Below are 55,977 nucleotides of genomic sequence, written 5' to 3' on the forward strand. Positions count from 1 at the left end.
GTCGCCGCGGCGGGGGTGTTCGGTACGGGCTCCGGCTGGCCGGACTTCCTCGTGGCGCTGATCATGGCGGGCCTGGCACTGTCTGCCGGCTATTCGGTGGTGCGTCAGGCGCGGCGGGAGATACGCGCGCCGGGCTAGCGGTACCGCGGCCGACGGTCAACCAGCTATGGTCGCTACCAGCACGATGACCAGAACGGCCGCCAGCGCCAGTCCCGCAGCGGCCAGTTTGCCCACCGTCGCGGCGCTCAGCCCCAGCGCCTTGTTCTGCGTCCGATCGCCGAAACGACCTTCGATCCGGTGCAATCCTTCAACCGGCTGGAACAGGTTGTCCGGCTGCCCATTACTGACCGGCTCATCCGTCAACTGCCCGCTCCATGCCTGCTTGGCCATCATCCGATCGAGCAGGCCGGGCATGAACATATTGCCGATAATGGCCTGGAACGAGGCGCGCCCGAGCCATAGTTCCCGTGGCGCATCGGTCGCGGCGCGGACAATGGCGCGTGCGGCCACCGCGGGCGTATGGATCGGCGGGACGGGTTGTGGGCGGTACTGCATCTTGTTGCGTGACCAGTCGAACTGCGGCGTGTTGTGCGCGGGCAACTGGACCATGGTCAGCCGCACGCGGCTGTTGGCATGGATCAGTTCGCAGCGCAGCGAGTCGGTAAACCCCCTGATGGCGAACTTGGCCGCGCAATAGGCCGATTGCAGCGGAATGGCCCGATAGGCCAGTGCCGAACCCACCTGGACGATGGTGCCACGGTTGCGCGCCTGCATGTGACGCAGGGCCGCCAGCGTACCGTGAACGAAACCCAGGTAGGTCACCTCCGTCACGCGCTTGAATTCCGCCGCGCTGATCGTGTTCGCCGGGCCGAACACCGTGGCCATCGCCGCGTTCACCCAAATCTCGATGGGGCCCAGTTCCGCCTCGATCCGGTCCGCCGCCTCATCGATCGCCTGCGCGTCAGCGACATCCGCCGCGATCGCCAGAACGGTCGCGCCAAGGGCTTGCAATTCGCTGCGGGTGTCGGCCAGGCCTTGCTCGCCACGTGCGATCACGGCGACACGGTAGCCCGCCTGGGCGAAGGCATGCGCCGTTGCGCGTCCCACGCCTGCGGTCCCGCCGCAGATCACGACAGTCTGTTCGCGGTCGGTCATGTCGGACTCCTTGACTGGGTTGAGGCGTTGAGGCGATGACGGCTTCCAGCGCTGCGAGGCGAACGGCCAGCGCGCCGTGGCTGCCTGCAGCCCCCGTTGCTCGGTGCCGAAGACGGATCAGGCCGTACGTTCGCGCGTCCGCATCGCTTAAGAATTGACCGGATGGGGCTGAGTGAGTTGCACGGATGGGGCGCTCGTGGGCGGGTGCAGTCTGCGGCGCGCCCGGTTGCGCCTATTCGGGGCAATCCGGTTCGACGGTGAAGGTCTTGGACGAGTCCACCAGTCCGACGTTTTCCAGCGTGCGCCTGCCGACAAGTACCGGATAATTCATCTTGTCGCGATCGTTCAGCGAGAACTGTTCCTCATAGACCCGGTTGCCCAGGCAGACTTTCATCAGCACCACGGGGCGCTCCTCTGCGCCACCGGCGCCCCTGACCTTGATGTCCCGAACGACCTCTCGCTCCAGACGCTTTTCGATTTTTTCCTCGGTCTCGATGTCTTCCAGCTCGAGGGTGAAGCGCACCCAGTCATCGCCGTCCTTTTCGAAGCGGTCGATATTTTCGGCATGCATGGATGAGGTCAGCGCGCCGGTGTCGAGCTTGAACTTGACCGCGACCCGCTCCGGGAGAATCAGGCCTTGTTCGACCCAGCCGAGCACCTGGGGCGAATCGGCCAGGGCCACGGTCGCCGCGCCGGGTAGCAGCACTGCGGCCCCGATGATGTTGAGCAGGACGTTTTTTGTGGAGCGGAGCATGGGTCACCTCGAGTCGGATAGCGCCGGGCAACGATAGAGTCGCTTGGCCCGGGATCGGTTCAGCTCAACGCGGCCACCGCCGTGGCGGACGCTGACATCGCCTCGGTACAGTCACTTCATTGACTTGCTCAATCGTGGTCATTGAAAAAAACAATCGGACGGCTGGCGCGCCTTGCACTCAACCAATAGGGCCGCCGCGATGCAGTTCAGCAACCGAGTCGCGGCAGCCCGTTCAACTGATCGAAGGAGGCAGTCACTAGGGAAGTCCAAAATCGAGAGGTGAACCATGTTCGTCCACAATAAACGGCTTCAATACACCGTGCGTGTGGCCGGTCCGAATCCCGGACTGGCCAACCTGATGCTCGAGCAGTTCGGCGGCCCGCAAGGCGAGCTTGCCGCCGCCATGCGTTATTTCACCCAGGGCGTGTCCGAGGATGACCCAGGCCGCAAGGACATGCTGATGGACATCGCGACCGAAGAGCTCAGCCACCTCGAGGTGATTGGCTCCATCGTCGGCATGCTCAACAAGGGCGCCAAAGGGGACCTCGCGGAAGGCGTCGAGAAGGAAGCTGATCTGTATCGTTCGCTGACCGGCGGCGGTAATGATTCGCACATCACCTCGTTGCTGTACGGGGGTGGCCCGCCACTGACCAACTCCGGCGGTATTCCCTGGACGGCGGCCTACATCGACACCATCGGCGAGCCGACCGCGGACCTGCGTTCCAACATCGCTGCCGAGGCGCGGGCCAAGATCGTCTACGAACGCCTGATCAACCTGACGGACGACCCGGGGATCAAGGATGCGCTGAAGTTCCTCATGACCCGCGAGATCGCACACCAGAAATCGTTCGAGAAGGCATTGCACGCGATTCAACCCAACTTCCCTCAAGGCAAGCTGCCGGGTGAACCGCAATTTGCCAACGTCTACTACAACCTGTCGCAAGGTGAAGGCGATCTACGCGGCCCCTGGAATCAGGGACCGGAGTGGGAGTTCGTCGAAGCCCCGCAACCGGCGGTGGATGGGGGGGATGGCATGCCTTCGGTCGAGTTGAGCAAGGATCAGCAGAAGGTGGTGCAGCAGATGGCGGTACGGACCCAGTCCGATGTCTCCATCGATCCCATGACCGGCGCCGATCTCGGCTCCGGCGAAGCGGTGCGCAAAGGCAAGGGCTAAGGCGCGAGCGGAGCGCCAGCGCCTGACGGAGGGCGCTGGCGCCCTGTTTCTCGAAACTTGGACAATAAAAAAGCCGACTTGTGGCCGGTTTTCTTTTTGAATATGTTATTGATTTTAAAGTGATTTAATTTTGTGTGTCGTCCAGACCCACACTTTGACCCACACTGAGGCGGGTCGCTGCCCTGGGGTGATGATTTCAGATGTTCCTTGGGCTCATCATTTCATACTTCGCTACGACGGCCCTGATTGCTTCCTGGATCTCGCGCATTTGCTTCTCGGCAATCCTGTTAGCTTCGGACTCCTGCTCAGCCGAAAGCTCGGGGGCCTGCTCGTTGAGGTATACCTGCCAGCCAGCCAGTCGTCTCAGGCTGGCGTCCAGGTGCTTGGTAGTCACTTCGAGCCTGATCTTGTTCAGCTCCTGCGCAAGCTTGCTTGAGTTGCGGGTGATTGTTTTCTCCAGGGCCTCGCGTCGCTTTCCCTCTTTCTGCTCTTGGCTCGACTGCAGGGCGCCTGCGATCAGGCTTTCTATGATCGCTGTTTCGGTGGTGTCAGCTTTTTTTGCAAGGATTTTTAGCTTGTCCTTGGTGTTGAGAGGCAGGGTGAACGAGCACGTCTTTCGACCGCCTTCGGCTTGCCGATAGCGCCGCTGTCTGATGGCGTTTCTCAGTCGCTCAATGAGCTTCACGCCTGCGACATCTGACTCCAGGGTGCGGATCGAGTCACCAAAGGTGATGAAAACCATGGCGGGCGACGGGTCGGGCTTAGGCTCAAGTTCATCAGGCCATCGATTCAGCAGGTAGTTTGCGGCCCACACTGTCTCCTCACGATCGAGCTTCTTTAGCCAGCCCGGCTTATTCCCGGTCGTCTCCATCCAATTTTCTCCTGTTGCTGAGCGGTGCCGCTGCGCGGTGGATGCTCAGCTAATTGCATCTTGTTAACGGCAATGTTAACTGCCTCGTTAGAGGATGTTAATAGTGAACTGTTAATGGATGTGTTAAATGGATTGTTAACGTATTCGTTACATGAATTGTAGATACTGATTTTATAGGTATAAAATCACTTCAAATCTGTGTTTACCCGGGCCTATTTGCGCATGATAGCTCTGTCGTCACTAATAGATGTCAATGCTGAATCAAGATTTTTTCTTCAGGCTTTGATGCTCAGAAAGCCTGACTGGCTGGGTGCGCCTTATGAGATCAAGTCGGTAGCGAAGGAGCTCTGCTTGACGGAGAGGTTCGCTAGAGATGCGTCGAGGGAGCTGATCAGGGCTGGGCTTCTGATAGAAAATAAGCAGCACGGTGGTCTTGGGCGCCCAGGTGTCGGTTACGTAGCCTCGGAGTACGTGCGCCGAGTGCTTTGCGAAGTGGACAGGGATCTTGCCCACCACGAGCTCATCGTTCGCCTTTTTCTTGAGCCGAATATCTATGCGACTGGGCTGGGGGCTACGTCGACATCGATAGCTCAGAAGGAAAAATCATCCCGTCCAGCTATCCGCAAAGATGGTCGGCCTGCTGCCCCGGGGGCTAAGGGACGGCTGGGCGCTGCAACCCGAATTTTATTGGCGGCTCTTATCAGTGAGGCCGATCAGTGCGGTGTGGTGGCGGAGCTTAGCGGGCGTAAGCTGAGAGAAATGACGGGGCTCGACTCCTCGTCGATCAAGCACCAATTGATTCGTCTATTGAGCTTGGGCTTTCTTCGAAGCTATGTGCCGGGGGTGTCGAATGGGGTCTTGGTTGGCTCGAAGACTATGAGCATCTACTACCTGAACCTCGACCACCCCCAGCTTCCAGTGAGGCAGGGGAAGCAGGATCGGGGCTTGGTGGTGTATGCATTTAAAGGGCCGCAAAAGTACAGCCTGGTCGAAGCTGCGCTGCCTTCGACGGTGCAGTTAGCAGGGGTGGATAATCAGGTTAAAGAGATGCTTTATCACAGGCTGGCAAGTCATGCGTCACAGCTGCTGACGGCTCTCTGGTCTGATCCTAAGTGCGATATTGCCGATCTGAAGGCTGCAGGCTTCGAAAGCGTTGGCGGTAAGTCAGTCGAGCCACTGACGGTTAGCCCTAGATCGAGCGAGCCTGACCGATGGAGTGACTTTAAGGAAAGCTTGCATGCTGAGGCGTGTCGATGGGCCGAAAGCATCTACAAAGGGCTGCGCCGTATGAGCGTATGGCCAGAATACAGGCCACAGCTGGTGAGGCTCATACCTGCACCTGATGCAGGGGATAGCTGGAGCGTCGTGTCGCTGATTGTCTATCCAGCGCCCAAAGCCAGTAATACATGCCTTTGGGTATGGGACGTGCGCGGAGGGAGGTCTGACCCGTATGTGGGAGAGGAGGCGTTGGGTTTGGAGCTGCGCTATAGGCTGGCGCTCTTGACCAAGACCAAGGTGCCCTAGGCCAAGCTAGGGCAGGTGATTTTTTACTGCCCCTGCAGATCCTCTGAGCCACAGAGGAGCCTGCTCATGCGAATCATCCGTCTGAAAGAAGTCATCGACTCGACCGGCCTGTCTCGGTCGACCCTGTACAAGTACATCGGCGAAGGCACCTTCCCGAAGCCTGTATCGTTGGGCGACCGCTGCGTCGGCTGGGTCGATAGCGAGGTGCACGACTGGATCCTGGCCAAGATCGAGGAGCGCGATCTGGCTGAGGGAGCCTCCGCACGCCCCATCGGCCATCTGAGCATGGCCAGCTAGCGCCAGCAGCGCCATGATCGGCTTCGGCTGGTCATGGCGCTTATGCCGACTCGAACAGCTTTGGGCTCTCAGCTAACTCTCCCAAAGCTCAATGCGGCAAATCTCTCGACAGGCTCGGCAATGTTGCTCCCCATTGCCCGGCCTGGTCGGGACGGTCGGTTATGGGCAGGGCTGCATCTATTGATATAGCTATTAACTACCAACTCTTACTATCCATCACTACCCATCACCACTGACTACACCAGAGGGAAAGAAGACCAGTAAAAAGAAACAGACCACGTACCTGGTATGCACCAACAACCAACCAGGTACTCAGCCATGAACAACCGCAAGCACAACACCCACCTCTCACAGTCCGACATAGCCCTGCAGATCGAATCACTCGTCCAGGCTATCGAGCGCAGCGATACACCCGCATATCGGATCACGCACAAACGTTCAGGCTATGAGCAGGTCGAGCAGACCAGGCTCTCCCGATACTTCACCAACGTCCAGCAGATGTACAACCTGTTCGATGATCGTGTGCCATACGACTACAGCGAGCACCTGTTAGCGTTCCGGGAGGCCTGTGACGACATCGGCCTTCAGCGCTCACCCAATGGCCCTATTTGCATGAGTGAGACGGGTACCTACTGGCTAAGTCATCAGCAGAGCATGAACGTCCTGACCGAGCGGATCCGTGAGTTGACTCGTCAGCAACGTTATCGACGCAGGCCAGGGGATCGACGAGAGCTGGCCAAGCAGCAGGCGAGGGAAATGGAGGCGTACACGGATGCTGTGATGAGCCTGTACTCCCGCACAACGGTCATCAGACTGGATCTGTATTACCGACCTGAAGCTCAGGCCAGACTTCGAGTCGAGCGAGTCTTTGATCACCTGGATGATCTGATCTACGAGCACAGCCGTCACCTGACTTTCGAGCACCTGATCGGCTACACGTACTCAGTGGAGCAAGGGGATCGGAATGATGGTAGGGGATACCACATCCATGCAGCCTACTTCTTCAATGGCAACCAGGTGTGCCGGGATGTCTGGAAGGCGATTGAGATCAGCGAGCTGTGGGAGGCGGTCACTCGTGGTCAGGGCTATGCCCATAGCTGCAATCACGACAAGGATCAGTACGGCGACAAGCTAGGCATTGGCCAGATCCAGAGGGACGATCAGTCGAGACGGCCCCATACGCACTACGCCATGAAATACCTAGTCAAGGACGATCAGCACCTGCGCTTGAAGCCTGCAGGGGCGCGTTGCCTGCGTAAGGGGGCTCTGAGCCGTGCTCGTCGCGGATAAGTGAATGCGAAGGCTACTTGGCTTTTGCGACCATTAACTCAGACCAGCGAGTGGTATAGGCGGGGGAAAGCAACTCTCTGCGCATTGCCCACTCGACTGGCTTGGCTATGCGTCCTGGCTGCAGTGTGCCGCGTCCCCAGCGATTGTTGATCGCGTCCAGAGTGCTCATCAGTCGCTCGGTTTTCACGGGCTGTTCAGGGGCAAACAGATCCGGCGTGTATTCGTTCTTGCGGCACAGATCCAGGAGCAGCACTTGAGCCTTGGCGTAGCTGAAGCCTTCTCTGAAGACCTGCTGCAATCCAGCCTGAACAGCCTTGACGATCAGTCGGCTGTCGTCGGTCGGGTAGGGCAGCTGGCAGAGGACGCCATTGGCATATTTCGCTTCAGTTGGATTGAACATCCCGGTGCGCAGACTGACCCTCACCTGCCTGCAGAGCGACTCCTGCTTGCGGAGCTTTTCAGCAGCGCGCGTCGCATAGCTGGTGACGGCCTCTTGGATAGGCGCTAACTCTCGCAGGCGCTTACCGAATGATCTGCTTGAGCATATCTCCTGCTTGGGTTCGATCTCGTTCTCGATCTCCAGGCACGCCACACCGCGCAGTTCGCGCACAGTTTTCTCGACCACGACATTGAATCGCTTGCGCAGTGTCCATGCATCTTACCGATACTGGCCCGAAGTTATCCAACCGGTTAAGGTGTGGCATCGATCACATATACCTCGCAGGGAAGCGGCGAGCACGCCCTGCCCTGCAAGCTTTAGGGCGGCAAAGCTTTTGGCTGGCCACAGATAAATAAAAGGAAGACTTCATGTCGATCAACCAAACTCAGCTCTACGACACCCTTCAATCTCTTACCCAGCGTGAGGATGCCCAGGCCGAGTTCATTTATGGCTTCCTGGATGCCTATGGCTTTGCCAAGAGCACCATCACCCAGGTCAGGAACGGCGGTGCTCGCAACGTGGCTAAGGTCGCGGGTGATGTGGCGCTGAAAGGCCAGCTCTATTTCCGTGCGATTCCGGCGGGCGAAAATGTTCATGAGGCGGCGGAAAGCCTGAAGGACAGCGATGTCATCAAGGCCCAGAAGATCCGCTTCGTCATCGTTACCAACTTCAATGATCTGGTGGCCTATGACGTGAAGGCTGATGAGCGCATGGAAACGCCGTTCACCGACCTGCATCAGCAGTACACCTTCTTCCTGCCGCTGGCCGGCCTCGAGAAAAGCTATACCCATTCGGAAAGCGTGGCAGACGTAAAGGCTGCTGAGAAAATGGGGCGGCTGTTCGATCTGATTCGTGAGCGTAACCAAATCAGCACTGCTGAAGAGGTTCATGCGCTCAACGTGTTCCTGACCCGGCTACTGTTCTGTTTCTTTGCTGAAGATACGGGGATCTTCGCCAAGAACCAGTTCACAGATGCGATTAAGTCGACGACCCGCGAGGATGGCGAGGATCTGGCTGAGTTCTTGGGCAAGCTGTTTGCTGTGCTCAACGAGTCGGACAACAGCAGCCTGCGGCAGTCACTGCCGAAGCACCTGAGCGACTTCCCGTATGTGAACGGCGGCCTGTTCGAGAAGGAAACGCCGATCCCGGTGTTTGGGGCCAAGTCGCGCCGTCTGTTGCTGGAATGCAGCACCCTGGACTGGTCGCAGATCAACCCCGACATCTTCGGCTCGATGTTCCAGGCGGTGATCGATGAGGATCAGCGCGGCACGCTGGGGCAGCACTACACCTCCGTGAGCAACATCATGAAGGTCATCAAGCCGCTGTTCCTCGACAAGCTTTATGCCGAGTTGGAACGCTCCCGTGGCAGTGAGAAGAAGCTCCAGGCCCTGCTGGAGCGGGTGTCGTCCATCAAGGTATTCGACCCTGCCTGCGGCTCTGGCAACTTCTTGATCATCGCTTACAAGGAGCTGCGCCGCTTCGAGATGGAGGTGTTCCGTGCGCTGAACGCCGTCAGCAAGCAGAACGTCATCTTCATGACGGGTATCCAGCTGTCTCAGTTCTACGGCATCGAGATTGACGATTTCGCGCATGAGATTGCCCTGCTGTCTCTTTGGCTGGCCGAGCACCAGATGCACCAGGAGTTCCAGGTGGCGTTCGGGCATGCCGAGCCGATGCTGCCGCTGAAAGCGAGTGGGAATATCGTGCATGGAAATAGCTTGACCATGAGTTGGGAATCGATATGTCCGCGGTTTGGTGAAAATAAATCTCCGGCTGAGGTTTATATATGTGGAAATCCTCCATTTGTTGGTAAGAAGGACAGGACAAGCGCTCAGTCTGATGATCTTGAGAGAATTCTTGGTGGGGTTAAAGGCTTTAAGTGCCTTGATTATGTTTCGTGCTGGTTTTATAAGGCCGCTGAGTTTGTCTGCGGAACGATTTGTGAGTGCTCTTTTGTTGCAACAAACTCTATTGCTCAGGGTGAGCAGGTGGGGGTTTTGTGGCCATCGATAAAAGATATTGGGGTTTCTATATCTTTTGCGTACAGACCATTTGTTTGGAAGAATAGCGCAAAGTCAAACGCTGGCGTCCATGTCGTTGTAATTGGACTCTCTTCCTCAAGAAAAGAATTCAAGATATTTGATGAGTCTTCTGGTGAATTAATGGAGTCGAAGGCGAAAAACATAAATCCTTACCTCCTTGACTCTGATTGCGGACCTGTACTGTCTAGATCTGCTGCGCTGTGCGATGTCAGTATGATTATGGATGGTAATAACTATACAAAGAGCAGCGGACTTATAATGGATAGCTCTGAGAAGGATGAGCTTATTCGGCTGGAGCCAAAATCTGCCAAGTGGATTAGGAGGTTTGTTGGTGCTGATGAGTTTTTGAAATCGAAGGATCGATGGTGCCTTTGGCTGAGAGATGCGAGAATTGAAGAAATTCTTGATATGCCGCTAGTTAAAGATAGAGTTGATTCCGTAAGGCAAGAGCGACTCCTCAGCGATAAGAAAGAGACTCGCGAGAAAGCATCGTTGGTGCCACATCTTTTCCCTGAGATTAGGCAGCCTAGAGATGGGCAATACCTTATTGTTCCTAGGGTTACGTCTGAGCGAAGAGTTTATGCCCCTATTGGGTATATGGACGCATCGGTAATCACCAGCAATCAAGTTTTGATGATTCCGGAAGCTGGCCTCTTTGAGTTCGGAGTGCTTTCATCAGAGACTCATATGGATTGGCTGAGGGTGGTTGGTGGACGGCTTGAGAGCCGTTACCGTTACTCAGCCTCTCTGGTTTACAACACCTTTCCTTGGCCAGAAGTAACCGATGCCCAGCGCAGGGAGATCGAGTTACTTGCAGAAGATGTGCTGATGGCCCGCGAAAACTACCCCGATAAGTCACTTGCTAATCTGTATGACCCGGAATTAATGCCCGATGATCTTAAGGCTGCGCACAAGGCGCTCGATGCTGCCGTTGAGCATCTCTACCGTGCTCGGCCGTTCCGTGATGCTTTTGAGCGGCTAGAGCATCTGTTCGCACGCTATGAGAAGCTGATCGAGCAGGAGAATCAGCAGAAGGCTGCTGAGGCTGCTGCCAAGAAGCTTCGTAAACCGCGCGCAGCCAAGACGGTCACCGCTGAACAACTTTGAAAGGATGCACCCACGATGGTTGATTTGCTGAAGGTTGAGTACGCCCAGACGGGCAAGAGTGCGACGCTGAATGAGATGGGGATGCGCGAGATGCAGGCCAGGGCCTTCGCCTCCCGTAACAGTCAGTACCTGCTGCTCAAGGCACCACCGGCCAGCGGGAAATCGCGGGCCTTGATGTTCCTGGGCCTCGACAAGCTGATCAACCAAGGGCTTCGCAAGGTGATCGTAGCGGTGCCGGAGATGTCCATCGGCGCCTCATTCCGGGATACCGCGCTGACCAAGGATGGTTTCTTTGCTGACTGGTCAGTGTTGCCGCACAACAACCTGTGCGTGCCAGGCGGTGAGCCTGGCAAGGTGCAGGCATTCAAGCGATTCATGGATAACCCTGCTGAGCAAACGCTGGTGTGCACCCACGCGACTCTGCGCTTTGCCTTCGAGCAGCTTACCCCTGCCGACTTCAATGACACGCTGATCGCCATTGACGAGTTCCACCACGTTTCGGTCGACGGCGAAAACCGCCTCGGTGCGCTGCTGGATGCCGTGATGAAGGAGTCCAGTGCTCACATCGTAGCGATGACCGGCTCCTACTTCCGCGGTGACACAGTGCCGATTCTGTTGCCGGAGGACGAGGTAAAGTTCGATAAGGTGACCTACACCTACTACGAACAGCTGAATGGCTACCGCTACCTGAAGTCGCTAGGCCTTGGCTACCACTTCTACCAGGGGCGCTACATCGATGCTCTGAAGGATGTTCTGGATACCCGTAAAAAGACCATCATTCACATCCCGAACGTCAACAGTGGTGAGTCCACCAAGGACAAGCACGGGGAAGTTGACCACATCCTTGATGTGATGGGGGCCGTGCTCAAACAAGATCCAAACACCGGAATCATCACTGTTCGCCGCTCTGATGGCTCGCTCATGAGAGTGGCCAATCTGGTTGATGATGGCCCGATTCGTGCCTCGGTCGTGGAGTACCTGCGGGGCGTCACATCTGGCGATGATCTCGATGCTGTGATTGCGTTGGGCATGGCTAAGGAAGGCTTCGACTGGCCCTGGTGTGAGCATGTCCTGACCATCGGCTATAGGGCCTCGATGACCGAGGTGGTGCAAATCATCGGTCGTGCCACGCGTGATTCTCCGGGCAAAACCCACGCGCAGTTCACCAACCTGATCGCCCAGCCGGACGCCGAAGATGAAGACGTGAAAGTGTCGGTGAACAACATGCTCAAGGCGATCACCCTGTCCTTGCTGATGGAGCAGGTTCTGGCACCGACCGTGAACTTCAAGCCGCGCTCGCAGCTCAAGGATGGCGAAGTTGTTGAACCCGGCACGATCATCATCAACGACGTTACCGCCCCGGTGTCCGATAAGGTCATCAAGATTCTTAATGGGGACAGTGATGACATCGTCGCCGCTTTGCTTCAGAAGCCCAAGGTTGGCGAGTCACTGATTGGTGGTGTCGAGCCCGAGGTAATCAACGAGGTTGAGCTGCCGAAGATCATCGAAACGAAGTACCCCGACCTGACCCCGGATGAGATTGAGCAGGTCCGGGTTGGCGTGCTGACCAAGGCCATGATTGGTAGCTCAGGTGGACTGTTCGATGAAAAAGATCTGCCGCCTGGGGCGGTGATCATTGGGGAGGAGGATGCTTCTGGCAGCAATGCGGGTGGTGTAGGTATCCAGCTGGAAGACTCTGATGGGGGCGCAGGCCAGAAACTGCCTCTTCCGCCGCCCAAGTCCCCAGAAGGCAGCCGCCAATTTGTGAAAATGGGCGACAGGTTCATCAATATCGATAATGTCACCATCGACCTGATTGACCAGGTTAACCCGTTCCATGGAGCTTACGAGATCCTGTCTAAGTCCGTTACGCCGGCGATGCTGAAGACCATTCAGGATGTGGTAGCGGGCGCTCGAATCACCATGACTGACGAGGAGGCGGTGATTCTCTGGCCACGTATTGTGAAGTTCCGCCAGGAGAAAGGTCGGGAGCCTTCTTTGACCTCGAATGATCCTATTGAGGCGCGCTATGCCGAAGGGTTGGAGTATCTCAAGAGGCGTAAGCGCGAGAAGCTTCAGCAGCAGGCTCAGGAAGTGTGAGGGGCAATGGAATGAACCTGCATGGAAAGAAGCAGCGAGTGCATAGTTCTCTGGACGATGTTTTTGGCGCGTCGGACGAGTATGGCTTGCTCAACGTGAAGCCCCGAGCAGCCTCGCCTGGTAAGGGGGATTTGCTGGCGTCGCGCTTTGAGGAGATCAATCAGTTCATCGATCATCACGGGCGGCGGCCATTAGCGCATGGCGACCATCTATCCGAACGTCAAATGGCCAAGCGTCTGGCGGCGACGCTGGAGAGAACTGAGGATCATGAGGCGTTGATGCCCTTCGACCGGCACGGACTGCTGTCCGGTTTTTCCCTGACACAAGGTGTGCTCAAGGACGAGCCCCCGCCTCAGTCAGCGGTGGCTCCAGAGGATGTCATCTGCATCGATGACATCCTGGGAGGGGATGATTTAGGGCTACTGGAACTGGGTGACACCAGCATTCTGGATCTCAAGCATGTCCCGCTGACGAAAGAAGTCCCGGATGAGGTCGCCCAGCGCACACCTTGCGAGGACTTCTGGCGCTTCAAGTCGATCTTCAATGATTTGCATGCGGATCTCAAAAGTGGCAAAGCCGAGACAGTCCGTTTTGCAGAGAACTGGCAAGTCGCACCTGGTGAGGCGTTTATCCTAAACGGCGTCATGTGCTTCGTGGATGAGGTTGGTGAAGAGCATGGACGTGGCGAGCATACGGATGCCCGGCTACGGCTGATTTTCGAGAACGGTACCGAGTCGAACATGCTGCGCCGTTCGTTGGGTCGGGCACTTTACATGGACGAGACCGGTCGGCGCATCTTGCAGGATCGTGACGAGGCGTTGGCCCAGGCTTTTCAGGACATTCGAGTCACGCATCGCGACCGTCGTACGGGATGCATCTACATCGTCAAAACGCTAAGCCAGAATCCCGCGCTGAAGCAGTTCCCGTATCTCTACAAGATCGGCTACACCGAGCAGACTGTAGATGAGCGGATTCGCAATGCCGAGCGGGATATTGCATTTTTGGAGAGCCCGGTTCAGAAGGTCACGGACTTCGAGTGTTTCAATATGAACCCCCAGCGCTTCGAGGCTTTGGTGCATGCTTTCCTTGCGGCGCAGCGCTTGAATGTGGAACTGATCGGAAAGGATGGCAAACATTACCGCCCCCGCGAATGGTTCGCGGTGTCGCTCGAGGTTGCCCGAGAGGTTATCAACCGGATCATTGACGGCAGCATCACCCAGTACCGAATGGACAATACGACCGGGAAGATCGTAAAAAAACGCCTCCCATCAACCGACGCGAATGGGGAGCGGGCATGAAACACCAGAGGCGTAGTTGGTGTAAGGCTGCGGAAGCTGGTTTGCACAAAAAATAATTAGATGGCTAAGTTAGAGAGAGCGGCATCCAAGCTGCTCTCTCTGGCGCATCGAGTTATCAGTGAGATTTTTTATCTGCAGCTTGCTGTAGTCGGTTAAGGAGCCAGCAAGCCAGCACCATGGCGACCAGTAGCGGTGGGAAGCGCAGCATCAGGGCCACCAGAAGCAACACCGTCAGGCAACCGGCAAAGATGCCGGCAAACATGAACGCGGCTGCGAACGTGCGTAGCAGTAGCTTCATATCGCCTCCTTACAGGTAGCCCAGCTCTGCCAGTGACACGCAGCCTTCGTTCCCCACCACGATGTGATCGAGCGTGCGCACACCGACGAGATTCAGTGCGTCCCGCAGTTTCGTGGTGAGGTTGCGATCCGCCATGCTGGGCTCAGGGTCACCCGAAGGGTGGTTGTGCACCAGGATCAAGGCGGCGGCGTTGTGCTCCAGGGCGAGCTTCACGACCTCCCTGGGGTACACGCTGGCTCCATCGAGAGTCCCCCTGAACAGCTCCTCGAACGCAATCACCCGGTGGCGGCTGTCGAGCATGAGCAGGGCAAATACCTCATGCTCATAGTCAGCCAGCAGCGCCTGTAGGTGACTGAACACCTCCTTAGGCGACGTCAGGGCGCGTCCCTTGCGCAGGCGCAGACTGGCCAGTTGCTTGGCCATCAGCAGGATGTCGTTTTCCGTCACCGGCGAATCGACCAGGTAGGTGCCTGTCGTGTCACTGGCTTTCAGCTTGTGCAGGCGCATGGCGGCCTCCTTGGTCTTGGTCTGTGGGTGGGGTTTGACGAGCAGCCTGTGCATCGAGCTTTTCAGCCAGGCTAGGTTTGGTGGGATTGACTGGATAGGTCGTTGCTGCAGCTGGTGCTTCACCCTCGGGGTAGAACTCTTCCACGATGGCGCTGGCATCCTCCTCGCTGTCTTCGAACGCACCGTTGCCAAAGCCACGTCGTGCTGCCTCATCCAAAGCGGCTTGATCGAAGCCCGCAGCCTGGCGCCTCGAATCGAGTTCGCTGGCCGTCACCAGTGCTTCAGCCATGTCCATGCTGCCGCGTACTGTCAGGTCGGCGTAGAAGATCGGCGTGCCATGGCTTTGTCGCGTCGACTTCCCACGAAGACGCAGCTCCAGCGGCAGACAGGCCAGGCGGTTACCAGAGATGGCTTGGAAGTAATGCAGGCGAGCCGCCAAGGTGCGGATGCTGTTGAAGCCGGTGGTGCGAAACACGAAGCTACCCAGCGGATCCTCATCGCCAATGAGTACGTTCAGGCGGCCGTAGGGCTTGCAGGCACCGCCTTTCGCCATCGGGCAGGCATCCGGTGAAGGGCAGGGCAGCGACTGCATGCCGTCCTGAGTGGCTCGCTTGCAGGTTTCGCCATTGCCGACGCAAACCGGGCGCCCCGATTGCCGGTCGAACAGCGTGTAGTCAGCGCGGAAGTTCAGCTCCGGTTCGTTGAACAGCAGGCGTACCGGAATGCTGCGCAGCTTGTCGTCCTTGCCTTGACGCAGCTCATCATTGAGCGGGTGCAGCAGCCAGCCGTCCTTGCCTTGCACCTGTGAGGTGATAGTGAATTGGTCATCCTTCTCCGGTAGTCGTTTGCCGTTCTTCTCGATGACCTTGCCGATGGAAATCCGCCCGAGTACCGGCGGCGTGATAGCCAGACCTTTGAGCATGTTGTGTCTCCTGGAAATGAAAAAAGGCCAGCCACGCAGCGCGAACTGCATGGACTGGCCAAGGGGAGGGAGTTATGAGAAGAGGTTGGAATCAGCCGACCAGGAAGCGCCGTGCGCCGGGTTTGATCAGCGAATATTTGGCTTTCAGGTGCGGTCTCTCCTGAAGTAGCCGGGCCACGTCGAAGCCGACGCTGTCTTTGGCTTTACGCCAGCTGATGTACCCGTTGGTGAACTCAGCCCGACTGGCATCGCCCATGGCCTGTTGCAGCATCTGCTTGAGCTGGGCTTCACGCTTTTCCTTATCGGCAATCGCTTGGCGCAGTGCTTTGAGCTCAATGTAGGCCGCTGACAATCCAGCATGACCGCTGAAATCCACGGTCTCGCCCGAGTCCGTAGGGAATAAGCAGCGCAGGGCGGTCTCGGCGGAAGCTGTGCCATCTGCGGGCGGTGGTGTATCCGTTTCCACGTACTGCCAGAAACATCGTTCGAGCTCGATCAGGCGAGCGATCATCTGCTCATCCCGCTCTATGCGGTGGATCTCCAGATGCTGCCCTCCGAGCACAACCGCCACATCGGCAGCCTGCTTGCCCGTGACGGCGAGCTGATGCATCACCTGCAACTGCACATATTCGGGCACGCCCTCTTTCCAGAGGCGTGCCCCGTTTATGCCGGCTGTCTTGCATTCGAGGATCTGCACGTCGTCGGCACCGATTACTTCGCGGTCGATATTGGCTAGCATCCAGGACAACTCAGGATCCGGGTGCTGCAGCACGGCATTGATTCGGCGGACCTTGTTCTTGGTGCGCTTGCTGTAATGCCAGGCCACGATGGGCTCTAGGACGTTGCCCCAGTACATCGGGCTGTCCTCATCATCGGGATCGGTTTTTGGTAATCCGGTGTCGCGCCCGGTCTTTTCCAGCCACAGCTCCAGTTGCGATTTGTAGGGGTTGAGGCCGACGGCAGCGGCTGCATCGGAGCTGCCGATGCCTTGCTTGCGGACTGCCAGCCAATCTTCGCGAGGCAATTCCTTGGTGCTGATCAGACGCAAAGCCGGACGGGGTTTGCTGGTACTGCGGTTCAATGAGGTTGCTTTCATGCTGTTCACCTTGCAGGCATAAAAACGCCCAGCCAGCGCGAAGCTGACCGGGCGATACGGTTGAGATGGGGTGATGGGGGTTAGGCAGCGAGCTGAAGAGCGGTATCCAGGGCTCGTTGCTTGATCTGCGCGCCTTGGCCGAACCAGGCTGAATCAAGCCGGTACTCAGTGCTACGTGCACGCCGTTCGTGATCGACATACTCGGTCACGGCATTGAGCAGGCCCCAGGCGGTGCCTTTGGCCGATTCCAGCTGACTGCCCCGGCCCCGGCCTTCGTAGAGCTCCTGAACCTTGCGCAGGGCGCGCTCGTTGGGTAGCTGTTCAGGAAGCTGGCCAGTCGGACTGACCTCGCACATGACGTTCATAAAGAAGCCCATTGCCTCATGCCACTGCACCTTACGCTCAGCCAGATGGCGCATGCGGTACATGAAGTCGTCCCATTGCGAGACGGCGATGCCGAGCTGCTTCTTCACCGTATTGGGATCGAAGCGAGTGTTGTGCGGCACCTTGATGGCTCGGCTGGTGCCGTCCAGAGCGATGGTCAGGGTGTTGTTGCACACCACGCGAACAGTGGTCGGCGTTGCGGTGGTGGCCAAGGTGCCGTCGCACGACGTAGCCAACAGCAGGTAGCCGTTGACCTGGTCGTTACCCTTGATCGCCGTGCCTTGCCCAGTGCGTGCAAGCGCCCAGAACTTGCGCCCGCCCTTGAGCACGCCAGCGGTTTCCAGCTCGTAGCCGGAGACCTCGGTCAGATCCCGGTAGAACTCCAGTACCTCGCGTGGCTGCACGGTGTGATAACGCTTGGAGACCACTGACAGCGGGGCTTTGGTATCCGAGCGATAGAGCACCTTCTGCTCGGGGAAAGAATGAATCGTGCCGAGATGGCCAATGGCATCCGATTTGAAATGAACGGGGCTTTCCAGGATCTGCCAGTCCATACCGGCTTCACGTTGCCAGACCTCAATGGGTTGTTTTTGCGGCAGGTTGTTGCCCAGACCGTGCCAAGGGGTAGCTCCGGCGTAGGCCATGGTTTCGACGAGATGAGCCATGAGAACGATTCCTTTGGGTGCGCGCCGGCATAAGCGCCGCGCAGAGCGCAGCACCGGCTGGGAGTTAGAGAAAGAGGGAGTGGAGCCGCCTGATCAGGTCGGCAGATTGAAGCGATGCCCGCAGAGCAGGCAGAGGTTGTTAGCCAGGACGTGGCGATCGAGCTTGTGGCCAAGCTGAGCGCCGAGCGCGCAGCCACCGACGCCGCCGGCCAGTCCGCCGAGGATGGCTCCGGAGATTGAGCCGACGGTAATACCGACAGGGCCGGCAATAGCGCCAACAGCCGCCCCGGCTTGACCGCCAGCCAGCGCAGCACTGATGCCACGAGCAGCACCGCCGACCGTGCCGACAGCAGCGGCGATCTTCATGGCGTGGTGGAAGGAAGCGACTTTGGGGGAACGACAGCGAGGGCACTGCAATGACATGAGGTGAACCTTCTTGATGGTGATGTCATTGCGGTTATGTAGGGCTGAGATTTTTTTGAATCGAATGGCCGGCTTTCAGGCGCGTATCAAATCGAGCAATGGGCTGGAGTCGGCCAAAAGCGGCCTGTCGCGAAGGGCAGGTTTCAGCTAAAAGTAGATAAGGGCGCGTTAGCGGAGCTCGTTTTTTTGTCCTGACGAAGTGGTAGATGGGCGAATCGGCGAGACCGAAACTCATATCGCAGGGTATGAGCGCCAAGCCCCGCCCATCAGATACCGAGGGTTTGGTGGTTTGAACGATCTATCCGGATAGCTCCGGTTTGGCACCAGGTTTTTGCTCGTCGGAGTTTTGCGCGCTGGAAGACGCCTCGATAGACGATGGGTTTTCCTCATCCAGCTGGCAAATCGTGCAGTTCTGGCTATCTGGATGATTAGTTTCGACATAGCGAACGCGGCGGCTTCCCGATTGCCGGTTTGCGCTCACGCGGAAACGGGGTCGATCAGGGGTCTTCATATTCAATCCCTCACGTAGCGAAATGGATGCTTGGTAACGTCGCCTGGAGGCTGCGAACGGTGATGGATTCCCCGGGCCTCAAGGGGGCTGGCATGACGTGCTCAACCCTCAGGACTGTGCTCAACCTGTTCGCAATAGCGACGGAAATTATCCGTCAGGTCGGGTGGGCATACGCCGCACTGGCGATTCCCCGGCACGGCGTGATCGATGAACTTGGGATAAGGCAAATTCAATTCCGCCATGATGTCGCGGAAGCGCTCCAACGTTATCGCTTCACCGAGTCGGGGATTGCGCTGCTTTTCCTGGGCGATGGTCGAGACTCGTCGACCACTGTAGTCATGGCCGGGATAGACCAGGGTGTCGTCTGGCAGCGTGAACAGCTTGTTTCTAACGCTGTGAAACAGGTCGTCGGCGCTGCCGTTCTGAAAGTCAGTCCTACCGCAGCCGTCGATGAGCAACGCATCACCGCTGAACAGGCGATCACCGAGGAGGTAGGCGAAGTGCCCGTCCGTGTGGCCGGGGGTATGCAAAGGCGTGAACTGCAGGCTGCCGACTATGAAAGGGACGCCTTCCACGATGCCCACATCCGTGCAGGGCAGCTTGTCGATAGCCGGCCCCGCGATACGGCAGCCGGTCTGCTTCTTTAGCTCCAGCGCGGCGGTGATATGGTCGGCATGTATATGGGTGTCCAAGGTGAACGCCAGCTGCAGGTCCAGCCTGGCCAGCTCGGCCAGGTCGCGGTCCGTTGCGGAAATGACCGGGTCGATGAGCACGGCCTGGCCGGTGTCCTCGCATCCGAGTACGTAGGTATAGGTGGACGACACGGGCTCAAACAGCTGGCGAAATATCATGATGGTCTCGGCTAGTGGTGAGTGTTCAGCGGTGCCTGTTCCAGCGCACTGAGCAGTGCATATTTTTCCTGATCGATCTCGCCCCGCGTGCGGATACCCAGCCGGCGCAAGATCGCCAGCGGCGGGCACCAGCCCTGCAAGCCGTGTTGCAGAAGAAACGGCAGCACGACGCCGGGCAGCAGAAACCACTTTCGGTTCGCTGTCAGGCCAAGCAGCAGGCCAGACAGCGCGAGCGAGGAGGCATTGACCTCGAGCACGCGCTCGACATCCCACTCGCGATCCAGGGCGTCGATACGCTGAAGGATTGCGCTTCGTCCCATCCCGCTGAAGTGACGAATGTTCTCGTCCGTTTGCCGATCGATTTCCTGATTCACAGGTAGGGACGTTGAGCGGCGAACCCGGTCCGCCTGGTCATGATGGGTACTGTTCTGCTGTATCGATGACATGTTGATCTCCTGGTTCGCGCCGACAGGGTGGGCGCGGCGAGGTGAAAAGTCACAGCGATGCCGCATATTTTTAGGGTGTGTGCGGGTGGTCGAGTTCCGACCGGGCGTCCGCTGCCGCGTTGATACGATCTATTGAAATATATATTGATAAATCGTATTGTCAAATTCACCTGACCCACCTGAATAAAAATGGCCCACATGGCAGATCTCGATATCGAAACGCTTCGTCGCAGTGCCGCGGACGCCTGCGGCTTGCTGAAAGTGCTCGGCAACCCTGACCGCCTGTTGTTGCTCTGCCAGCTGACCCAGGGCGAGCACTGCGTGGGTGACCTCGCCAGTGCGACGGGCATTGTGCAGCCGACCCTGTCGCAGCAGCTCACGGTGCTGCGCCACAACGGCTTGGTCAGCACCCGACGCGAGGGCAAGCAAGTGCATTACAGCATCGCCAGCCCTCAAGCGATGGAGGTCATGCAGGTGCTTTACCGGCTTTACTGTCAGCATCCCGAACGCGAGGAATCCTCGACATGACGATTGATTGGGTACATTTCACACCCTGGTCCTCGCTCGCCGGGGGCGCGCTGATCGGTCTTGCTGCGGCCTTGTTTATTCTGTTGGGCGGGAGAATCGCGGGCGTCAGCGGCGTGATCGGCGGGTTGCTGCGGCCGGCCAAAGGCGATGTGCTCTGGCGTGTTGCATTCATTGCCGGGCTGGTGATCGCGCCGGTGCTGTTTCAGGCCGCGTTCGAGCAACGAGACATCGACGTAGAGGCGAGCACCTTGACCCTGATCGCGGCTGGTGTGTTGGTCGGGATCGGCACGCGGTATGGCTCCGGTTGTACGAGCGGGCATGGCGTCTGCGGGTTGTCGCGACGGTCGCCGCGCTCGCTGGTCGCGACGGCCGCCTTCATGGCCAGCGGCTTTCTAACCGTATTTGTCATCCGCCACCTGCTGGGCTGAGGAGTTGCCATGAAATTACTGAGCGCCTTTATAGCGGGGCTGGTTTTCGGCCTCGGCCTGATCCTGTCTGGGATGGCCGATCCGTCCAAAGTGATCGCCTTTCTCGATCTGGCCGGGCCGTGGGACCCCTCGCTCGCGTTCGTTATGGGCGGTGCGATTGCGGTCGCCAGTGTCGGGTTCTATTTCGCCTCCAAACGGTCCCGGGCGGTGCTGGGAGATATCATGCGAATGCCCACCGCCACCCGGATCGATCGCCCTCTTGTACTGGGCAGCCTGGTATTCGGAGCGGGATGGGGGCTGGCTGGCTATTGTCCGGGTCCGGCGGTCGCGACGCTTTTGAGTGGTCGGAGCGAACCGCTGATCTTTGTCCTCGCCATGTTGGCAGGTATGGCGCTCTACGAGTTGCAGACACGCTTTTCAGGGAAGCCGCAGTGAAACGTTGCGGTCGCTGTAAATCGAAAGGTGATCCAAGGCTTCCGGAGCGCAACGATGGTTGAGATCGGGCTCGGGCTATTGGTCGGCCTCGTCCTGGCGCTGACGGGTGCTGGCGGCGGCATCCTCACCGTGCCGTTGCTGATCTTCGTGGTCGGGCTCGAGCTGCATCAGGCCGCGCCCATCGGGTTGATGGCGGTCGGGCTTGCCGCATGGGTTGGGGCGGTGATTGGGCTGAGGGACGGCATTGTCCGTTACAAGGCGGCGGCGCTGATGGCCTGCTGCGGTGTGTTGCTCGCGCCCGTCGGCGTCTGGGTGGCCGGGCGGGTAGCGCACGATGTGCTCGCCGTGGTGTTTGCGCTGGTGATGTTCTGGGTTGCCTTCAGGGCATTCAGGCGCCCGCCGAGCGATGACACGACCCCGAGGGCCGTGCCCTGTCGGTTGAATCCCGACACGGGCCGTTTCCACTGGACGTCCCGCTGCGCGGCCACTGTCGCCGCGTCCGGCACCTTGGCCGGTTTCCTCTCCGGCTTGCTGGGGGTCGGCGGCGGGTTCGTGCTGGTGCCGGCGCTCAGTCGCTTCAGTGATCTGCCGATGCATTCGATTGCCGCCACGTCGTTGGCGGTCATCGGCCTGGTGTCGGTCAGCGGCGTGTTGTCCGCCGCGCTGACGGGTAGCATTCAGTGGGCAGTGGCGCTGCCGTTCTCGGCCGGTGCGGTGCTGGGGATGTTCGCCGGCCGCATGGTTTCATCTCGCCTGGACGGGCGCCTGCTGCAGCGAGGCTTCGGGTTGGTCGCGGCTGTTGCCGCGTCGGCCTTGCTGCTTCAAGTCGCCTTCTGATCGCACACCCGCAGGTGGCAAACCAGACACCTGCGCGCGACCGGATAAGACGTTAGCCTTCCTGAACCGGCAGGTTTGCCGCCTTCCAGGCCATCCAGGAACCGGGGACATTGGCCACATCACAAAAGCCGGCCTTCTTGAGGATGCTGGCGGCGATGGAGGCGCGATAGCCGGAGCCGCAGTAGGTGGCGGTGGTCTTGTCCGGATCCAGCTCGTTGAGCCGGTCAGCAAGGTGCGCGACGAAGATGTGCCTAGCGCCAGGCACCCGGCCCGCCGCGACCTCTTGAGGGCTGCGTACATCCAGCACCTGCACATCGGGCGCTTCACGACGTGCATTCAGTTCATGAACCGTCCATTCCTGAAGCCTGTTCAGCGGTAGCGCCGCGTTCTGCCAGTCCGTCATGCCGTTGCGTAGATAGCCGCGAATATCGTCAAGGCCTATCCGGTAGAGCTGGGTGACAGCCTGGTGAACATCGTCGGCCGATTCGCCCACCAGCAGGATCGGGCGAGCGTCGTCGAGCATCCAGCCAGCCCAGTTCACGAACTCGTTGCGCAGGGCAATGTTGATCGCCCCGGGCACGTGCCCGCCGCCAAACGCGAGGATCGAGCGGACGTCCACGACCTGCATGCCGCGCGCCGCCAGTGTCTCGAACTCGGACGGCGCGAGTGGCGGTGGTAGGGAAGCGCCCTCCATCTGTACGGCCGAACGCACGTTCAGCTGTTTCAGGCGCGCGTAGTGACGGGGTGGTTCCGGCATGTCCGCCAGTAGCCAATCGATAAACTCGTCCTCGCTCCGCTGCTCGCGCAACGCGGGGTTGAAGAGACGCTCGCTGCCGAGCGTGGAGTGGCGTCGGTCGCCGATGGATTTGCCGCAGGCCGAGCCGGCGCCGTGGCAGGGGTAGATTTCGATCCGGTCGCCAAGGGGCAGGTAGTGATCGAAAAGTGTGTGGTACAGCGCGCCGGCGAGTTTTCGTTCACTGCCTTCGCCCAGCAGGTCGGGGCGCCCGACGTCCAGGTTGAACAGGGTGTCGCCGGTAAACAGCGCGATCGGCTGGTCGCCCTGCTGGGCGTCGAACAGCTGCAGGGAGATGTGTTCTGGCGTATGCCCGGGCGTGTGCATGACTTGCAACGTGGCCTGCCCGAGCTCTATGGTCTCGCCACCGCTGACCTGGCGAAGCTCGAACTCGTAGTTATCCGCGCGACCGCCGATGATCTGTGCCCCGGTGCGCTTCGCCAGCGCCTGGGCGCCGGACACGAAGTCGGCATGGATATGTGTTTCGATGGCGTAGGCGATTCGCAGGCCTCGCGCCTTGGCCATTTGCAGGTAGATATCGATGTCGCGGCGGGGGTCGATGACCGCGGCTACCGCGGCCTTGCTGTCGCCGATCAGATAGGAAATCTGCGCCAGGCCGTCTGTATAAAAAGGTTCGAAAACAAGCATTGCCACCTCCGACGATGGTTAACGGATTGCTCAGTCAACTATTCGGACGGTGTGCGTGGCTGGACGTTCAGGCTATCGAGATGCCGTCATCAGGGAGCGGGAGCCTGCAGGCTGACCACCAGCTCGACGACGAGACCATCCGCCTGCGGTACGAAACGCAGATCGCAGGCACAGCGCTCGGCGATCGCCTTGACAATGGACAGGCCCAGACCACTGCCTTCACCTTCGCCGCTGCGCCAGAAGCGCTCCGTCAGACGCTCGAGCATTTCCGGCGGGATGGCCGAGCCGTGATCCTGCACGCTGAAGCGAACCCGGCTTTCATCCAGCTGGGAGATCGTCAAGCGGATGGTCGTGCCGTCCTGGGTATGGCGGCGGGCATTGTCGAGCAGGTTGCGCAATGCCGCGACCGCCAGGGTGGGCGGCATCGCCAGTGGGCGAAGGGAGACCTCTTGCGCCCCGCACAGCTCGATGTGCGGCCCAGGCTGCTGGCTGGCGTCAGCGATCGCCAGTTGCGCGACTTCGAGCGCCGTGCAACTGAGCCCGTCATCAAAGGACACGCGGCCTTCCACTCGCGCCAGCATGAGCAGCTGTTCGAGGATCCGGTGCAGACGATCCGTGCCGACCTCGGCCTGGGCCAATGCCCGTTTCGCGGTATCGCCCTCGGTCATGGCCGCCACCTGCAGGTGGGTCTTGATGGCGGTCAGCGGGCTGCGCAGTTCATGGGCGGCGTCATCGGTCAGCCGGCGTTCGCGTTCGAGCATGTGCGCGATCCGCGCGAACAGCTGGTTCTGGGTTTCGACCAGGGGCGTCAGCTCTCGCGGCAGTCGCTCGATGTGCAACGGCTCCACCGAGTCGGCGCTGCGTTGCGCCAGGGCCGTGCGGATTCGTCTGAGCGGCGCTAGGCCGTTGCCGATTCCGATCCACAACACGATCAGGCTGCCCAGCAACGCGACGAAAACCGGCAGTGCTGCGGCCAGGAGCACCGAGCGCTGGAGTGCGGTGCGCTCGTCAAGGCGATCGGCCGTGGTGATGCGCATGCCGTTCTGGATGAAGGTGAAGCTACGCCAGGCGGTATCGCCGATCATCTGGTCGTGGAAGCCGGTGCGCTGAGCGTCGAGTGCACTGTCAGGCGCCGCATGGCTGCGCGCCAGGATTTCACCCCGCAAGGAGCTGATCTGGCAGGCCAGGCCGTTTTCGATGCCCAGCTGTTCCGCACTCAGCCGGGTGATCCCGCCTTCGCCCAGTTGCGGCTGCGGCAATTGCACGAGCAAGCCCGCAACCATCCGCGCCGACGCAGCAAGGCGCTGATCGAGGGACTGCATCAACTGATTGCGAACGTCGAAGAGCATCCAGGTCGCGGCCAGCGCCCAGAGCAGCACGAAGGCCGAGCCAAGGGTAAGGGTCAGGCGCAGGCGCAAGCTCATGGGTCGGGTGCCTCGGTGGGAGCCGACGCATGGCCGGCAGGGCCGAGGCGATAACCTATCCCCCTGACGGTTTCGACGATGCCGTTACCCAGCTTGCGCCTGAGATGGTGGATATGGACATTCAGGGCGTTGCTTTCGACGTCATCGCCCAGCCCGTACACGGCGTCCTTGAGCTGCTCGGCCGATAGTACGCGGCCGGGGTTCTGCAGCAGCGCCTGGAGCAGCGCCTGTTCACGGCGCGACAGGTCTACGGGTTCGCCTGCCATGAACGCCGCACAGGCAGCGGGATCGTAGCTCAGCGTCCCGTGTTCGATCATCTGCGTAGCCCGACCGGCAGCGCGGCGCAGCAGGGCATGCAGGCGGGCGGCGAGTTCACGCAGGTCGAAGGGCTTGACGAGGTAGTCGTCAGCGCCTGCCTGAAGCCCGGATACCCGCTCGGTCACCGCGTCCCGGGCAGTCAGGATCAGCACAGGCAGCTCGAGGCCACGGCGGCGCAGGCGCTGGAGAAAGCGCAGGCCGTCTTCGTCAGGCAGGCCCAGATCGAGAATGATCAGGTCGAAGCTGGCTGTGCGCAGCAGCGAGTCGGCCTGCCCGGCCGTAGCGGCATGGGCCACGCTGAAGCCCTGGGCTTCGAGCCCGGCGACGATGCCACTGGCGATCAGTGCGTTGTCTTCTGTCAGCAGTACGTGCATGTGGGAATCGCTTGATAGGCAGCAGTCAGTATCGTCCGCCTGGATTAACGGCGCGTTAGCAGATGGTACGCCGAGTTGCTCGTGCCTCAACGCCTCTCAGCCTTACAGGTTGTGTCCGGGCAAGCCTCGTTAATCGCCTCTTAATCCCGAGTCGGCAAGCTCGCCGTCGAATCGGGTAATCGGGTGTTGTGCATGCGAGCGCTTTTTATCTTTCTGGCCTGCTGCCTATGGTCCGTGCAGCTGGCGAACGCTTCGCCGTTCACCTTCGGTCAGAAGCAGCAGGACTTTCTGCCCGTGGACGAAGCGTTCACGCTGCACGTCGAGCAGCCTGACGCTGGCGGAGTCGTGCTGCGCTGGGACATTGCGCCCGGCTATTACCTCTACCAGGAGCGCCTGCGATTCGCAGGGCTGCCACCGGGGATCGAGCCCCAGTTGCCGCCTGGCGAGGCGTACCACGACGAATATTTTGGTGATTCGCGAATCTATCGCGACAGCCTGGAAGTGCAGCTCCCCGATGCGGATCTCGCGTCGCTTGAACTCGGCTGGCAAGGCTGCGCCGATGCCGGCCTGTGCTATCCGCCGCAGAGCCGCACGGTAGAGCTGGGCGGCAGCAGCACCCCTCCGTCCATGCCGGTTCAGGCCGACGACCAGGCCCTGGCCAGCGGGCTACAGCAGCAGTCGCTGGGCTGGAGCCTGCTGATCTTCTTCGGACTCGGCCTGCTGCTTGCCTTTGCGCCCTGTTCGCTGCCGATGCTACCCATCCTGGCCGGCATCGTGGTGGGTAGCCAGGCCGGGCCTCGCCGCGGCATGGCGCTGGCTGGCGCCTATGTATTCAGCATGGCGCTGGTCTACGCCGCCCTCGGAGTGGTGGCGGCGCTACTGGGTGCGAATCTGCAGGGATGGCTGATGCAGCCGTGGCTGATCGCAAGTTTCGCTGGCCTGTTCGTGCTGCTGTCCTTACCTATGTTCGGCTTCTTCGAACTGCAACTGCCGGCGGGCCTGCGTGATCGGCTGGAGCAGGCCGGCCGCCAGCGCCGGGGCGGCAGCCTCGCCGGGGCCAGCGCGTTGGGTGTGTTGTCCGGGCTGCTGGTGGGCCCTTGCATGACCGCACCGCTGGCCGCGGCGCTGCTGTACATCGCCCAAAGCGGCGACGCCCTGAACGGTGGCCTGGTGTTGTTCGCGCTGGGCCTGGGGATCGGTACGCCGTTGGTGCTGCTGGTGACAGTGGGCAATCGCTTCCTGCCCAAGCCTGGGCCGTGGATGGATCGCGTCAAGGTGTCCTTCGGTTTCCTGTTTCTGGTCGCCGCCCTCTACGTGCTGCGTCCGCTGTTGTCCGACCCACTCTGGGTAGGGCTGTGGGGCGCGCTTCTGGTCGTGGGCGCCAGCGGGCTGTTGCACCTGTCGCGGGAACTGGTGCGGCATCAGGCGCTCAGCCGCGCGGTGGCGTCGCTGGCTGGTATATGGGGCGTAGCGTTGCTGCTCGGAGCGGCTGGCGGCGCACAGGACGTCTTGCGGCCGCTCGGTGTATTCACGGGCAGCGTTGCGTCCTCGCAAGGTGCAGAGCCTGCACACGGATTTGTCGGCTTCAGCGAGCCGGCCGACCTTGATCGTGAGCTGGCTGCCGCCAGGGCCGCGGGCCAGTGGGTGCTGGTGGACTACTACGCCGACTGGTGCGTGTCCTGCAAGGTCATGGAAAAGGAGGTGTTCGGCGACGCGCAGGTGCAGGCGGCGCTAACTGGCGTGCGGATTCTGCGGCCGGACGTGACGCAGACCGATCCCGCCAGTCGTGAGCTGCTGAACCGCTATCAGGTCATGGGGCCGCCGACGCTGCTCTTCATCGGCCCGGACGGGGAAGAGCGACGTACCCAGCGCATCACCGGCGAGGTCGATGCGAATCAATTTCTGAACAGATGGAACCAGACTATGGAGCGTGGCTGATGCTGACGATCAACCTGGGGCCACTGGCACTTGCCGTCCCACATGTGCTGATGCTGGTGAGCCTGTTTATAGCGATGCTGACCGGCTGGTGGGTTGGGCGGCGCAGCGAGCGGAATCCGGAACAACAGCTCTTCAGGCTGCTGCTGGTGGCGCTACTGGTCGCGCGGCTGGCCTTCGTGCTGGTGTACGTCGAGCATTTCCGAGATGAGCCCTGGCGCGTGATCGACATACGTGACGGCGGTTTTATTGCCTGGCCGGGCTTGGTGGTGGCCGTTCTGTTGGGCTCCTTGCTGGCCTGGCGCGACAGCGGGCTGCGCCGACCGCTGGGCGCAGCGGTGCTGGTGGGTGTGCTCAGCTGGGGGTTCGGGACCTTTGCGTTGCACGCGTTCGAGCAGGGCACGCGACTGCCTGAGATGGGCCTGCGGGACAACGGGGGTAAACCCGTCGCCTTGCAGGATTACGTTGGCAAGCCGCTGGTGGTCAACCTGTGGGCCACTTGGTGCCCGCCCTGTCGGCGTGAAATGCCGGTCCTTGCGCAGGCGCAACAAGAAAACACCGACGTGACCTTTCTGTTCGTCAACCAGGGCGAGGGCGAGCGATTGATCGCCGACTTCCTCGAAGCCGAAGGGCTCGGCCTGGAAAACGTTCTGCTCGACACCGGCGGTCGTCTGGGCCAGCACGTAGGGTCTGCGTCGCTGCCCACCACGCTTTTTTATGACGCCGAGGGACGCCAAGTTGGCAGCCATCTCGGTGAACTGTCCCGTGCCAGCCTGGCGCGCGCCCTTGAGCAACTAGAGGTCAAAACCCAGCCATGAAACCGGTACGTTCACTTTCGTTTTTTATCTCAACGCTCGCCTTACTGCCGACGCCCTGGGCGCTGGCCGAAACGCTGCCTCCCGCAGTTCAGGCCATTGAAGCGCGCGGAGCCAAAGTGGTCGGCAGTTTCGACGCGCCGGGCGGATTAAAGGGCTACGCGGCGCGTTACAACGGACAGGGCATTGCGCTGTATCTGACACCGGACGGTGATCATGTCGTGGTCGGCAGTTTGCTGGATGCCGCTGGCGAAGACCTGACCAAGGCACCGCTTGAAAAGCTTGTGTATGAGCCGATGAGCAGCGAGATGTGGCAGCGGCTCGAAAGCAGCACCTGGATAGCTGATGGCGCGGCTGAGGCGCCACGGGTGATCTATATGTTTTCTGACCCGAACTGCCCGTTCTGCAACATGTTCTGGAAACAGGCGCGGCCCTGGGTCGAAGCGGGCGACGTTCAGCTCCGTCACGTCATGGTCGGCATGTTGCGCCCGGACAGCGCGGGTAAAGCCGCGGCGCTGTTGGCCGCGAAAGACCCTGAAGCGGCTCTCAATGAGCACGAGGCCGCGGGCAAGGCCAGCACGCTCAAACCTGTCGAGCGCATCGCGCCCGAGGTGAATGAACAGCTCGAGGCGAACCTCACCCTGATGGGCGAAATGGGCGCCTCGGCGACCCCGGCTATCTATTACCTGGATGAGCAAGGGCGTCTGCAGCAGCATCAGGGCGCGCCTCGTCCCGAGGCGTTGAATGGCATCATGGGGCCGTTGTCAAAACGCTAGCAACACCACACGGTCAGTCAGCACCGGCACCTATAACAAGAATGATCTGGAGGCTACATGAACGTCCCCCTCTGGCCCTTGGCCGGGCTCTTCCTTGCGATTTCGGTGTCCGCGCACGCCGCGGATGCCGCTGCGGTGTACAGCAAAGGCGGGGCCAACCCCGCCGCGATGGCGTGTGCCACCTGCCACGGCGCCGAGGGCGAAGGCATGGCCGCTGCAGGATTTCCCCGTCTTGCGGGCTTGCCGGCAAATTACATACGCAAACAACTGGCTGATTTCGCGTCCGGTGCGCGGGCGAATCCAATCATGCAGCCGATTGCCGCAGCCTTGAGTCGTGAGGAAGTCGAAGCCGTCTCGACGATGCTGGCTGACAAGCCGCAACCGCAGGTCGAGCGAATCGACCGCACCGCGTTGGTCGACGGGCCTGGCGAAACCCTTGCGCTGCGCGGCGCCTGGGATCGCAAGATCCCCGAGTGCGTCGCCTGCCACGGCCCCAGCGGAACGGGAGTCGGCGACGCCTTTCCACCGCTGGCCGGACAGTCGGCACAGTACCTGTCGTCGCAGCTGACCGCCTGGCGTCAGGGCACCCGCAAGAACGACCCCAACGACTTGATGGGCCACATCGCGCGTAGCTTGACCGAGGACGAGGTAACGGCGGTCTCGACGTACTTCGCAGGCCTGACCGACAAAGGAGCAGCCAAATGAAGCCCCATACAACCGCACTGCTGTTGATGTCATTGGCCTTCCCGGTGCTCGCGGACGACATCGCGATGGAAGATCAGTCGCAGATCCTGACCGGGGCCGGTGATCCCGCCAGCAGCAAGTACTTCCAACCGCCAAAGGAAAGCGAACTGCCTGACAACGCCTACGGGCAGTTGGTACAGCAAGGGCGCGCCATATTCGTCGATACCAAGACGCATGCGCCCGACTATGTCGGCAACGGCCTGGCCTGTGCGAACTGCCACCTCGAACAGGGCCGGAAAGCCAACTCTGCACCGCTCTGGGCCGCCTACACCATGTACCCGGCGTACCGGAAGAAAAACGACAAGGTGAACAGCTATGCCGAGCGCCTTCAGGGCTGTTTCCAGTTCAGCATGAATGGCAAGGCGCCCGAGGCGGACGGCCCCGTTATCGCCGCGCTTTCAGCCTATTCCTACTGGCTTGCAACCGGAGCACCCACGGGGCAAGAGCTGCCCGGTCGGGCCTATCCGGAAGTGCCACAACCCGAAGGCGGCTACGACCTGGCGAAGGGAGAACAGGTCTACGACGCACAGTGCGCCGTCTGTCATGGGCCAAACGGGGAAGGGCAGAAGTCTGGTGACCTTTATGTATTCCCGCCACTCTGGGGGGCGGACTCGTTCAACTGGGGTGCAGGCATGCATCGAATCAACACGGCTGCGGCGTTCATCAAGGAAAACATGCCACTGGGCAAAGGCGGCACCCTGCCAGATGAAGACGCCTGGAACGTGGCGGCCTTCATGAACAGTCACGAGCGACCGCAAGACCCACGCTTGATTGATGGCTCAGTCGAGAAAACCCGAGATAAGTACCACGCCAATGACGGCGTGAACCTTTACGGGGAAATCGTAAACGGCAAGATGCTAGGGAAGGGGATCTGAGAAGCAGGCAGCCGCTAGTTTCCTCACATTGCGTTGACAGTCCGCTTGTGGCCCAGAGTGTGTAAAAACCCTTTCTTATCGTGCGTGCTTCAGCCCATTGCTCCTGAGCATGGCAATTTCCCGATTATTTACCGCGATCAGCGCCGGTAACGCTTCAGAGCGCGTATGAAGCGCTTTGGCACCTCTTGGGGCAGTAAAAGCTGGGCTTTTACGCCGCCATCGCCTTCAACAAGCCTTCGGTGCCGATGATTTTCATCACCCGCTTCAAGTTGTAGGCGAGCACATTCAAGCTCATTTCTGCGCTCACCCCATTCAGTTTTCGAGTCAGGAAGTGCGTTGCTCCCATCCATTGTTTGAGCGTCCCGAAGGGATGCTCAGCAGTCCGTTTTCGAACCCGCATCATCTCCGGTGCTTGGTTCAGCCGGCGTTGCATTTCCTCCAGCACCGCTTCATGTTCCCAGCGCCTTACTCGACGATTTGTGCTTGGCGTGCACTGGGTTTTCAGCGCGCAACTCTGGCACTTTGAACTCCAGTAACAGTGCATATTCATGCCTTTCTCAACGCTGGAGAATCGCCAAATCAGTGCCTCTCCAGCCGGGCATGTATATTCGTTTTTCGTCGCGTCATAAACGAAGGCATCTTTGTTGAACCGGCCATCAGCCTTGGCGCTTGAAGTCATCGGCTTTGGCACATAAGCGGTGATGTTTGCATCGTGACAGGCGAGGATTTCTTCACCCTTGAAGTAGCCTCGGTCGGCGACTACCGACAATGTTTCTGCGCCAATGGCTTCCCTAGCTTGCTTGGCCATCGAGCTGAGTTGGTCGCGATCAGAACCTCTGTTGGTGACCTCATGAGCAACAATCAAATGGTGCTGCGTATCGACCGCCGTCTGCACGTTGTAGCCGACGATACCGCTGCCGCGCGTCATCATCGAACGGGCATCCGGGTCGGTCAGCGAAACCTGTTTGTCAGGGGAATCGTTGAGCTGAGTTTCGATCCCTTGGAGCTCTTTCATCTGCGATTTGAGCTTGGCGATTTTATCTTCCAGGCTGGCAATGTCTGGCGCGGAGGCGCTAGGAATCTGTCGATCAGCCGCATCGAGCGCAGCCAAATAACGGCCGATGCTCGCCTCGATTTCTTCCATGCGCCGCTTCAGTTTGGCGCTGGTGAAATTGCGGTCACGGTTGTTCACTGCCTTGAATTTGCTGCCGTCGATGGCAACCAGGTTTTCGTCAAACAACCCCAACTGCTGGCAGAGCAAAACGAACTGGCGGCAGACGCCGCGAATGGCCTTGCTGTTGTCTTTTCGGAAGTTGGCGATGGTCTTGAAATCGGGCATCAAACGCCCGGTTAGCCACATGAGTTCGACGTTGCGCTGGGCTTCTCGCTCCAGACGTCGGCTCGATTGAATTCGGTTTAGGTAACCGTAGATGTAGATCTTCAGCAGGATCGCCGGGTGGTAGGCAGGTCTGCCGGTTTCGGCTGGAATGACGCCATCAAAACCTAGATTGGCCAAATCGAGTTCATCGACGAAAACGTCAACCACCCGAACCGGATTGGTATCGCTGACGTAGTCGTCGAGGCTTTCGGGAAGTAAGGTGCTTTGACCTCGATGTTCACCCTGGATAAACCGTTTCATGGGCGTCCCTTGCGATGAGATTCTCGGAAATCATAGCAAGGGTTTACCGGGATGTTTTTACACACTCTGGGCCGTTAGCGACCAACGCTCTGGCTAGTCATCTTGTCCTCCCACACGTGGAGGACTTGCCATGAACATCATTACTACCTGCAGATGTCAGCCCCGGAAAAGGGAAATTGGTCGGGCAGAAAACCCCGCTCCGACTGAGAAATATCTGGGCGATCCGAGTAAGGCTTCAAATTGCAGAAAAAGTCCGTGATCTGGCTCTCTTCGATCTCCTATCGTTTGAGATAACAGAGCAAGCCCGAGCGGGTCCGTCCGTTAAGGTCGATGACGCCTTGGAGATGGCTGAACAGATCAAGGTCTGACCATGCACAGCGACGGTTGAGGCCAGGCCGACGCCAACAGGACATAAGAGGGCCCGGAGCCGCTTCCGAGTCAGCCAGTTTTAGAACTTCCTTAATAGCGAGCATCCTTAGGTCTTGGCCTGTTGGGCCAATCGTTAACCTTGCCGACAAAGTCAGGTCTCGGCTTGTGAGTGAAGAATTCGGCGACATCCACGGCGTCTTGGTCGGACAGCACATTACCATGACCCCACAGGCCCTTGGTTTGAATGCCCATCGGCATGTTGTATTTGACGAAAGCGGCCGCTTTATAGGTTCGCGCCATGCCGGCGCCGATGTTGAAAGACTCTTCGCCCCACAGTGGCGGAAAGACGATATCGCCGCGGCTGTCCTTGATACCCTCGCCATTGTCGCCGTGACAGGTAGCGCACTGGGCGTAATAGATCTGTTCGCCGTGCTCCGGGTCGGGCACCAAGCTCTCGTCTATGACGCCGGCATTGCGGATATCGACCAGCTGATCCTTGGGCGTGCTCTGCGCCAGCCACTCCATATAGGCAACCATCGCCTTCATTTCCTCGGAATCGCGAGGCACTGGCTTACCGTTCATCGAGCGCTGGAAGCAGCCATTGATGCGGCCCACCAGATCAACTTCCTTGCCGGCCCGTGGCATGACGCGCGGGTAAAAGTTAAAGCTGTTGATGTACGGGTCGCCTAGCGGAATCTTGCCTTGCGCAATATGACAGCTGTTGCAGTTCATGGCGGCGCCGACATGCTCCGGCAGCAGGCGCTTGGTTTCATTGAGCAGGCGCTTGCCATAAAAGATCTGATCGGCGTTCGGCTCATCGACAATCGCAGTGTCCTGCGGAATGGTATAGCGGCCGATTTTCTGGTTGGCATCGTCCAGGGTGACCAGATCGTACTGGGCGGCATTGCGTTGTGTTGGCTCCGGCTCGGAGCAAGCGCTCGTCGTGGCGGCAATGATGGCTGCGGCCGTTAGCGGGAGGGCGCCGCGGCGCGCATGGCTGATGCCGCGCCGAGCAAGAATGCTCAAGAACAGTTTATTCACCATGAACTCCTTGCTCCGTGTGGGTCACGCTCAGGTCGGGCGGTAGGTCGGTTCCAACGCGAGGTTTTTTGCTCAGGAAATGGCGCATGGCGACGACATCGCCAACCGTCACCTCACTCGCCTGGTTGGTCCAGCTGTTGCGGATAAAATTAACGACTTCAGCGATATCGGCATCGGCGAGCGTGTTGAATGCCGGCATGGAAAAGGCCATGCGGTCATGGGGCGTGTCGGGCATACGACCGCCGCTGAGAGTGATCTGTAATACGGAGTCCGGATAGCGTGAATACACCGCGCTGTTACCGTCCAGCGCTGGGAAGATTCGGGGCACGCCTTTGCCATCGGCGCGATGGCAAACCTGGCAATACTCGACGTACAGCAGCGCGCCGCGCGAGTCGTAGACGCCATCCAGCAGTTTCTGGGTGGTGAAATCCTGCTTCGGCGGGAGGTCGATTTCCTTACCTGGCGCGGGGCTGAGCGTTTTCAGGTAAGCCGCCATGGCCTGGATGTCGTCATCGGTCATGTACTGCGTGCTGTGCTCGACCACCTCGGCCATAGCACCGAAGGCTGCGGTGGTGCCGGTACGGCCGGTCTTGAAGAAATCAGCCAGCTCTGCGGTGCTCCAGGTACCTAGGCCGCGATGCTCGCCGCGCAGGCTCTTGGCGCGCCAGCCATCGATGATGGCGCCACTGAGGAATTCATCCGAGCCGGCGTCGGACAGCGCCACTTCCTGGAAGCCGATGCCGCGTTCGGTATGGCACGAGCCACAGTGGCCCGGCCCTTCGATCAAATACTGGCCGCGGGTGAGCATCGGGTCGTTCGTCTCCGGCACGAAATCGCGCTCGGCGGCAAACAGGGCCTGCCAGTAGGCCAGCGGCCAGCGCCAGTTGAGCACAGGCGGTAGTTCGCTTGCTTTGTTGGGCTGGTTGACAGGCTCTACGGCCGACATGAAGTACGCGTACATCGCGGCGATGTCCTCATCCGGCATGATGCCGTACGAGGGATAGGGCATGGCTGGATAAAGCGCGCTGTTGTCCTTGCGTACGCCGTGCTTGGTGGCGTTCAGGAAGTCGTCGAAGGTGTACTCGCCAATGCCGGTTTCCCGGTCGGGCGTGATGTTGGTGGAGTAGATGGCGCCCAGAGGCGTCAACATCGGCAGGCCACCGGCGAACGGCTTGCCGCCCAACGTGGTATGGCAGGCCACGCAGTCGGCGGTGCGGGCAATGTATTCACCGCGCTTGATCAGTGCGGCGTCGTTGGTATCGATCGTCATGCCGCTGCTGGCGGTGCGAAAGCTCGGTAACACCTGGCTCAGCGCAAAAGCCAGAACCCCGCCACCGATGGCCAAAATAAGGATATTGCGTTGCCACTGTTTCATTGATTCATCCTTCTAGGCGAGATAGCGAAGTAGCGACGTATTCAGCTCGCCCATGTCTCGCTGTTCTGCAAAACGCGGCCGGACTACGACTTAATTATGGCTGACGAACAACACCACCCATTGACCTCGATCAGTCGATCATAGGCACGGCCATTTTCTTGACTGGAAATTTTCACAGAGGAGTATTAAAGGGGCATTAATAAAGTGACGGCGGCTTTTGGCCGATAACAGCCTGCTAACAACGTCCGCCTCCGGCCAAAAGCTGCCAGTCGTAACGGGCAATCATCGGCCAACTAATAGTGCTTCACAATCACCCAGCGCAGGAATATGGTAGAGCTTACTACCTAATCAGTATTTTACTCTACATGAATAATTGGTTGTCTCTGATCATCGCCTTACCGACCGCTAACGCCACGGAGCGTATGCGTGCCTGGCGTGCCCTCAAGAGCAGTGGCGCAGCGGTACTGCGCGATGGGGTCTATTTGCTGCCTGACACTCCCGCCTGCCGGGAAGCGTTGGAAGCTGTTGAGCGCGACATCCTGGGCAGCAATGGCACGGCCTTTCTGTTGCCCATCAATGATCCGCAAGGCGAGCGCTTTATCGAACTGTTCGACCGTAGTGAGGACTACGCCAAGCTGCGCGTCGAGATCGAGGCGTGCCAGGCTCAACTGACTTCGGATAACGCCCTCACCAGCACCAAGCAGGTACGCAAGCTGCGCAAGGCGTTTGCGCAGCTTGCGGCCATCGATTTCTTCCCTGCGGCAGCGCGGCAACAGACCGATACGGCCCTCAAGACACTGGAAACGGCCATCAGCCGCGCGTTATCGCAGGATGAGCCGAGCAGCCACGATCAGCCTATTGAGCAGCTTGATCGTCGCGACTACCAAGGCCGCCTCTGGGCTACGCGCAAGCGGCCCTGGGTTGACCGCTTGGCTAGCGCCTGGCTGATCCGGCGCTGCATTGATCCGAGCGCCCGCATTCTCTGGCTGGACACGCCAAGTGATTGCCCTACGGAGGCGCTGGGTTTCGATTTCGACGGCGCGACCTTTAGCCATGTCGGCAGTCGCGTCACCTTCGAAACCCTGCAAGCCAGCTTTGCGCTGGCCGAGCCAGGCCTAAGCCGCATTGCTGCTCTGGTGCATTACTTGGATGTCGGTGGCGTTCAACCCGCCGAGGCTGCCGGTATCGAGCGTGTACTGGCCGGGCTGCGCGAAACCATCCTCAATGACGACCACCTGCTGACCGCTGCCTGCGCCATCTTCGATGGCCTGCTCGCGGCATTTGTGAAAGAAGAGACCCCTGATGAATGAGACCACACTGCCGTCTGTAGAGCAGGATCTGCCACGTGCCGAGCCTGTCAGTTTGTTCCAGGCTTTTCTGTTCTGGCTCAAGCTCGGTTTCATCAGCTTCGGTGGCCCAGCCGGACAGATCTCGATCATGCACCAGGAGCTGGTGGAGCGTCGGCGCTGGATCTCTGAGCGGCGTTTTCTGCATGCCCTGAACTACTGCATGCTGCTGCCCGGCCCGGAGGCCCAGCAGTTGGCCACCTATATCGGCTGGCTGATGCACCGTACCTGGGGCGGCGTGATTGCCGGGGTGCTATTCGTGTTGCCCTCGCTGTTTATCCTGATCGCGCTGTCGTGGGTCTATATCGCCTTCGGCGATGTGCCGGTGGTGGCCGGACTGTTCTATGGGATCAAGCCCGCCGTGACCGCCATTGTGGTACAGGCCGCTCACCGCATCGGCTCCCGCGCACTGAAGAACAACTGGCTGTGGGCGATAGCCGCCGCCTCGTTCGTGGCGATATTCGCCTTTAACCTGCCGTTCCCTTTGATCGTACTGGGTGCGGCGGTGATCGGTTATTTCGGCGGGCGTTTCGTCCCAGAGAAGTTCAGCGTTGGCGGTGGTCATGGCGCTGCCAAGCAGTCTTATGGGCCGGCGTTGATTGATGACAACACCCCAACACCGGAACATGCTCGTTTTCGCTGGCCGCGCCTGGTATTGCTGGCGGCGATAGGCGCGGCATTGTGGGCGCTGCCCATGGGGCTGTTGACCGCGCTGTTCGGCTGGGAAGGTACGCTGACGCAAATGGGCTGGTTCTTCACCAAGGCCGCACTGCTGACCTTCGGCGGTGCCTATGCGGTGCTGCCCTATGTCTACCAGGGTGCAGTCGGCCACTACGGCTGGCTGACCCCGACACAGATGATCGACGGTCTGGCTCTGGGCGAGACCACGCCAGGGCCACTGATCATGGTGGTGGCTTTTGTAGGTTTTGTCGGTGGCTATGTGCAGCAGGTATTCGGGGCTGATCAGGCCTTCCTGGCCGGGGCCGTGGCCGCCAGCCTGGTCACCTGGTTCACCTTCCTGCCGTCCTTCCTATTTATTCTCGCGGGCGGCCCGCTGGTGGAATCGACCCGCAACGAACTGAAGTTCACCGCGCCGCTGACGGCCATCACCGCCGCAGTGGTCGGGGTGATCCTCAACCTGGCGTTGTTCTTTGGTTATCACGTGCTCTGGCCGCAAGGCTTCGAGGGGACTTTCGACTGGCCTTCGGCGCTGATTGCTCTGGCGGCAGCGGTGGCCTTGTTTCGCTTTAAGCGCGGTGTCATCCAAGTGCTGATGGCCTGTGCGTTGGCCGGCCTGGTGGTACACCTGCTGCAAAACTAAAAGGTGGAAGATGAGCAGAATCTCGATATGCGAACTGGCGGAATGGCAGGCAGCAGATCGGACGTTCACTTTGCTGGATGTGCGCCGTACGAGCGTGCGGCTTGCCGATGCCGAAGAAATTCCCGGCGCACATTGGCGTGATCCTGAGGATGTCTTCACCTGGAAAGATCAGGTTGCACGGGACAGGCCAGTGATTGTCTATTGCGCCAAGGGGCATGAAATCAGCCAGGGCATCGCCGCCACACTGGAGGCCATGGGCCTGGATGCGCGCTACTTGATCGATGGCTTTGCTGGCTGGCACGGCGCTGGCCGGCCCACCCGGAGCCTATCCAAGTAGGCAGGAGGTGCTGCATGAAATGGATCACCCGCGAACGCCCGAAGATTGATCGGATTGCCTGCCCCTGGCTGATCGCTCGCTTTATCGATGCAGAGCCGGAGTTTCTCTATGTGCCAAGCGGTGATGTGCTGCGCCTGGCGCGGGAGGAAGGCGCTACGCCCTATGACATCCCAGGTGTGGAGTTCACCCACGAAGGCGAGCTGTGCAGCTTCGATGCATTCCTGAAGAAGTACCAGTTGGATGAGCCGGCATTGCAGCAACTGGCGCAGATAGTGCGCGGTGCCGATACCTCAAGACTGGATCTCACCCCTCAGTCGGCTGGGCTGTATGCCATCTCTTTAGGGCTGTCAAAGACCTTCACCAATGACCATGAAATGCTGCGCCACGGCCTGGTCATATACGACGCTCTGTACGCCTGGTGTAAGGACTGTCAGGGCGAGTCGCATAACTGGCCGCCGCAGATGTGAAGCGGCAGCCGCTGGTATTAGCCGAGCGAGCTGATTAGATACAGTGCAGCCAGATGGCCAGGGTAGAACCAATAGCCCCAGCGCTTGACCGGCCAGATCTTGAAATGGCCCGGTCGGCGCAGCAGCCATAGCCCAAGCATTGGAGCGGCGAAGGCGACGGCCACTATCAGCAGGGTAAAGGGTTGCAACTCCCACTCGGCGAGCCAGCGGTTGCGACTGTTGGCCAGTACGCACAGTGCGGCAGGCAATAGCCACACAAGACCTGGGCGTTGAATGGCCAGTAACAGTGCTGCCGGCAGCAGTGCGCCGAAAACGCCGTACATCAGCCGCTCCTGGATCATTACAGCCACAGCCACGCCAGTCAGAGCCAGAACAAAACCGTCGCGCCCACGGTGATGCGCGCCCCAGGCGATAAGTAGGCCCAACAGCAGCGAGGGCATCACGTTGAGCGTGCTGCTTTCGCTGGACAGCAGGCGATAGGGCAGCTCTGAGATCACGGCAAACGCCGCCATCCAGCCCAGGTAACGAACATTATCCTCGGTGTACAAGGCTCCCGATTGCGAGCGTGCGACATTCGCTGCGATTCCCAAGCAGAACAGCGGGAACGCCAAGCGCCCGACTATGAACAGCCATTCGCTTTGCGGCCAGACGTAGCGCAGGTGATCCAGCAGCATGCTCAGCATCGCCAGCCACTTGAGCAGATCCAGGTTGGCGTCGCGCGCACGCGGGCTCACCCGAGCCACCCCAGTGTCAGCGCCGCCAGCAGCAGATAGCGGGTGGCCTTGGCCAGCGTCACGATCAACAGAAAACTCCAGAAGGGTTCACGCATGACGCCGGCGACCACGGTAAGCGGATCACCAATGATCGGCACCCAACTGAGCAGCAGCGACCAGCGCCCGAAGCGGTGATAGGCCTGCTGGGCCTGTTCCAGCTTGCCTTCGCTGACGGGGAACCAGCGCTTGTGCCGGTAATGCTCGATGGAACGGCCCAGCAGCCAGTTCAGTGCCGAACCCAGCACATTGCCAGTGGTGGCCACTGCCAGCAGTGCCCAGGCCGCGTAGCGGTCGGTCAGCAGCAACCCGACCAGCACCGCCTCCGACTGCATGGGCAGCAGCGTGGCGGCACCGAAAGCGGCGAAGAACAGGCCGAAATAACCGGATAACTCCCACATCGGCTAGGCGTTCAGGCCGATCCAGCCGTGGAAGCCAACGTAAATCCCCACCCCAATGATCAGCAGGCTGGACAGGTAAGGGGCGCGACGCGCGACAACGCCGAGCCAGGGCCAGCGATTGGAGGCTTGCCGAGCGCCAATAGCGGCGGCGGCACCAACGGTGACCAGGGTGATGGCCAGACCAATGCTGAAACACAGCACCAGGACGGCACCCAGCGCGACTTCTTTCACTTGTAGGCAGAGCAACAGCACGGTGATCGCTGCCGGGCAGGGAATCAGCCCGCCCGTCAGGCCGAACATGATGATCTGGCCGGTGGTGACGTTGCGGTTACTGAAGCGCTTGCGGATGTCGTTGGCATGCGCCCGCTCATGGGCATCCTGATAGCCTTCCAGCGACAGCTCAAGCCCCTCCAGCTCGGAGTGCTCATGGTCATGACCGTGGCCGTGCTCGCGGAACTCCAGGTCATAGTCGTGGGAGTGACCTGTATGCCCCAGGATTAGGCGCGCGGTGAATTCGTGGGGTTCAGGGATCTCGTCCACTGACTCCAGATAGTCCCCCCGGTCGACGAAGCAAAATTGCTGGGCCAGTCCATCGGGGCGAGTCGTCAGCAGGCTTACTTCGGCAGCCGGCCAGGCATGACCACTCAAAGTCTTCAGTCGCCAGCGCGGTGGAGTGCTTTCCTCGAAGATCGACAGCTCGATACGCCCGTGCCCGGTATCAATACGGTGCGTTTCATCGTGGTGGTGATGCTCGTGTTGATGCTCATCCCCCTCCTCGAAGCGCCACATCTGCTCGCCACGCCAGGTGCGCCAGAGCATCCACAGGGCGATGGTGATAATGATTACGGCGGACGCTAGCTGGAAATAAGGCTCGGTAGTTTCGGCATCCAAATTCTGCCCCAGGTACATGCCGCCCATGGCCACCAGCCAGACTACGGCGGTGTGCGAAAGCGTTGCGGCAAGGCCTAGCAGAATGGCCTGCTTCACCGTGCCACGAATGGCCACGATAAACGCCGCCATCATGGTCTTCGAGTGCCCAGGCTCCAAGCCGTGCAAAGCACCCAGCAGAATGGCGCTGGGGAAGTACAGCCAGGCCTGCGAGCCCCCCTGTTGCAGCAATTCGGCGAAACTCGACATGGGAGGGGCCTAGAGGTACTTGGTGATTTGCTTGAAGTCTTCGAGTGAAGCGCGCTCGCCTACCGCAAGTGCTTCGACTGTATGTTCCAGACAGTGGTCGATATGGTCTTGGATAAGCACACGCTTGGCCTGGCAGACGGCTTTTTCCACGGCATGCAGCTGCTGAGCGATGTCGACGCAGGCACGGCTGTCTTCAATCATGGTGACGATGCTGCGCAGGTGGCCCTCCGCACGCTTCAACCTTTTGATGATGTCGCCATGACTTTGGTGCTGGTGGCCGTGTTCGTGATCGCTCATGCCTTGAGTCTCGTGCGTCGATGAATTACGCTCGCATGCTATCCCCCTGGGGGGGATATGGTCAAACCGGCTACCTCCCCAGAAAAGCCACCCGCTTAGGCATTGAAAGAAACACTACATGCTCAGCAAACCCATCAGCACCAAGGTGATTTTTGCCCTTGCTCTCGCCATCCTGATGGCCTGGGCCGGGCACACCTCTGCGCTGTTTATGGGTGCGAGTCAGCAAGCCGGGGGCAACAGCGGCGGTGCTCATTCGCATGCACACGACGACAGCGTATTTACCTGCGCGGCATGCGCGGATCACTACCACTCCTCGCTGACCGCCGACCATGTGCATGAAACACCGCACCTGACCACGCTGCTGAGCATCAGCACGCTGCCAGAGCGTGCGCAGCCGATAGAAGCTCCGCGCTACTCCATTCCCCCCAGCCCGATCTTCCTGATCGAACGGCCACCCCGCGACACATTCGTGCTCTGACACAGGCCGCTGCGCGGCCCAAGATCCCTTTAATTTAGGACTCAACCATGCATTCGCTATCCATGAGCGCAATGGGCGCATCTGTCGTGCGCCCGAATCGCTCGTTATTACTGCTGCTGTTGTTCACGGCATTGCTGTTTATCGGCATGCCTGAGGCGCTGGCCCACGCCGTTGCCGAGGGCGACAAGGGCTTTATCCAGGAAAGCTCCGGGGTGATGGTGCTGCCGTTCATCTACATGGGCGCCAAACACATGATCACCGGCTACGACCACCTGCTGTTCCTCTTCGGGGTGATCTTCTTCCTCTACCGCCTGAAAGACGTGGGTCTCTACGTCACCCTGTTTGCCGTGGGCCACACCGTGACGCTGCTGTTCGGTGTACTGGCGGAAATCAGCATCAGCTCCTATGTGATCGACGCCATCATCGGTTTCTCGGTGGTGTACAAGGCGCTGGATAACCTGGGCGCATTTCAGCGCTGGTTCGGTTATCAGCCCGATACCAAGGCAGCCACGTTGATCTTCGGCCTGCTGCATGGCTTCGGTCTGGCGACCAAGATTCAGGAATACGAGATCTCGGCAGACGGCCTGATCGCCAACCTGGTTGCCTTCAACGTCGGCGTCGAGATCGGCCAGCTCCTGGCCCTGAGCGCCATCCTGATTGTCATGGGCTACTGGCGACGTACCGCCAGCTTCTGGCGCCATGCCTACACCGCCAACGTCGCCATGATGAGCGCCGGTTTCCTCTTGATGGGTTACCAGCTCACTGGCCTGATCGTCTCTCAGTAAGGAATTCTCAGCATGTTCAATACCCAGCTTCCGACTCAAAGCGAATTGCCTACCAGCGGCCAACTGCTGCGCTCCACCGTAATTGCCGTGGGCGTTGCCGCCGCCTTGCTGGTCACCGTGGTGATGCCTTCGGAGTACGCCATCGACCCAACAGGCGCTGGTCGCGTACTCGGCCTGACCCAGATGGGCGAAATGAAGATAATCCTGGCCGAAGAAGCGGCTGCGGATGCAGCGGTTCAACCCGCTGCGGCCCCCGTTGTGCAAGCCCCCGCGCCTGTTCAGCCGGTAGCTCAAGAGCAAGTCGCGGCAGCGCCTGTGGCTGAACCAGAAGCAGAACCTCAGCCAGCCCTGAAGTCTGACGAGATAACCGTCACCCTGAAGCCGGGCGAGGCCAGTGAAATCAAGCTGGAGATGCTCAACAAGGCCACCGTCAGCTACGAGTGGACAACCAATGGCGTACCGGTCAACCACGACACTCATGGCGAGCCTTACAACGGCCCCAAGGGCTACTACCACAGCTACAGCAAAGCCAAGCAGATCAAGGGTGACAAAGGCGAGTTCACCGCCATCTTCGATGGCACTCATGGCTGGTTCTGGCGCAACCGCAGCAACAGTGACGTGACCATCACGCTGAAGACCAAGGGCGAGTACCTGAGCGTCAAACGCGTTATCTGAGGCAAAAAGCCCCTGCGTCATCCGGCGCTGGGGCTTCTACTTTCATGATCGAAATACAAAGGATTACATGATGAAAAGCACAACTACCCTGAGTCGCTCCCTGCTGTTGGTTTGTCTGCTTGGCCTGCTGTCGGCCTGTGGCGGCGGCGAGCCGGAAACCCAGTCCGAAGTTGAAAGCCACGGTCACTCTCACGACTAAGAACTAAAACGCGTTGTTGTCACGCGCAAGGAGTCTACTTGCACGTGACAATCAGCAAATTCCCCTTCTTCTCGGCTACCGCTACATCATGCACCTTAGGTGTGACTGCTTTCTGGCCGGTTAGCGACGGCCTAACTTTGACCGTCGCTACGTATGGTCAAACTTCGGTCTGTTCCGCCATTTCCAGAGCGCCATCTACCTCAATTCCCAGATATCGAACGGTGCTCTCCAGCTTTGTATGGCCGAGCAGCAGTTGAACGGCTCGCAGGTTCTTCGTCCTGCGATAGATCAGTGATGCCTTCGTGCGTCTCATTGTGTGAGTGCCATACATGGCTGGGTCAAGGCCAATGGCTTTCACCCAGCCTTTGACGATACGAGCGTACTGACGAGTGGATAGATGGACTGAGTTATGCAGTCGACTAGGAAACAGGTAGTCCTCGCTGCGGAGCTGTACTTGATGTATCCAGGCCGCGAGTGCCACCCGAGTTTGCTCAGTGATCTCAAACTGAACGGGTCGATGGGTTTTCTGCTGCATCACGATGGCTCGCGATGACACGTGCTCGCCATGAGCAACGTCGCGCACGCGGAGCTTGGTTAAATCGCACGCTCGCAGTTTGCTGTCGATGGCCAAATCGAAAAGTGCCAGATCTCGGGTTCTCTCGGCGATTTACAGTCTCACTCGGATCGCCCAGATATCTCTCAGGCGGAGCGGGGCTTTCTGTCCAACTAATTTTCCTTTGTTCCAGGGTTGATAGCTGTTGGTGGCATTGGTGTTCATGGAAGTGTCCTCCGCGTACGGGAGGACAAGGATGGTTAGCTCGGGCAAGGGACGCTAACCGGCCAAAAGCTGCCTGTCGTAATCGGCTCAAATCGCCCCAAAGCAGAAGTTCGATTTGGAAAGTCCGATGGCTGCTACGCAGCGGGAGCGATCAATCGTTAGGGTACTATGAACGCTAGCCACCGACCGGAAGCAGCCCTCCGGGACAGCCAGCTCAAGCCAGCACGGCCACTCTCGCTTGACATCGCCACTGAATCTGCATGGCTTAGATTGAGTAACCGTTCTTCGCCGTCTTCAAGAGAGACTCCCCGTAGCTGCTCGGTTGCTTGATCTGCCTGCTTGCGAACACGCTGATGTCAAGGTCCGGCTTCCCACGGGCAGTGGTGACCTGTTCGATGCCTAATGACGTCAGGACGAGGTAGCAACCCTCTCCCCACAGGGACTCCGCATCGATATCAACCGGGCCAGCATCACGCCACCAGCAGAGCCTTGCGACCACAGCGCCGCTCGGGTCGAGGAAGACGCTGGGCTCCTCGTCATGCGCGCTCCAGCGAAGCCGCTTCACCCAGTTCGGGCACAAAGCGAACGAATAGGCCGCTGCGTCAAAGCCCATGTCCACCGAGCAAACAACTTTCCTTACCAGCGTTGGCGCCAGATCATTGTCAAATGCGAAGTACTGGCCAAGCCAAACAGCGATGGGCAGCCTGGCATAGCAGTCGTCGAAGTCTTCACTGTCAATCTCTGCCGAGGGTGCTCTAAAGCGGTAGAGACGGTGCTCCGACAGCCGTGGCTTGAGAATCTTGAAGCGGGATACTTCGGCCACGACTTGGCCGTGGCTGTCTGCTGGGAAGGGGGCAACATCACCGTCGACTTCGTCAATCCATTTCCGTTCTCGCTCGGACCAACCCGCACTTCGGTTCAACAGCGGCATTCGGATCCACTCGGGGCGCCCTCGTGGGAGCTTCAGCGGTCGAGGCGGAAGCGGGCAGCCCAAACGTTCCAAAAGCGTGAGCATGTCGCTGCCTTTCAATTTGCCGGCCAGCCGCAGTTCTCCTGCGACGTGGCGAAGTGCGGCAAGGGCAATGTAGGCGTGGGGCTTCAGGTAAGTGATCTGCATGTCGAGCACGCGAAGCTGAGTCTCAAGCCTTTTGGTGCCAGAGGGCCCGAATGCCTCAAGTCCACCCCAATCCTGGATGAACATCGCCGCGCGTCGGCGGACTGTCATCTCCTCAATGCCTGCCGCCTTCGCGATGTGACGTGCCGTCGAGCGCAACATCTCGGTCCAGCCAAGCGGCGACTCGACGCGCATTGCACCAGTTCTTTCGTCCGTGAATGCCTGGTCACCCTCTGGCGGGTGCTCGAGTTCAAGGCGATAGAAAAGCGGCAGTGGTATCGCGTCCAAGGGGACAGCCTGCCTCCACCGATGCGACAAGAGCGCGGCTGACTCTGCCACCGCAATGTCACGGTGACTGACCAACGCAGCCACGGCGCTGCCCAACTCGGGGGCAAGGTCCGCGCTGTCAGCAGCCAGCAGAGTTCCGAGCGCATGCAAGGGGGCATCTAATTCGCCGGCTATAAGTCGCCGCATAAGGGACTTGAACAAAGCTTGGCCAAGTCCGGCTTGCCTTGCCAGGCTCAACGTGCAATTGCGTGCGTGTCGCTGAACTTCTGCAACGGGCAGCCGATAGGCAAAGTGCAGCAGATCCTCCAAAAGTTCCGTGTCGCTGAGCGGTAGCTCGCTCGGCTGGAAGGGTCGCCCCAGCTGGAACTCGCGAGTGCAGGCCATCTGCTCCTCAAGTAACGACCAGATGGCCGGCCAATCCGGCGTCGCGCTGATTACCGGCAGTATCGAATCCAGCTCTGTCAGCAGTGACTGGGTGTTCTCCTGGCCCGCCGTTACTGAATCGACAATGTTCTCGAAGGCGGCTGGGCATGTGGATGGTCCCTGCAAGAGCTTCTTCGCCTCAAAGTAGAAGAACTTACCGCCACCCATCCACTGGCTCCAGGAACTCCAGGGGTCCTTGCCTGACTCGTAGCCTTGCATCAGCTTCTTGGCGTACTCGACCTCCCCCGCCGCAGCCAACCTTTTAACCATCAGGAAGCGGCAGCGCGCGTCGTCCTGCAAGACCTGCCAGCGCTCAAATATCCTCCGCGCCATATGAAGCGGGGCCGTCTCGGCCAGATCTCTGAAACGGTACGGGGCGTTGTAGTTCAGTTCGTCGCCATCCGATTCAAACGCGCGCTCAAGCTGCTCGAGAGTGGTCTCCGAGTCGTACTTGCTTGGCGTATACGAGTGTCGAGGTTCCGGCGCTTCTGACGTCCACCGGGCTACGGCGGCGTCGAGCTCGGCAGATGAAAACCCATGTCTTCCGGCAGCGGTGCGAAGGCGCTGGAGCAGTCCGACCCTCTCGTGTGCCCTGCTGGCTACCTCGATCACCGCCAAAAACATCCGCGCGAGCGGTTCAATCTGTATAGGTCCCGCGGCGTCGGCGGCGATGTCGATGAAGTCACCGACGTGGTGCGGGTCCCGGTAGTACGGTTCCATGTAGAACGGCAGACACAGACCGCACCAGACCGTCGCGCAAGCCAAGACGAGTTCAGGGCTTCGCCGCACCATCCCCGTCATGAGCAGGTCAACACGGTTCGGCCAGCCAATCAGATTCCAATCCGCCAGTGTCTTTGACACCTCGAAGCCGAAGCGAGGTCCGACCTGCGTCGCTTCCTCGATTAGCGACATCGTCAAACGATGCGCGGCCGACGACCCTTCCGTTTCGGTCATGCCGCCGACCTGGCGCATTAAGGTCGATACTCGCTTGACACGGTTCTCCGGGTCAGCGGCGTTCGCAAGGACCAGGATGTCTCGCCAGATTGCGTACTGCGGGTCTTTCTTGGGGGCCAACGCGTAGCCAAGGCATTGCTCGGGAACCGTCGCCAGCAACTGTTTGGCCCGCTCTAAGTCCCCGACCGCAGCCAACGCGATGGCCAGATCGGCCAACCCGTTGATCTGCTCGCTCGGCGTGCTCTCCTGAAGCTCCGCCACGAGTGCGTTGAGTCGATCGACGGCCGCCACCCGGTCACCGTCAACCCTATACGCATCGACGGCCAATCTGCGTCGCAGGTACGCAGTGCCCCCCAGCGTCGATGAGGCGATGGCTGCGTCAATTTCCCGAAGTACCGCACGGTACTCAGTCTCGCCGCGCTTGGCGCCGAGCCTCAGCAGCGCTGGCACGAGCATGGGGATCGCTTTGAAGGCCTGCTGGATGCGATATGACTCGCTGCCGCCTTCTGATGTCAGACGTAGGACGTACCCAAGGGCAATGCGGGCTTCGTCCTGGATGCTGCCGGCCGGCACGGACGCGTTGTCGACGGCGGCGCGACCTAGAAGCACGCCTATCGTCGAGGCGTGCTGCTGAAACGGATGAAGGAAGGTGTGCTTCGACGGTATCGCGCTTGGCAGCGGCTTATTGAGCAGCGTGCAAAGCCTCGCGTGATGCATCACCGCACCGACCAGATTACCCAGCCCAGCCAGGTCCGTCTCGTCGTCGCACATAGAGATCATCGGTGCGACCAGCTTGTCGAACAGGGCCTCGGCTAGGTAACGACGGTCAGCTTCGAATGCAATTAGTGCCATCCGGCGTCGGTAGCCGTTGGGTACCTCTACGAAGCCAGGAAGGGCGGCGGCAGCATCAAACAGGGCAAGCGCTTGCGCAACGTCGCCACGCCGACTGGCCACAAGACCTGCGTGAACCATCACCGAAGGTTTGTCTTCGTTGGCTACCCCGAGCTTGCTGCAGAGGTCTTGTGGATCGGCGCCAACCTTCTGAAGGAGCATCGCCTCTGCGGCTTCCCTCCTCAGATGCAGTTGCAGCGCGGCGACAGTTTGCGGATCCACCTTTTCGGGCTGGCGTAGCCCCTCTGCGGCGAGGTGGTCAATCGCTATCTGGATCTGCTCGGTGTCTCGGAAGTGGACGGCGCGCCTTGCCCACCTCTCGAATTCCGTTATGTTGTGGTCGTGCCCGTGGTTCTGGAACTTGGACGTATGGAGCTGCGACAGTGGCTCGAGGCTTTCAAACAGTTCCTTCGCCCGCTCGAAGTCCCCTCGCGCTAACAGGGCGTCGACGATCTCGTAGCCCTGGCTGGGGAAGTACTGCACGAAGGCCAGGGCTGCATCAATGTCCCCAACCGCTAGCATCGCCAGCGGAAGCTGGTTGGCGTACTCAAGGGCAGTTTCCCGCCGCCCCACTTCGTCACGACACAGCAGCAGCCGTGAGAAGGCGGTCGCATCGTGCGTTCCACGCACTGCCAGCAGAGCCAGGCGGATATCGGCGTGGATCTCGGCGATAGAACGCCCGTCAGCCAGTTGCTGCCTGAAGCGAGCGGGCATCGCCAGCGCAAGTACATCGGCACCGTCGCCGGCACGGGCGCGGTAGCGCAACTCAAGCCAGTACTGCGCCGATTCGGGCGGCGCGTTCTTCGCCAACTGGGCGAGGTCGCGGTACACGCGCTGCGAGTATTCGGCATCGACGCTTCCGAGGCGGGTTCGAGGTTGAGCGATGACGAACAGCCGAAAGCTGTTGTGGAAGACGCTCCACCCCTGGGATGAACTACGGAGCAGGTGCCGTGCAACGATCAGAGCGCGTTCAATCGCGGACTCCTTGACCATTGTGGCCAGCAGCCGCAGGTCCACAGGTGCCTCAGCACGAGCGATGTAGCCCAGCACGTCCATGGCATCGACATCGCTTGCGATCTCGCGCCAAGCAGCGGTGTACACGGTCTCAATATCGCCGTCGAACGGCATCCCACCGCTGAGAAGGTGCTTACGGCCGGCTTCGTCCGCGTGCAACAGCGCATGAATTAAGTAGCGCGTTGCCAGCGGGTGGCCATGCGATAGATTGCTTAGATCCAATCTTGGAATCTCGGCAGGCAGGCCAAGCGCCTCTGCCATCCGGGCGACCTCCTCGCGGCCGAGAGGTCCCATGAGAACCTGTCGCTCGCTTTTCTCCGCTTGCTCTCTTACTGCGGGCTTCAGATTCGCGAGATCCAGCCGCTGCGTGCCGAGGATGAACACAACCCCGTTGGGGATGGCAGCGGGAAGAGGCAGCTCGCCCAGAAGCGAATTGGTCGGCCGCTCTTCGCGAGGCACATGGTCGAGCCCGTCGACGACGATGATTGTTCGGATCCCGTCGCGGTCGAAGCGTTCACCAGCCTGCTGTACCAGGACGCCGAACTGCTCTCGGCGCTCATGCAGCGAGTCGTCGCGAAGACGAAGTCCAACCAAACCGCTGTTGCGTAACTGCGTGCCGACGTCAGTCAGGAAGTTGTCGGCCTCCCCGCGACCCACGCCTTGAGCAGCACCTGGCACGTACGCCAAGTAGCGAACGAGCCGGATATTAGCCTCAGTGGCCAGCGCAACCTGCAGGAGAGTGGACTTCCCGGAGCCAGGCGGTCCTATGAGTGAGACGTAGCCCTGGTCGGCGGCATGCAGCGCGGCTAGCAGCTTGGCCTCAGTATCACGGTTGCGCTGAACATAGGCGCCGACTGGGAACCGGTGGATGAGCAGCGTCTTGGAGGGATCGCGCCAGCCAAGCTCACGAAGCAGCTCGTCACGCGTCCACCTGTCTTTGTCGCGGGCATCGGCGACTAGCTTGGGCAGTACGCTTGCAATCTCGGATGCCTGCCGCGCCTGCTCGGCGTTCAATTTGTGCGACTGGATGAAGTCCGCCGCAGCTCCGCACACCACACGGAGGCTGTGCAAAAAAAATTCGAAGTCGTCATCGTCCAGGCCGGCTTCACGGCGCAGGTGGTTGATCAGTCGACTCCATTCCTGCGTGTACCAATCCGCTAGCGGCCGATTTGGATGCTGTTGGAGTTGCTCAAGAAATGCCGCGCTGTGGGGCGGCGTGCCATCGCCTGGCTTGTCAGTAATCGACGGAAAGTCATTAACAACCAGGCGAATCTCGACCCGGCTTCTCGGGTTGTCCTTGCGCAGGCACTGCCAAGCATGAACCAGGGGCCTCAACAGGCCGTTGGCACCAGTAAACAGCGTCTCAACAGTGAAAGTGCCTGGGAACTTGGACGTCTTGAACTGGTGACCGACCACCACCCCATCGAAACCGAGCACCAAGTCGTCGGCAATACCCGCGTTGCGGTCTGCGACGCCGATCCAGAGCAGCTCGTCGCGCTCGAGCGCAGCATAAATGGCAGCGCCCGCCCGCTCGTACTGGCCAATGTATCCACGGAGTGCTCGACGTTCACCTTCCGCCGGCGCAGTTGCAGGAGCTACAGAGGTTGATGGATTCGGTTTCTTGGACATTTTTGGAGCCATGTGAATGGATTAGGTAGTTGACGCCAACTGATACCAAGAAAACTGCTTCAGCATAACCCGAGGCGTCCAGCAACAGACGGTAGATGCGGCTAAGTCATTGAGCGTTGCTCTGAAACGAAGCCTGGCCAGCTCCAATCGAAGCGGTCATTCACGAGATGGGGCGTGAATGACTAACATCGCCTATTCCTGCCGTTCAGTCAGGAAATTCGAGCGACAGGTCGTGGCCGGTTGCTGCCTGTTACTACCGTCTGCTTAACGGTAGTTGGCACTAATCAGCGTATCGAAACGACCTTTCTGTCCCGACTTTCCTTGATAGCTGACATCGAAAGATTGCCGGTAGCTGCTTGCTGAATGTGCTCACTCCATCAGGTCATCATCGGGCGTCTGCGTTCGATGTAGTCCCTTGATGCGAACCTCCTCATTGCAGGCTTGTGCAGAAATCTGCCCAGTCTGCCATCAGAGCTCTGCGCTTCTCCAGAAGATCGGAGCGTGAATAGGCTGCCTCGGTCTGGTCGCGTTCGTCATGCGCAAGCGCAAGTTCGCAAACCTCTCGCGGGTAGTTGGTGCATTCGTTTGCCCAGTCCCGGAAGGTCGATCGAAAGCCGTGCCTCGTGATGTCTGCATGCCCTAGCTTGTGCAGTAGGTTGCGAACTGCGTTGCCATGCATGACGCCGTTCTTCCCTTGCCCAGGGAAAAGATAGATTGAATGAGTCTTATTCATGGTCTTTAGCATCTCGACTACCTGGGGCGACAGTGGGATGACGAAAGGTTTTCGCATTTTCATGCGCTCAGCCGGAAGTGCCCAGGTGCCAGCTTCGAGGTCAAACTCGGACCATTGAGCATGTTGGATCATGTGGTAACGAGCACCGGTCAGAATCAGCAGCCTGGTTGCGATGGCGTCACGTGTATCGATGTTGGCTAGAGCGGCTATCAGCTTCGGAGTGTCTTTCCATTGCAGTGCTGGGAAGTGCTGGCGCTGCCTGGCCTTCTTCTTCTCTGCCTTGCTCAGCAAGTTGTCCAGGTGTCCGCGCCAGCGGGCAGGGTTGTCCCCCTCGCGTAAGCGCCGAGCCTTGGCTGCATCCAGTATTTGCTCGATCTGGCCCCGGACTTCATCAGCGGTACGGGTCTTGGTTGCCCAGATGGGTTGCAATGCAGCAAGCACATGCTCGGTACTGATGATGTCAGCAGACAGGTTGCCCATGGTTGGAAAAGCGTAGAGCTCCAGTTTGCGTAGCCAGCCTTTCCGCCATTTCTCAGACCAGCTGCCGCCGTGTGCCTGCTGGTATTCGCGAGCGAGATCCTCGAACGTCATGCGACGTGCTGCGGCTTGGCGTTCGGCCTCGCGCTTGGCTTCTTTTGCCGCGTCGCGGGCTGCGAGTGGGTCGCTTCCGGAGGCTAGGAGCTTGCGTTGGTCGGCGGCCAACTGTCGGGCTTGGCCGAGTGTGACGGCAGGGAAGGGGCCTAGCCCCATTTCGCGGCTTCGGCCGTCCAGCTTGTAGCGAAAGATCCAGCTTGTGCCGCCGCTCTTGGATACCTGGAAGTACAGGCCGTCGCCATCGTTGGTTTTTCCTGGCGTGGCAGCTTTGGCGATCGACTCCACTGTCTTGCTGGTTAGCTTACCCATTGCTCCTCCTCAAACCCACACCCCTCAACCCACACTCTGACCCACACCTTGGTCGCGGATTTTATAGGTGGCTACTGGATGTCTTGGGATGGATGCTAAGCTGTAAGCCGCTTATTTACTAGGGCTGTAGGATCTTGTTGGATTTCTTCGGGCAATAAAAAAGCCGGCTTGTGGCCGGCTTTCCGTTAGCGGTATTGGCTTATTTTTGATAAGCCGCTACAGCCTTGGTGATCTCAGCGCGGGCGGCTTCGGCGTTGCCCCAGCCTTCGACCTTGACCCACTTGCCCTTTTCCAGATCCTTGTAGTTCTCGAAGAAGTGCTTGATCTGTTCGAGCAGCAGGGCTGGGAGGTCGGTGTATTCCTTTACGTCGACGTAGAGCTGGCTCAGCTTGTCGTGCGGTACGGCGATCAGTTTGGCGTCACCGCCGGCTTCGTCTGTCATGTGCAGGACGCCGACCGGGCGGGCACGGATGATCGAGCCTGGGGCCACCGGATACGGGGTCACGACCAGTACGTCGAGCGGGTCGCCATCGTCCGCCAGGGTGTGCGGAATGAAGCCGTAGTTGGCTGGGTAGAACATGGGCGTCGCCATGAACCGGTCGACCATCAGGCAATCGGTGTCGTGATCGATTTCATACTTGATCGGCGCGTGGTTGGCCGGGATTTCGATGGCGACGTAGATGTCGTTTGGCAGGTCTTTGCCGGCCGGGACTTTGCTGTAGCTCATGAACATGGCTCCGTGGTCGGCCGAGACGGCCTGGGGGCGAAAAAGTGGGCGCGATTATAGGCGCAGTGTCGGGCATTTTGCCACGCCGACAGGGCGCGACCGTTGCCCGGTGCCGGTGCGCGCGTATTCGACGGTCCGCCGTCAGTGAGGTTCCGCATACTGTTGGTGGCTGTGCTGCAGCTGCCTGAGGCGCGCCAGTGGGTCCTGACGATAGAACGCCGACAATTGCCGATAAACCTCGGGATAGGCCTGGTGCAACATATCCGGCGCGGCGAAGAAATACTCGCTGGTGACGGCGAAGAATTCGGCCGGGTTCTCAGCCGCATACGGATCGATCGGGGTGTGGGCGGCGGGATGGGCGTCCAGGATGGCATTGAGCGAGTCGTAGGCGCTTTGCATCGCGCTCGCCCAGATATCGACGCGCATGCTGCGGTGCAAGGGTGGCAGTCCATTGGCGTCGCCGTTGAGCATGTCCAGCTTGTGTGCCAGCTCGTGGATCACCAGGTTATAGCCTTCCCACTCGCCGCTTTGCTGGACGCCGGGCAACGCGAGGATCACGGGCCCCTGCAGCCAGGCTTCGCCGCTGTGTTCGCCGTCCCATTCATGGACCACACCGGCCGAATCCCGGTGTTTCTGCGGGCTGTGGAAGTCGCCCGGGTAGATGACGATCTCATGGAAGCCCTGGTACCAGTTCAGGTCGGCCAGGTGAAGCAATGGCAGTTGGGCCTGGGCTGCCAGCCGTAGGCGGTCCTCCATGGTCAGTTCCACGCCGGCGAGGGCCGTGATTCGCTTGGCATGCAGGAACAGGATGCTGCGCTCGCGAAGCCGTTCGGTTTCTTCGGCGTTCAGGCCGTCGAGGATCGGCAGGCTGTCGAGCACGCGCTGCCAGAGTGCGGGTTCGACGGCGAGACGGGTGAGGATGCGCTTGCGGCGCCAATCGCGAAAAGACCACATGAGGGAGCTTCCAGCCAGAAGGCACAAACCATAAGCGCGGCGATGGCTGGCGGCAAGTCGTCAGGTGGGACGTTCTGGCACCGGCTCGCATGACGGAAGCCCGAACCTGCCGGGCGGCCGCGGGTGCCGGAGGGCTTTCAGCCCAACAGGAAGTTGCTCGGCCCGGCTGCATGCGGGTCGAGGCTGAGCATGTCCGCTTCGTCCTTCAACCTGACCCCCGATAGCTGGCGTCGACAGGCTTCGCGCATCAGGTGGATCAAACGATGTGCGGCGAGGGGGTAGCTCAGGCCTTCAAGGCGGATGTTGGAGATGCAGTTACGCTCGGCATCGCAGCATCCGACCCTGGGCGCGTAGGTGAAGTACAGGCCGAGGCTGTCCGGCGAGCTGAGGCCCGGCCGTTCCCCCAGCAGCATGACGACCATCTTCGCCTTGAGTCGCTCGCCCACTTCATCGCCAACCGCCACACGGCCCTGCCGCACCAGGCTGATCGGGGCGAGGCTCCAGTCAGCCTGTTCGATCTGTTCCTCGATGCGCTGCAACAGGGGCAGTGCGTGACGCTGCACGGCCAGCGCGGAAAGGCCGTCGGCGATCACGATCGCCAGGTCATAGCCGGCGCCGTGCTGCTGCGCGTGTTCGTTCAGCCGTACCGCTGACTCATCGCTCAATCGTCGACCCAGATCGGGGCGTTGCAGGTAGGTGTCGCGGTCTGTCGCGGCGCTGTGCAATGGGAGGCAGCGATAGCCACGCTGCTCCAGTTGCACCGCCAGGTCTTCGGTATCCAGGGCGAGGTGCACGGCGTCGCGCGCCTGGGCATGGGCGAACTGGAAATCCAGCTGGGCTTCGGTGGGCAGGCTGGCGCCGGCGCGGCCCAGTGCGATTCGCGCCGGTGTCAGCTGGCGCAGGTGGCGCCAGGGGTTGGCGATGGCGGTAGGTTTATCGCTCATGGCGGTCTCGCCTCATGAAAGTGGCGGGCCGGCGAACCCGCGGGTGTAGCGGAAGGCCTGGCCGCTCACGCCATGCGCTCCAATGCCTGGCGAAAGGCGGGTGGGAGTTGCGCGCCCATCCGTAGCCGTCCTCCGTCCTGGCGCAGTATTTCCATCCTGGCCAGCCACGCCTCGAATTCCGGTGCCGGCCTGAGTCCCAGTAGCTGCCGAACGTAGAGCGCATCGTGAAAGGAGGTGGTCTGGTAGTTGAGCATCACGTCATCGGAGCCGGGGATGCCCATGATGAAGTTGATGCCGGCGGTGCCGAGCAGGGTCAGCAGGGTGTCCATATCGTCCTGGTCGGCTTCGGCGTGGTTGGTGTAGCAGATGTCGCAGCCCATGGGCACGCCGAGCAATTTGGCGCAAAAGTGATCTTCCAGCCCGGCTCGGATGATCTGCTTGCCGTTGTAGAGGTACTCCGGGCCGATGAAGCCAACGACAGTATTCACCAACAGCGGTTTGAACTGGCGAGCCACTGCGTAGGCGCGCGCTTCACAGGTCTGCTGGTCGACACCCTGGTGCGCGTTGGCCGAGAGTGCGCTGCCCTGGCCGGTCTCGAAATACATCAGGTTTTCGCCGACGGTGCCACGCTTGAGCGAGCGACCGGCCTCGTAGCCCTCTTGCAGCAAGGCCAGGTTGATGCCGAAGCTGGCGTTGGCCGCCTCGGTGCCAGCGATGGACTGGAACACCAGGTCCAGCGGCGCGCCGCGGTTGATCGCCTCGATGGAGGTGGTGACATGGGTGAGGATGCAGCCCTGCGTCGGAATCTCGTAGCGCTGGATGATGGCGTCGAGCATCTTCAGCAGCTCGCAGATACCGCTCGTGCTATCGGTAGCCGGGTTGATGCCGATGACTGCGTCGCCAT

The 55,977-nt window shown here is 60.0% G+C and carries 53 protein-coding genes and 2 pseudogenes (2 of these 55 cut by a window edge); 26 read left to right on the forward strand and 29 right to left on the reverse strand.

The genetic code is table 11. The features are described from left to right. Window positions 1-138, forward strand: the final stretch of a protein-coding gene (locus GQA94_RS06965; protein ID WP_158187344.1) for a cation transporter. 480 nt of this gene lie to the left of the window's left edge; the window shows 138 of its 618 coding nt (coding positions 481-618); its start codon lies off the left edge, out of view; it ends in the stop codon at window positions 136-138. A gap of 18 nt (window positions 139-156) precedes the next feature. On the opposite strand, the gene GQA94_RS06970 is transcribed toward GQA94_RS06965, so the two are convergent. Continuing rightward, window positions 157-1,155, reverse strand: coding sequence for an SDR family oxidoreductase (locus GQA94_RS06970; protein ID WP_158187345.1), 999 nt, complete (start codon window positions 1,153-1,155; stop codon window positions 157-159). Window positions 1,156-1,387: 232 nt separating this feature from the next. Further along, window positions 1,388-1,909, reverse strand: coding sequence for an ATP-dependent zinc protease (locus tag GQA94_RS06975; RefSeq protein WP_158187346.1), 522 nt, complete (start codon window positions 1,907-1,909; stop codon window positions 1,388-1,390). Window positions 1,910-2,195: 286 nt separating this feature from the next. Here GQA94_RS06975 and GQA94_RS06980 point away from each other — a divergent pair, with 286 nt between their 5' ends. Continuing rightward, entirely contained in the window at window positions 2,196-3,083 is an 888-nt protein-coding gene (locus GQA94_RS06980) for a manganese catalase family protein (protein WP_158187347.1), read from the forward strand. A gap of 196 nt (window positions 3,084-3,279) precedes the next feature. Here the strand turns inward: GQA94_RS06980 and GQA94_RS06985 are convergent, their stop codons facing one another. Next, complete coding sequence (locus tag GQA94_RS06985; protein ID WP_158187348.1) at window positions 3,280-3,954, reverse strand: hypothetical protein; 675 nt, start codon at window positions 3,952-3,954, stop codon at window positions 3,280-3,282. A 222-nt stretch (window positions 3,955-4,176) separates the two neighbouring features. Here GQA94_RS06985 and GQA94_RS06990 point away from each other — a divergent pair, with 222 nt between their 5' ends. The 3 genes from GQA94_RS06990 (at window position 4,177) to GQA94_RS07000 (ending at window position 7,065) form a co-directional block, all read left to right on the forward strand. Further along, on the forward strand, window positions 4,177-5,478 hold the full coding sequence (locus tag GQA94_RS06990) for a hypothetical protein (RefSeq protein ID WP_158187349.1): 1,302 nt from the start codon (window positions 4,177-4,179) through the stop codon (window positions 5,476-5,478). Between the two features lie 66 nt (window positions 5,479-5,544). Continuing rightward, complete coding sequence (locus GQA94_RS06995) at window positions 5,545-5,775, forward strand: helix-turn-helix transcriptional regulator (RefSeq protein ID WP_158187350.1); 231 nt, start codon at window positions 5,545-5,547, stop codon at window positions 5,773-5,775. A gap of 318 nt (window positions 5,776-6,093) precedes the next feature. Then, window positions 6,094-7,065 carry an inovirus-type Gp2 protein gene (locus tag GQA94_RS07000; RefSeq protein ID WP_158187351.1) on the forward strand — a complete coding sequence of 324 codons (972 nt, stop codon included), beginning with the start codon at window positions 6,094-6,096 and terminating at the stop codon, window positions 7,063-7,065. 13 nt (window positions 7,066-7,078) lie between these two features. Here the strand turns inward: GQA94_RS07000 and GQA94_RS07005 are convergent. Then, window positions 7,079-7,723, reverse strand: a pseudogene (locus tag GQA94_RS07005) (DUF4113 domain-containing protein); the annotation flags it as partial. A gap of 149 nt (window positions 7,724-7,872) precedes the next feature. Here GQA94_RS07005 and GQA94_RS07010 point away from each other — a divergent pair. Genes GQA94_RS07010 through GQA94_RS07020 form a run of 3 tightly spaced genes read left to right on the forward strand, consistent with a single transcriptional unit; the run spans window position 7,873 to window position 14,051 of the window. Beyond that, window positions 7,873-10,653: a DNA methyltransferase gene (locus GQA94_RS07010; protein WP_199270109.1), complete on the forward strand. Its 2,781-nt coding sequence runs from the start codon at window positions 7,873-7,875 to the stop codon at window positions 10,651-10,653. 15 nt (window positions 10,654-10,668) lie between these two features. Further along, complete coding sequence (locus GQA94_RS07015) at window positions 10,669-12,753, forward strand: DEAD/DEAH box helicase (RefSeq protein WP_125863953.1); 2,085 nt, start codon at window positions 10,669-10,671, stop codon at window positions 12,751-12,753. Between the two features lie 11 nt (window positions 12,754-12,764). Beyond that, entirely contained in the window at window positions 12,765-14,051 is a 1,287-nt protein-coding gene (locus tag GQA94_RS07020; RefSeq protein ID WP_125863952.1) for a GIY-YIG nuclease family protein, read from the forward strand. A 115-nt stretch (window positions 14,052-14,166) separates the two neighbouring features. Here GQA94_RS07020 and GQA94_RS07025 read toward each other — a convergent pair whose 3' ends face one another. From GQA94_RS07025 to GQA94_RS07060, 8 genes are all read right to left on the reverse strand, one after another. Then, window positions 14,167-14,349 carry a hypothetical protein gene (locus tag GQA94_RS07025; RefSeq protein WP_125863951.1) on the reverse strand — a complete coding sequence of 61 codons (183 nt, stop codon included), beginning with the start codon at window positions 14,347-14,349 and terminating at the stop codon, window positions 14,167-14,169. 9 nt (window positions 14,350-14,358) lie between these two features. Then, window positions 14,359-14,856 (reverse strand): RadC family protein, encoded by a 498-nt coding sequence (gene radC / locus GQA94_RS07030; protein WP_158187352.1) that lies wholly within the window; start codon window positions 14,854-14,856, stop codon window positions 14,359-14,361. Further along, the gene (locus GQA94_RS07035; protein ID WP_158187353.1) at window positions 14,828-15,778 is read right to left on the reverse strand and encodes a hydrolase or metal-binding protein; all 951 of its coding nucleotides are present in this window, start codon (window positions 15,776-15,778) and stop codon (window positions 14,828-14,830) included. Before GQA94_RS07035 ends, radC begins: the two co-directional genes overlap by 29 nt. Window positions 15,779-15,869: 91 nt before the next feature. Then, on the reverse strand, window positions 15,870-16,874 hold the full coding sequence (locus GQA94_RS07040) for a YqaJ viral recombinase family protein (RefSeq protein ID WP_158187354.1): 1,005 nt from the start codon (window positions 16,872-16,874) through the stop codon (window positions 15,870-15,872). Between the two features lie 80 nt (window positions 16,875-16,954). After that, complete coding sequence (locus tag GQA94_RS07045; protein WP_158187355.1) at window positions 16,955-17,923, reverse strand: DUF932 domain-containing protein; 969 nt, start codon at window positions 17,921-17,923, stop codon at window positions 16,955-16,957. A 93-nt stretch (window positions 17,924-18,016) separates the two neighbouring features. Continuing rightward, window positions 18,017-18,346 (reverse strand): hypothetical protein, encoded by a 330-nt coding sequence (locus GQA94_RS07050; RefSeq protein ID WP_063540914.1) that lies wholly within the window; start codon window positions 18,344-18,346, stop codon window positions 18,017-18,019. A 612-nt stretch (window positions 18,347-18,958) separates the two neighbouring features. Then, on the reverse strand, window positions 18,959-19,708 hold the full coding sequence (locus GQA94_RS07055; protein WP_158187356.1) for an MBL fold metallo-hydrolase: 750 nt from the start codon (window positions 19,706-19,708) through the stop codon (window positions 18,959-18,961). A gap of 11 nt (window positions 19,709-19,719) precedes the next feature. After that, on the reverse strand, window positions 19,720-20,154 hold the full coding sequence (locus tag GQA94_RS07060; protein ID WP_132764332.1) for a hypothetical protein: 435 nt from the start codon (window positions 20,152-20,154) through the stop codon (window positions 19,720-19,722). 189 nt (window positions 20,155-20,343) lie between these two features. Between GQA94_RS07060 and GQA94_RS07065 the strand changes: the two genes are divergently transcribed. From GQA94_RS07065 to GQA94_RS07080, 4 genes are read left to right on the forward strand one after another with little or no spacing between them, the layout of a single operon-like run. Beyond that, the gene (locus tag GQA94_RS07065) at window positions 20,344-20,682 is read left to right on the forward strand and encodes an ArsR/SmtB family transcription factor (protein WP_132764329.1); all 339 of its coding nucleotides are present in this window, start codon (window positions 20,344-20,346) and stop codon (window positions 20,680-20,682) included. Further along, entirely contained in the window at window positions 20,679-21,110 is a 432-nt protein-coding gene (locus tag GQA94_RS07070; RefSeq protein ID WP_158187357.1) for a YeeE/YedE family protein, read from the forward strand. Before GQA94_RS07065 ends, GQA94_RS07070 begins: the two co-directional genes overlap by 4 nt. A gap of 9 nt (window positions 21,111-21,119) precedes the next feature. Beyond that, window positions 21,120-21,545 (forward strand): YeeE/YedE family protein, encoded by a 426-nt coding sequence (locus tag GQA94_RS07075; RefSeq protein WP_034008190.1) that lies wholly within the window; start codon window positions 21,120-21,122, stop codon window positions 21,543-21,545. A gap of 54 nt (window positions 21,546-21,599) precedes the next feature. Then, window positions 21,600-22,382: a sulfite exporter TauE/SafE family protein gene (locus GQA94_RS07080; protein WP_034008188.1), complete on the forward strand. Its 783-nt coding sequence runs from the start codon at window positions 21,600-21,602 to the stop codon at window positions 22,380-22,382. 52 nt (window positions 22,383-22,434) lie between these two features. On the opposite strand, the gene GQA94_RS07085 is transcribed toward GQA94_RS07080, so the two are convergent. The 3 genes from GQA94_RS07085 to GQA94_RS07095 form a co-directional block, all read right to left on the reverse strand. Beyond that, the gene (locus tag GQA94_RS07085; RefSeq protein WP_034008187.1) at window positions 22,435-23,823 is read right to left on the reverse strand and encodes an MBL fold metallo-hydrolase; all 1,389 of its coding nucleotides are present in this window, start codon (window positions 23,821-23,823) and stop codon (window positions 22,435-22,437) included. Window positions 23,824-23,912: 89 nt separating this feature from the next. Next, window positions 23,913-25,247 (reverse strand): sensor histidine kinase, encoded by a 1,335-nt coding sequence (locus tag GQA94_RS07090; protein WP_042922174.1) that lies wholly within the window; start codon window positions 25,245-25,247, stop codon window positions 23,913-23,915. Further along, a complete protein-coding gene (locus GQA94_RS07095) occupies window positions 25,244-25,939 on the reverse strand; it encodes a response regulator (protein WP_042922173.1) in 696 nt (231 codons plus the stop codon). The genes GQA94_RS07090 and GQA94_RS07095 overlap by 4 nt, the downstream gene beginning before the upstream one ends. A gap of 192 nt (window positions 25,940-26,131) precedes the next feature. Here GQA94_RS07095 and dsbD point away from each other — a divergent pair, with 192 nt between their 5' ends. From dsbD to GQA94_RS07120, 5 genes are read left to right on the forward strand one after another with little or no spacing between them, the layout of a single operon-like run. Further along, window positions 26,132-27,877 (forward strand): protein-disulfide reductase DsbD, encoded by a 1,746-nt coding sequence (gene dsbD, locus GQA94_RS07100; protein ID WP_158187358.1) that lies wholly within the window; start codon window positions 26,132-26,134, stop codon window positions 27,875-27,877. Next, window positions 27,877-28,692 (forward strand): TlpA family protein disulfide reductase, encoded by an 816-nt coding sequence (locus GQA94_RS07105; protein ID WP_042922170.1) that lies wholly within the window; start codon window positions 27,877-27,879, stop codon window positions 28,690-28,692. Before dsbD ends, GQA94_RS07105 begins: the two co-directional genes overlap by 1 nt. After that, complete coding sequence (gene dsbG / locus GQA94_RS07110) at window positions 28,689-29,465, forward strand: thiol:disulfide interchange protein DsbG (RefSeq protein WP_042922167.1); 777 nt, start codon at window positions 28,689-28,691, stop codon at window positions 29,463-29,465. The genes GQA94_RS07105 and dsbG overlap by 4 nt, the downstream gene beginning before the upstream one ends. 57 nt (window positions 29,466-29,522) lie before the next feature. Further along, window positions 29,523-30,170: a c-type cytochrome gene (locus GQA94_RS07115; RefSeq protein WP_042922164.1), complete on the forward strand. Its 648-nt coding sequence runs from the start codon at window positions 29,523-29,525 to the stop codon at window positions 30,168-30,170. Beyond that, window positions 30,167-31,084, forward strand: a complete 918-nt coding sequence (locus tag GQA94_RS07120; RefSeq protein ID WP_042922162.1) for a c-type cytochrome — start codon at window positions 30,167-30,169, stop codon at window positions 31,082-31,084. Before GQA94_RS07115 ends, GQA94_RS07120 begins: the two co-directional genes overlap by 4 nt. 208 nt (window positions 31,085-31,292) lie before the next feature. Here the strand turns inward: GQA94_RS07120 and GQA94_RS07125 are convergent, their stop codons facing one another. Beyond that, on the reverse strand, window positions 31,293-32,723 hold the full coding sequence (locus GQA94_RS07125; RefSeq protein WP_158187359.1) for an IS1182-like element ISPmo1 family transposase: 1,431 nt from the start codon (window positions 32,721-32,723) through the stop codon (window positions 31,293-31,295). A 130-nt stretch (window positions 32,724-32,853) separates the two neighbouring features. Here GQA94_RS07125 and GQA94_RS23230 point away from each other — a divergent pair. Further along, window positions 32,854-33,001: pseudogene (locus tag GQA94_RS23230) on the forward strand (integrase); the annotation flags it as partial. Between the two features lie 181 nt (window positions 33,002-33,182). On the opposite strand, the gene GQA94_RS23370 reads toward GQA94_RS23230, so the two are convergent. Both GQA94_RS23370 and GQA94_RS07135 read right to left on the reverse strand, forming a co-directional pair. Next, on the reverse strand, window positions 33,183-34,136 hold the full coding sequence (locus GQA94_RS23370) for a c-type cytochrome (RefSeq protein ID WP_008567170.1): 954 nt from the start codon (window positions 34,134-34,136) through the stop codon (window positions 33,183-33,185). Beyond that, a complete protein-coding gene (locus GQA94_RS07135; protein ID WP_008567169.1) occupies window positions 34,126-35,508 on the reverse strand; it encodes a cytochrome c in 1,383 nt (460 codons plus the stop codon). The genes GQA94_RS23370 and GQA94_RS07135 overlap by 11 nt, the downstream gene beginning before the upstream one ends. A 365-nt stretch (window positions 35,509-35,873) precedes the next feature. Here GQA94_RS07135 and GQA94_RS07140 point away from each other — a divergent pair, with 365 nt between their 5' ends. The 4 genes from GQA94_RS07140 to GQA94_RS07155 are packed head-to-tail and all read left to right on the forward strand — an operon-like array spanning window position 35,874 to window position 38,979. After that, a complete protein-coding gene (locus tag GQA94_RS07140) occupies window positions 35,874-36,818 on the forward strand; it encodes a chromate resistance protein ChrB domain-containing protein (protein ID WP_158187360.1) in 945 nt (314 codons plus the stop codon). Further along, on the forward strand, window positions 36,811-38,175 hold the full coding sequence (chrA, locus tag GQA94_RS07145) for a chromate efflux transporter (protein WP_158187361.1): 1,365 nt from the start codon (window positions 36,811-36,813) through the stop codon (window positions 38,173-38,175). Before GQA94_RS07140 ends, chrA begins: the two co-directional genes overlap by 8 nt. Before the next feature lie 10 nt (window positions 38,176-38,185). Then, window positions 38,186-38,512, forward strand: coding sequence for a rhodanese-like domain-containing protein (locus GQA94_RS07150; protein ID WP_158187362.1), 327 nt, complete (start codon window positions 38,186-38,188; stop codon window positions 38,510-38,512). A 14-nt stretch (window positions 38,513-38,526) separates the two neighbouring features. Then, window positions 38,527-38,979, forward strand: a complete 453-nt coding sequence (locus tag GQA94_RS07155; RefSeq protein ID WP_158187363.1) for a chromate resistance protein ChrB domain-containing protein — start codon at window positions 38,527-38,529, stop codon at window positions 38,977-38,979. A gap of 17 nt (window positions 38,980-38,996) precedes the next feature. Here the strand turns inward: GQA94_RS07155 and GQA94_RS07160 are convergent, their stop codons facing one another. Genes GQA94_RS07160 through mreA form a run of 4 tightly spaced genes read right to left on the reverse strand, consistent with a single transcriptional unit; the run spans window position 38,997 to window position 41,584 of the window. Next, window positions 38,997-39,662: a TraX family protein gene (locus GQA94_RS07160; RefSeq protein WP_233270250.1), complete on the reverse strand. Its 666-nt coding sequence runs from the start codon at window positions 39,660-39,662 to the stop codon at window positions 38,997-38,999. A 47-nt stretch (window positions 39,663-39,709) separates the two neighbouring features. Further along, window positions 39,710-40,150 carry a YqaA family protein gene (locus GQA94_RS07165; RefSeq protein ID WP_158187365.1) on the reverse strand — a complete coding sequence of 147 codons (441 nt, stop codon included), beginning with the start codon at window positions 40,148-40,150 and terminating at the stop codon, window positions 39,710-39,712. 3 nt (window positions 40,151-40,153) lie between these two features. After that, the gene (locus GQA94_RS07170; protein WP_158187366.1) at window positions 40,154-41,287 is read right to left on the reverse strand and encodes a nickel/cobalt efflux transporter; all 1,134 of its coding nucleotides are present in this window, start codon (window positions 41,285-41,287) and stop codon (window positions 40,154-40,156) included. A 9-nt stretch (window positions 41,288-41,296) separates the two neighbouring features. Next, entirely contained in the window at window positions 41,297-41,584 is a 288-nt protein-coding gene (mreA, locus tag GQA94_RS07175; protein ID WP_042924893.1) for a metal-sensing transcriptional repressor MreA, read from the reverse strand. Between the two features lie 118 nt (window positions 41,585-41,702). Between mreA and GQA94_RS07180 the strand changes: the two genes are divergently transcribed. The 4 genes from GQA94_RS07180 to GQA94_RS23525 all read left to right on the forward strand — a co-directional run bounded on the left by GQA94_RS07180 (window position 41,703) and on the right by GQA94_RS23525 (window position 43,721). Continuing rightward, complete coding sequence (locus GQA94_RS07180) at window positions 41,703-42,062, forward strand: hypothetical protein (protein ID WP_158187367.1); 360 nt, start codon at window positions 41,703-41,705, stop codon at window positions 42,060-42,062. A 47-nt stretch (window positions 42,063-42,109) separates the two neighbouring features. Further along, the gene (locus tag GQA94_RS07185; protein ID WP_158187368.1) at window positions 42,110-42,847 is read left to right on the forward strand and encodes a HupE/UreJ family protein; all 738 of its coding nucleotides are present in this window, start codon (window positions 42,110-42,112) and stop codon (window positions 42,845-42,847) included. A 12-nt stretch (window positions 42,848-42,859) separates the two neighbouring features. Next, window positions 42,860-43,522, forward strand: coding sequence for a transmembrane anchor protein (locus GQA94_RS07190; RefSeq protein WP_158187369.1), 663 nt, complete (start codon window positions 42,860-42,862; stop codon window positions 43,520-43,522). 70 nt (window positions 43,523-43,592) lie between these two features. After that, window positions 43,593-43,721 (forward strand): hypothetical protein, encoded by a 129-nt coding sequence (locus GQA94_RS23525; protein WP_256371960.1) that lies wholly within the window; start codon window positions 43,593-43,595, stop codon window positions 43,719-43,721. Window positions 43,722-43,878: 157 nt separating this feature from the next. On the opposite strand, the gene GQA94_RS07195 is transcribed toward GQA94_RS23525, so the two are convergent. The 7 genes from GQA94_RS07195 to GQA94_RS07225 all read right to left on the reverse strand — a co-directional run. Continuing rightward, entirely contained in the window at window positions 43,879-44,388 is a 510-nt protein-coding gene (locus tag GQA94_RS07195) for a tyrosine-type recombinase/integrase (protein ID WP_233270251.1), read from the reverse strand. A 376-nt stretch (window positions 44,389-44,764) separates the two neighbouring features. After that, window positions 44,765-50,812, reverse strand: coding sequence for a hypothetical protein (locus GQA94_RS07200; RefSeq protein ID WP_038661162.1), 6,048 nt, complete (start codon window positions 50,810-50,812; stop codon window positions 44,765-44,767). Between the two features lie 430 nt (window positions 50,813-51,242). Continuing rightward, window positions 51,243-52,448, reverse strand: coding sequence for a tyrosine-type recombinase/integrase (locus tag GQA94_RS07205; protein WP_023443659.1), 1,206 nt, complete (start codon window positions 52,446-52,448; stop codon window positions 51,243-51,245). A 199-nt stretch (window positions 52,449-52,647) separates the two neighbouring features. Next, complete coding sequence (ppa, locus tag GQA94_RS07210; protein WP_158187370.1) at window positions 52,648-53,175, reverse strand: inorganic diphosphatase; 528 nt, start codon at window positions 53,173-53,175, stop codon at window positions 52,648-52,650. Window positions 53,176-53,316: 141 nt separating this feature from the next. Then, entirely contained in the window at window positions 53,317-54,129 is an 813-nt protein-coding gene (locus GQA94_RS07215) for a zinc-dependent peptidase (protein WP_158187371.1), read from the reverse strand. 137 nt (window positions 54,130-54,266) lie between these two features. Beyond that, complete coding sequence (eutC, locus tag GQA94_RS07220; protein ID WP_158187372.1) at window positions 54,267-55,073, reverse strand: ethanolamine ammonia-lyase subunit EutC; 807 nt, start codon at window positions 55,071-55,073, stop codon at window positions 54,267-54,269. A 65-nt stretch (window positions 55,074-55,138) separates the two neighbouring features. Next, a protein-coding gene (locus GQA94_RS07225; RefSeq protein ID WP_158187373.1) for an ethanolamine ammonia-lyase subunit EutB crosses the window boundary here: on the reverse strand, window positions 55,139-55,977 show its 3' portion. It continues 556 nt past the right edge of the window; 839 of the gene's 1,395 nt are visible here — the last part of the coding sequence; its start codon lies off the right edge, out of view — the gene reads right to left on this strand; its stop codon occupies window positions 55,139-55,141.

This window comes from Stutzerimonas stutzeri, assembly GCF_009789555.1.
Classification (GTDB): domain Bacteria; phylum Pseudomonadota; class Gammaproteobacteria; order Pseudomonadales; family Pseudomonadaceae; genus Stutzerimonas; species Stutzerimonas stutzeri_R.

Bases quoted from the DNA above. Each gene is read 5' to 3' on its own strand.
- GQA94_RS07170 (WP_158187366.1), bottom strand. From the start codon at position 41,287: ATGTCGAGTTTCGCCGAATTGCTGCAACAGGGGGGCTCGCAGGCCTGG.
- mreA (WP_042924893.1), bottom strand. From the start codon at position 41,584: ATGAGCGATCACGAACACGGCCACCAGCACCAAAGTCATGGCGACATC.
- GQA94_RS07015 (WP_125863953.1), top strand. From the start codon at position 10,669: ATGGTTGATTTGCTGAAGGTTGAGTACGCCCAGACGGGCAAGAGTGCG.
- GQA94_RS07205 (WP_023443659.1), bottom strand. From the start codon at position 52,448: ATGGGTAAGCTAACCAGCAAGACAGTGGAGTCGATCGCCAAAGCTGCC.
- GQA94_RS07080 (WP_034008188.1), top strand. From the start codon at position 21,600: ATGGTTGAGATCGGGCTCGGGCTATTGGTCGGCCTCGTCCTGGCGCTG.
- GQA94_RS07025 (WP_125863951.1), bottom strand. From the start codon at position 14,349: ATGAAGCTACTGCTACGCACGTTCGCAGCCGCGTTCATGTTTGCCGGC.
- GQA94_RS06990 (WP_158187349.1), top strand. From the start codon at position 4,177: ATGATAGCTCTGTCGTCACTAATAGATGTCAATGCTGAATCAAGATTT.
- GQA94_RS07190 (WP_158187369.1), top strand. From the start codon at position 42,860: ATGTTCAATACCCAGCTTCCGACTCAAAGCGAATTGCCTACCAGCGGC.
- radC (WP_158187352.1), bottom strand. From the start codon at position 14,856: ATGCGCCTGCACAAGCTGAAAGCCAGTGACACGACAGGCACCTACCTG.
- GQA94_RS07215 (WP_158187371.1), bottom strand. From the start codon at position 54,129: ATGTGGTCTTTTCGCGATTGGCGCCGCAAGCGCATCCTCACCCGTCTC.
- GQA94_RS07040 (WP_158187354.1), bottom strand. From the start codon at position 16,874: ATGAAAGCAACCTCATTGAACCGCAGTACCAGCAAACCCCGTCCGGCT.
- GQA94_RS07125 (WP_158187359.1), bottom strand. From the start codon at position 32,723: ATGAAACGGTTTATCCAGGGTGAACATCGAGGTCAAAGCACCTTACTT.
- GQA94_RS07060 (WP_132764332.1), bottom strand. From the start codon at position 20,154: ATGTCATCGATACAGCAGAACAGTACCCATCATGACCAGGCGGACCGG.
- GQA94_RS07165 (WP_158187365.1), bottom strand. From the start codon at position 40,150: ATGTGGGAGTTATCCGGTTATTTCGGCCTGTTCTTCGCCGCTTTCGGT.
- GQA94_RS06980 (WP_158187347.1), top strand. From the start codon at position 2,196: ATGTTCGTCCACAATAAACGGCTTCAATACACCGTGCGTGTGGCCGGT.
- GQA94_RS07035 (WP_158187353.1), bottom strand. From the start codon at position 15,778: ATGCTCAAAGGTCTGGCTATCACGCCGCCGGTACTCGGGCGGATTTCC.
- GQA94_RS07180 (WP_158187367.1), top strand. From the start codon at position 41,703: ATGCTCAGCAAACCCATCAGCACCAAGGTGATTTTTGCCCTTGCTCTC.
- GQA94_RS07200 (WP_038661162.1), bottom strand. From the start codon at position 50,812: ATGTCCAAGAAACCGAATCCATCAACCTCTGTAGCTCCTGCAACTGCG.
- GQA94_RS07105 (WP_042922170.1), top strand. From the start codon at position 27,877: ATGCTGACGATCAACCTGGGGCCACTGGCACTTGCCGTCCCACATGTG.
- dsbG (WP_042922167.1), top strand. From the start codon at position 28,689: ATGAAACCGGTACGTTCACTTTCGTTTTTTATCTCAACGCTCGCCTTA.
- GQA94_RS07050 (WP_063540914.1), bottom strand. From the start codon at position 18,346: ATGTCATTGCAGTGCCCTCGCTGTCGTTCCCCCAAAGTCGCTTCCTTC.
- GQA94_RS07185 (WP_158187368.1), top strand. From the start codon at position 42,110: ATGCATTCGCTATCCATGAGCGCAATGGGCGCATCTGTCGTGCGCCCG.
- chrA (WP_158187361.1), top strand. From the start codon at position 36,811: ATGAATGAGACCACACTGCCGTCTGTAGAGCAGGATCTGCCACGTGCC.
- GQA94_RS07120 (WP_042922162.1), top strand. From the start codon at position 30,167: ATGAAGCCCCATACAACCGCACTGCTGTTGATGTCATTGGCCTTCCCG.
- GQA94_RS06985 (WP_158187348.1), bottom strand. From the start codon at position 3,954: ATGGAGACGACCGGGAATAAGCCGGGCTGGCTAAAGAAGCTCGATCGT.
- GQA94_RS07140 (WP_158187360.1), top strand. From the start codon at position 35,874: ATGAATAATTGGTTGTCTCTGATCATCGCCTTACCGACCGCTAACGCC.
- eutC (WP_158187372.1), bottom strand. From the start codon at position 55,073: ATGAGCGATAAACCTACCGCCATCGCCAACCCCTGGCGCCACCTGCGC.
- dsbD (WP_158187358.1), top strand. From the start codon at position 26,132: ATGCGAGCGCTTTTTATCTTTCTGGCCTGCTGCCTATGGTCCGTGCAG.
- ppa (WP_158187370.1), bottom strand. From the start codon at position 53,175: ATGAGCTACAGCAAAGTCCCGGCCGGCAAAGACCTGCCAAACGACATC.
- GQA94_RS07020 (WP_125863952.1), top strand. From the start codon at position 12,765: ATGAACCTGCATGGAAAGAAGCAGCGAGTGCATAGTTCTCTGGACGAT.
- GQA94_RS07055 (WP_158187356.1), bottom strand. From the start codon at position 19,708: ATGATATTTCGCCAGCTGTTTGAGCCCGTGTCGTCCACCTATACCTAC.
- GQA94_RS07010 (WP_199270109.1), top strand. From the start codon at position 7,873: ATGTCGATCAACCAAACTCAGCTCTACGACACCCTTCAATCTCTTACC.
- GQA94_RS06975 (WP_158187346.1), bottom strand. From the start codon at position 1,909: ATGCTCCGCTCCACAAAAAACGTCCTGCTCAACATCATCGGGGCCGCA.
- GQA94_RS07090 (WP_042922174.1), bottom strand. From the start codon at position 25,247: ATGAGCTTGCGCCTGCGCCTGACCCTTACCCTTGGCTCGGCCTTCGTG.
- GQA94_RS23525 (WP_256371960.1), top strand. From the start codon at position 43,593: ATGAAAAGCACAACTACCCTGAGTCGCTCCCTGCTGTTGGTTTGTCTG.
- GQA94_RS06995 (WP_158187350.1), top strand. From the start codon at position 5,545: ATGCGAATCATCCGTCTGAAAGAAGTCATCGACTCGACCGGCCTGTCT.
- GQA94_RS23370 (WP_008567170.1), bottom strand. From the start codon at position 34,136: ATGGTGAATAAACTGTTCTTGAGCATTCTTGCTCGGCGCGGCATCAGC.
- GQA94_RS07065 (WP_132764329.1), top strand. From the start codon at position 20,344: ATGGCCCACATGGCAGATCTCGATATCGAAACGCTTCGTCGCAGTGCC.
- GQA94_RS07160 (WP_233270250.1), bottom strand. From the start codon at position 39,662: ATGCTGAGCATGCTGCTGGATCACCTGCGCTACGTCTGGCCGCAAAGC.
- GQA94_RS07150 (WP_158187362.1), top strand. From the start codon at position 38,186: ATGAGCAGAATCTCGATATGCGAACTGGCGGAATGGCAGGCAGCAGAT.
- GQA94_RS07075 (WP_034008190.1), top strand. From the start codon at position 21,120: ATGAAATTACTGAGCGCCTTTATAGCGGGGCTGGTTTTCGGCCTCGGC.
- GQA94_RS07000 (WP_158187351.1), top strand. From the start codon at position 6,094: ATGAACAACCGCAAGCACAACACCCACCTCTCACAGTCCGACATAGCC.
- GQA94_RS07155 (WP_158187363.1), top strand. From the start codon at position 38,527: ATGAAATGGATCACCCGCGAACGCCCGAAGATTGATCGGATTGCCTGC.
- GQA94_RS07115 (WP_042922164.1), top strand. From the start codon at position 29,523: ATGAACGTCCCCCTCTGGCCCTTGGCCGGGCTCTTCCTTGCGATTTCG.
- GQA94_RS07045 (WP_158187355.1), bottom strand. From the start codon at position 17,923: ATGGCTCATCTCGTCGAAACCATGGCCTACGCCGGAGCTACCCCTTGG.
- GQA94_RS07095 (WP_042922173.1), bottom strand. From the start codon at position 25,939: ATGCACGTACTGCTGACAGAAGACAACGCACTGATCGCCAGTGGCATC.
- GQA94_RS07135 (WP_008567169.1), bottom strand. From the start codon at position 35,508: ATGAAACAGTGGCAACGCAATATCCTTATTTTGGCCATCGGTGGCGGG.
- GQA94_RS07085 (WP_034008187.1), bottom strand. From the start codon at position 23,823: ATGCTTGTTTTCGAACCTTTTTATACAGACGGCCTGGCGCAGATTTCC.
- GQA94_RS06970 (WP_158187345.1), bottom strand. From the start codon at position 1,155: ATGACCGACCGCGAACAGACTGTCGTGATCTGCGGCGGGACCGCAGGC.
- GQA94_RS07070 (WP_158187357.1), top strand. From the start codon at position 20,679: ATGACGATTGATTGGGTACATTTCACACCCTGGTCCTCGCTCGCCGGG.